The following is a 53,482-nucleotide window of genomic DNA, read 5'->3' on the forward strand; positions in this document are numbered from 1 at the left end:
TGCAAAAATGCAGGTGTTCCCTCTCCTATATTCATCCGAACGTCCCAACCCAAGGGCCACCCACATCCAGTGCTGTCCAGGTCAACCTCGGGAATTTCGGTTACTGTCACCAACCAAGTCCCTGCTAACCGAGTTAGGTCCGCGACTGCTTCCAGCGATGTCGGGAAGAGGCTGATCGAGGGGCGATGGTCGGCATATATCCAGGTCTTTCGCGTGGCTTTGCCAGCCCCGTTTGACGAGTACGTGGTCGCCCTTGATCACGTTTGGCAAGGGGCAGGGGAAATGGCTAGGTTCGCGCTTGGCGGCGCGACTTGTTGCCGGGGCGGAGTTTGCCCGGAAAACACAGTGAATGTATGGAAACGTGTCATGCGTCTCGTTAAGTCAGTGTGCGAACCGCTGGGAAATTAACCATACACGTTTTTCGTGGCAATCGAAAAGTTTGGAAAAATGGTGGATTAAAATTTGCTGGACGAGTTGGCGCGGGAGCGTCAGCGTGTTTGGCCATGCAGATTGAATTGAATCGGATGAGTATCGGACGGTTTTTAATGGCGGCTCTGGTTGGCCTCGGTTGGCTGGCGGGGCATGCGCGCGCGGCGGAGCGTCCGGGCGCAAAGCCGGCCCCGGATTTGGCCAATGAACCGTACGGGCCGCATGCGCGTAATGTGCTGGATCTCTGGAAGGCCAAGAGCGAGTCGCCCACGCCGCTGGTGGTGTACATTCATGGCGGCGGCTTCAGCGCGGGCAGTAAGGAGACGCTTTCGCCCACGATGTTGGAGGGGCTGTTGCAGGCCGGGATTTCGGTCATGGCCATTAATTACCGGTTGTCGCCGGAGTTCCATTTCCCGGCGCATTATCTGGATTCCGCGCGGGCCATTCAATATGCCCGGCTGCACGCGAAGGAGTGGAATCTGGACCCGCGCCGTGTGGGCGCCACGGGCGGTTCCGCTGGAGCAGGGATTTCGCTGTGGATTGGTTTTCACGATGATCTGGCTGATCCCGCGAATGCAGACCCGGTGTTGCGCCAATCCACCCGCCTCACTGGCATGGCGGTCATGGGGGCGCAGAGCACGTATGATCCGCGCAAAATCCGGGAATGGGTCGGCGAGGCGGCGTCGAAGCATCCCGCGCTACCCGGTTTCTATGGCCTTACTTTGGCGGAGACGGAGACGGAGAAAGCGTACCAGCTTTATGAAGCCGCCGCGCCGATCACGTATCTAACCCGCGATGATCCGCCGGTGATCGCCTTCTATTCCGAGGGGCGCGGGCCGCTCCCCGCCAACGCCCGGCCCGGCACGGGTATTCACCACATTAACTTCGGCTTGAAGTTGAAGGAGCGCATGGACCCGCTCGGCATCGAGTGTACGATTCGCCATAGTGACGAAGGCGGGAACATCACGAAGGATACGGTGGCGTTTTTTGCGCGGCATTTCAAGCTGACGCCCGCGCCTTAAAGTAAAGCCCAGAGACGGTAACTTATTCCTTGTCCTTGTCCTTGTGCGCGGACTTCTTGTCCACCTCCAGGCACTCCACGGACCATTGTTCGTTGGAGCCGCGCTTGAGATAGGCGTCGTATTCGTAGAGGCGGGGTTCACCGGTCTTCTTGCCGATGGAATGCACGCGGCCATGCACCCGGAAGCGCCAATCCACACCTTGGATCGCGGTTTTTTCATACGGCTCAAACACGGCGGCTTCCGGCACGTTGAGCGCTGGCCCGACGAAATTCGTCGCGACGTGGTAGGCGGTCTGGTGCAGGTTGCGGCCCAACCGTTTTTCCCAGGCGGTCAGCGGCACGTCCAAGGTCAGGTTGGCGGTCTTTTGCCATTTCTTATAGGAGACGTTGGGGGGCGGCGGTTCCGCGCTCTTGGGGGTGCGCGGAAGGCTGAAATACACTCCGGCGGCCAACCCGGCCACCAACAGCAGCGCGCTGGCCAAGGCCACAGTTTTCCAACGGTGGCCGTTGCCGGCCGGTGCCGGTGAAGCCGCCGACAATAACTGCGAAACCGGTCGCCACTGCTGGTGTCCCGGCTCGGCATACAACGTGGTGAGCGCGATTTCCTGCCGGTCCACCATGGCCTGAATTTGTGGCTGGGTGTAAGGCCCGGTCACTTGGTCGTTTAGCAATAAAACGTAGAGGAGCACTTTCATACTGGACGTAACGCTTGATTCATTTCAGAGCGTCGAGCGTACTGGCTGCGCCGGGGTTTGGCGAGTGCAGATTTCTAAGTTTTTCTGTTACGTTGAACCGATTTGTGCCATATTTGATCAGTCATGAAGATAACTAACTTGAATCCCAAGCCGGATATTGGCGCCAGCGCCTGGTTCGCGGACCTCGAAGGGCACGGCCTGTTGATGGATGCCGGCACCCATCCTAAATATGATGGGACCGAATCCCTGCCCCTGTATAACCTGATTGAGCGGCAGGACGTGGATGCCATCGCGATCTCCCATTGCCACCATGATCATATCGGCTCGCTGCCGATTGCTATGCGGCAGTTCCCCAAAGCCCATGTGTTGCTCAGCGAACTCAGCTATTTCCTGGTGGAGCGGGTGCTGCACAATTCGGTCAACGTGATGACCCGGCAACGCGACGAATACGGCATCAAGGAATACCCGTTCTACTCGCACGATGAACTGGATGACCTGGCGCCGCGCTTCCAAGGGTTCCGCTACAACCGGGAGATCGAGTGGGGCTCGTTCAAGAAGGCCCGCATTGGGGTGCCATCGCCCACGCTGGAGTTCTTTGACGCCGGACACGCGCTGGGATCGGCAGGCCTGATGGTGCGCGGCGAAAAGCAGACGCTGTTTTACACGGGCGATGTGTGTTTCCACGACCAGACGATCCTCAAGGCGGCCCGGTTCGAAGACGTGCAGGCGGATGTGTTGCTCATGGAAACCACGCGCGGCAACCGGGCATCGCAACCGGAGTTCAGCCGGGACAAGGAAGTGGAGCGCTTCTCCGCCGCGCTCGAAGCGGTGATCCAGCGCAAGGGATGCGTGCTCATTCCCACGTTTGCGCTGGGGCGCACCCAAGAGGTACTGGCCATCCTCAGCCTGCTGTTAAAATCCGGGCGGCTGAAACCGCAGCCGATCTACATTGGCGGACTGGGACGCGTCTTTACGGAGATTTACGATTTGCAGGCGCATCGCACCCATCGTCAGCACAGCAACCTCCAGCTCCATGAGGCGCTGAATCTAACTGTGCTGGAGAAGAAGCAGGCGGAATCCATGAAGCTCACGGGCGGGCGCATCTTTGTGCTCACCGCCGGAATGATGTCCGAGCACACCTCCGCGCACGACGTGGGCATGCGCATGATTAGCGATGAACGCCAGGCGATTTTCTTTGTGGGCTACACCGACCCATCCACCCCGGGAGGGGCGTTGCGTCAGGCGAAACCGGGGGAGACCTTCCGCTTCAGCCCGCTGGCCGGCGAGGTGACGCGGCGCTGCGAAATCCAGGATTTCGATTTCACGGCCCACGCGCAACGGGAGGACTTGCTGGAATTTGTGGGGCGGGTAAATCCGCGCACGGTGTTGCTGGGACACGGCGATGATTCCGCCCGGCAATGGATGGAAGAGCAGATTCGCGTGCGCTGGCCCAAGATGAAGGTGATTCAGCCGAAGCCAGGTGAGACAGTGGAAGTGTGAACGAGAAAACCGAATACCGAAAGAAATCCGAATACCGAATCGGAAGACTTTTGCAGGAAAATTTATGGGCATAAAAATGGCAGGTAAAAAATGATACGAAGAAGATAAAAGCCAGGAGTTGGAATCCGGTAGCTTGTGCCCGCTTCGGACTTCGGTATTCGGATTTCGGATTTAAGGTCCACGTTATTCGTGCCGCAAAGCCTCAATCGGATTCATCGCAGCGGCGCGTTGAGCAGGGTACATGCCAAACACAACCCCCACGGTCATGGCGATAAAGAACGCCAGTGGGATGGACCACGGCACAATCAAGGGGACGACATTCTGGATGGAGTCAGGCATGGCCTTCATCATGCGGGGGAAGAGTTGTTCCAGCAAAAAACGCAGTCCGCTCATGGCCGGCGAGCAGAGTAATCCCCCCAGGATGCCGGTGATGCCACCCACTGTGGCCAGTGAAAGCGTCTCCACCAGGAATTGCACCGTGATATCGTGGCGGCGCGCGCCGAGGGCGCGGCGGATGCCGATCTCCCGGGTGCGCTCCGTGACCGTGGCGAGCATGATGTTCATGATGCCGATGCCGCCGACCACCAGCGAGATGGCGGCGATCAGCCCCATCATGGCAATGAACATCAGGCGGGTGTTGCGGGCCTGCTCCAATAATTCCAGCGGCACCGTAATGCGGTAATCCTCCTGCTCATGGGTTTTGGACAGCATCCGCCGAATCATTTCCGCCGTCTCCATCACTTTATCCTGCTCGCGCACTTTGACCGTCACCTGGCTGGCAATGGGCACACCGTCCGAGGTGCGCGAATAAAAATCGCCAATGCGCGCCCACAAGGTCGAGATGGGGATATAGACATCGCGCGAAAAGTCCTGGCCGCGCACCACGCCCGGTATGGCACTGGCCACCGCGCGTTCCTTCATCACACCCACCACCCGATAATAGTCCCCTTCGATATGGATGGAACAGCCCAGCGGGTTCTGATGCATGAACAACTCGTGTGCTATTCCAACGGCCAGCACGCACACTTTCAGGTTCTGCTTCACTTCGGTATCCGTGATGAAATGCCCTTTATCCACCTCCATGCGGTTGAGATCAAGGTACGCGGGAGACACCCCCACTACACGGCCCGAAACCGAGTGTTCGCCATAGCGCAGTTCGCGGCGGTAAAGCTCCTTGATCGGCACGCATTTTTCGATGGTGGGAATCGTGGCCTCCATGTGGCGAAAATCATCCAGCGTGATGCCATAGGGTGCGTAACTGACGCGGCGGGTGGTCTGGCCAGCCGAGGGCGGCGAGGAGATCAGCAGGATGTTATTGGCGCCGAGTTCGGCGATTTGTTGCTGCGCCTTGTAGCTAATGCCCTCCCCGATGGCCAGCAGCCAGATGACGCTGGCCACCCCGATAAAAATGCCTAAAATGGTCAGCAGCGAGCGCAACGGATGCAGCGCGAGACTTTTAATGCCCATCTGCCAGACGCGCAGGCGCGCTTGAAGCCAGGCGGCCAAACCACCTTTCTCCGCCAGCCCTGACGCTGCTTCCGCTGGGGCGTGATCCGCCAGACGGGTGCCCTCCTTTCCCGGTCCAGACACGGTGACCGGCGGACGCACCCGTTCATCGGTTTGAATCGTACCATCCCGCAAACGCACAATGCGGCGGGCACGGCGGGCAATGTCCTCCTCGTGGGTCACCATGATGATGGTTCGGCCCTCGTCGTTCAGCCGATCGAGGATGTTTAGAATTTCATGCGAAGTGACGGTATCCAGGTTACCAGTGGGTTCGTCCGCCAGGATGAACTGGGGATGATTGGCCAGGCTGCGGGCGATGGCGGCGCGCTGCTGTTGCCCGCCGGAAAGTTGCATGGGCCGGTGTCCCAGGCGGTCGCCCAAGCCCACCTCTGCGGCGAGTGCGCGGCACCGGTCGCGATCCGCACCAGTGATATTCCCTTGGTAATAGAGCGGGGATTCGATGTTTTCCAGGACCGTGAGCTGCTGGATCAAATTGTACGATTGAAAAACAAAGCCAATGTGCGACGCGCGAATCAGCGACAACCGGTCGTCCTCAAGTTGCGCCACATCCTCGCCTGCGAGAAAATAATGACCGGAGCTGGGTTGATCCAGGCAGCCCAGCACATTCAGCAGCGTGCTCTTGCCGGAGCCAGAGGGGCCCATGATGGCGACATAATCCCCTTGCGGTACCTCCAGGTTCACCCCGCGCAACGCGCGCACAATCTCCCCGCCCAGCCGGTATTCCTTATGCAGGTTTTCGATGCGCACCGCAAAACCGTGGGTCGTTGGGGTTGGCTCAGTCATGCCCTCATGGCCGGGAGACGGCTGCCGGGACAGGTTTTTCGGTCGCCGAGGCCACCGCGGCCTTGGGCTTGGCGGGCGACGGCACCGTGGTCTTGGCGGGTAATGGCGCAACGGGTTTAACCGGCGGCGGAGCGGGCGGCGGCGTGATCGCTGCCGGAAAGACCACTTCATTTTCAAAGCGTTGCGGGTTCAACACCACCTGGTCTTGGGCCTGCAATCCCTGGCGGATGATTACGGATTTGTCATTGGCCGCACCCACCCGGACTTCGCGGGCCTCGAGGAATTCACCCAGCACTTGCACGAGGCAAAACAGCCGGCCTTTGCGTTCAAACACGGCGGGCAACGGCACATGGATCGCGTTTTCGTAACGGGCGACCTGAATGGACACTTCCGCCGTCATGCCGGAGCGCAGGCCAAGCGGCGGCTCAACAATGTCCACCTCGGTGGAATACTCCTTGATGTGCGCCGTGAGCGTGGAAGCGGGCGGCAGCGGGTATTCCCCCACGCGCACCACCTTGCCAGTCAAATCATGGTTGGGCAGCGCGTCTATTTTGATATAGGCGGTCATACCGGGCTTCACCCGATTGATGCGAGACTCATTGATCTTGGCCACCACCCGCATGCGCTTGGGATCCGGCAGACGGAACATGATCTGGCGCTCGCGCACCGTGCGGCCTTCGCCGATGAGCACGTCGCTGGCCATACTGCGGGACCGAGAATCATTGGCATAGACGACCTGGCCGGTAGCTGGGGCGCGAATGGTGCATTTCTTGATCTGATCCTCAATCTGGTCCTGTTTCAATTGATCCAGCTTATAGGTGCTTTCGCGCGAGCGCAGGCGCGCCTCGGCGGTCTCCACGTCCACCTGCAGTTTGCTAAGGGTGCGCTGCTTGGTGAAATTACGCAGCGTCTGGAGCCGGACCTGGGCGGAATCGAGATCCTTGCGGGCCTTTTCCACTGCGAATTTATCCGCCTCCACCTGGGTATCCGAGACATAGCCGCGGGCCACCATGCGCTCGCTGTACCGCAGGTATTCCTCGGCGCGCCGAACGTTTTCACGGGCGACAAATTCCGCGCTTTCCAAGCCGTCCTCCTCCTGGCGGTACAGGTTTCCCTCATATTCTTTCAATACCATTTTGGCAGATTCCACATCCGCTTGGGCTTGGATGAGATACGCCTTGCTGTTGTACACAACGATCTGTTGCGCCAGCAGGTCACTTTGCAAAACCGAATCATCCAAGCGGGCCAGCAAATCACCTTTTTTCACATACGAACCCTCCAACACCAGTTCCAAAATGAGGGTGCCGCCGATGGCGCGGGATTGCACTTCGCAACGGATTTCGATGCTGCGCGAGCTTTCCACTTCGCCCGGCTCAACCACTTCCTCCAGGAAAAGTCCCTTTTCCACCGGGGCCAACAGCGGTATGCCCGCATCCCCGCCAGCGGTGGCGGGTGAGCGCCATTTGATAATCCCCCAACTCAGCAGCGCCACCCCGAGGAGCCCCGCGAGCCACAGGCGGCGCCGCGATTTGCGGCGCGGTGGCACGGATGCTCCACTCGTCTCAATGGTGTTTTTTTGCTTATCCATGGTGTGCTTTAATCAAGGAGCTTCTGGAGTTAAATGATCGCGGGCCATGATCGCAATCTTTTCCTTGGCCGGCGCCAGCGTGTTCAGCGTCAGCGCGCCGGGATCCTGCCAGAGCCCCGCTTGGTTGAGCTTCATGGTGCCCAGTTCAAAGTCCAGCAGCATCCGCAATACATAATAATTTACCCAGCTCTTCAGGAAATCATTCTGCGCATCCAGCAGATCGCTCAAGGCGCTCAGCAAGTCGCGCGCGGTGGTGGCGCCAAATACCGCTTGCACCCCCGGCCGCGGCGGCTCGGTAAGGCGCAGCCGCGCCAGGTCCACCTGGCGGATGGCGGATTCCACGGCGGCACGGCGGATTTCAAAATTGACCAGGCTAAGATCAACCAAGCGCACCGTGTTGCGCAGGCTCTGCGTGATACGATCTTCAAACAGGAGGTAATCCCGCCGGGCTTTCTGGAACTCGATGAGCGTCTGCCGGTAGGTGTTGCGCTCCGCTTGGCGGATAAGCGGGGTGTCAAACGTCAATCCCAGGCGCAGCCGGGCGGTTTTCTCATCGAAGTGCGCAGGGTTGTTGTCCGTGGTACGCAGGTCGCCATTCATGGTGATGGAGACATCGCCTCTCAACGCGTCGGCATCGGTCTCCACTTTGCGCCAGGCGTCCACCAACTGGGCACGGGCATTGCGCCAGTCCAGCCGGTTTTCGCGCGCGACGGCCAGGGCGGATTCCATGGTGACCGCCACCGGTTCCAGCATCATCTGTTGCAGCCGGGCCGACGCCTGGCTCAGGGATAACTCAAGCAGCAGGCTGGATAGTTCAGAGGTGGCGGATGACACGCTGTCGCGGGCCTCCTCCACATTCATTTGGTCCAATTGCCCGCTGAGATGTTCGAGGACGGATAGGGCGCCATCCAACTGTTTCTTAAGGCGGGTCATGTTTTGCTCCACCAGTTTAAGATCGTCATCCAAACTCTCCGCCTGAAGCACCTTGGGATTCAACCCCGCTTCGGCCACCTCCGGCCGGTTTTGCAGCGTTTTCATCTGGGCTTTGCGTTGGGCAATGACCGCGCGGAAATTGGCCAGATCCTGCTGCGCCTCGTCCCATTGTTGCATGATGGCGGGCCGGATTTTTTCCAGCGGTTGCAGCAAGGTTTTAAGCTGGGGAATGGTGCGGACCCGGTCGCGATCACGGGAGTGCTGGGCGATGGCATCGGCATCCGCTTGCAAACGGGTGATCTCCGGATCCATCAGGGTGAACCGCTCGATCAATGGATCTTTGACCGAGACCTCGATTTCCGGCGGAAGCCCCAGATACATTTTGAACGCCTCCACGCGCGCCTTGTAAGCCGCGCGGGCGGAAAGCAGGCTGCTTTGGCCCCGATACAGCGACACCAGCGCCTGGTCCACTTGCAGGCGGGAAGACAGGCGCCCGGCCTCAAACGCGGATTGCAATTGCTCGTGCGTGGTGCGTAGCGCCGCCACGTTGGCCTCGGTGTTCAAGACCAGTTGCTCCTCTTGCAACATCCCGAGGAAACCGCCGGCATCGGCGGTGGCCGAACGTCCAGTGGGGGTTCCCGCGAGCAACCCAAGCCCGGCGGATCCAATCGCGCCCGACCGCGTCGGCCCTTCTCCCGGGTAGCGTCCGGTCACCAGTTCCACCACGAAACCCTGCTGGTACTGGTACATCTGGCGCACGTTATCCAGCAGCCGCCGCTCAGAGAGCGTCAGCCGCTCCAACACTTTGGCCCGACTCGCGCCCCGTAACAGCGGTTGCACCACGCTGAAATTGGCCACGCTGGAAAACGTATCTTCACCCGGCCCCTTGATGTTCCATACCACATCGTTGGCCAAACCGATTAGCAGTTCTCCGCCCGTGGCGGCGATGCGGTCCGCCTGGGTGTGGGAAGCGGTGTCCGCTTTCTTCAACGTCATGCCGGCAGGTTTAGCCCCGGTGGACGCGTAGTATTCCGGACGGGTTTCCGTGTAAAGCGTGGAACTGCCAAAGCCAAATTGCACATCAAACCGAAACCGCTCAAACGTCACGTCCAGGGCCGCGAGATACAAATCTTCTCGCTCCTGCTGGAACGCCCGCGAATTCAGCAACCCGATATGCATGGCGTTGGTGATGTCCAGTCGCACTCGGCCCTTTTCATCATAAGGCAGATATTTTCGCCATTGACCATCATCCACCGGCACCGGCTGACCGCGTTTTTCCCAGACGCGTGCGCCTTTTTTTCCATCCACCACCTGGAGATAACGATGGGCGTCAGGATCATCCGGCGGGGGTGGGGGCTTGTCCTTGTCATTGGGATCGTGCAGCCGTGAGCTGATGGGTGGTTCCACGGAAAAGTTAGTCAGCGCAACCCGGGCATCCGTGTTTTTTTCGCGGATCAACGCATAGACTTCCTGATCGGCCTGTTGCCGATAATGGGCACGGGTACATCCGGCGAGGAGAACTGCCAGTAGCAGGCAGCCAAACGCGATGCCACCCGGAAGGACTTTCCGGGCGGCACGGGCGGACGCTCTGTGGCCATGCGACATGAGTTATATTATAAAGTCATGCATCCTTTAACGGGTGCGACCCCGCGACCTTGATCGCGCGCCGCCGGGTTTGAAACACCACGTGGTTGCAGTGGTTGGACGGGCTGGAGCGGGGGTGAAATTCAGAAAATTTTAATTTGGCGTTGGGCTTGCAGCGAAGCGCCATGTCTGGCATAAATGCTGCAAAATAAACGGTCCAGTCGGTTTAATCGTGTTTGCGATCAACCCGGCTGGCCAAACTGGAAAGGCAAAACGTATGTCATGGTGGGGCTTTTTAGGTTGGCTGGTGATGAGCGGGATATTTTTCGTCGCCGGCGCGCAAGTGGAGCAAAAATGGCGTCCGCCGATATTGGTGGTAGCCCTGCTGTTTGGGTTGTTTGCCATTCAAGCGCTGATTTTCCCCTATATTTACGACTCCACCTTCCTGTGGATCCTGTGGCAGTATATCGTCAAGGGCGCCGTCATCATCGTTTTCCTGTACAAATTGTATAACGCCTGGCAGCAGAAGTGAGGCAGATTGCGCCGAGTTCAGTTGGATGGCCCAGCGAATAAAAGACATTGCTTCGCTTAATAAAGTTCCAAGCAATGAAATTTATCGTTTTCAAAAAGCTCGAAAATCAGGACGGCATTGAAACGAAAAATCAGCAAGCTGCCTGCAAAGATGGCGGCTGAGATTTTGGTCGAACAACAGTTTCACGCGGCGGGACCGATCAAATTATGCTCGCGATCTGCGGCAAAAGACAGTGCCGCCACTACATCCTCCTGCGTAAGCTCCGGATACTCTCGTAAAACCTCCGGAACCGACATGCCGGCCGCCAACCAGCCCAGAACATCATAGACGGTAATCCGCATACCTCGGATGCATGGGCGCCCGCCACGCTTATCCGGTTCGATGGTAATAATCTTTCGATAATCCATAGGCTTAAGTTATGCCGTCTTTCACCCTAATTCAAGCGTGAATTCACCCGGATTAGCGCCAATTCTATTCCTGCCCGTCCACCTCACGCAAACCAGGGGCGTGCGCGCTTCTGGGCGTTGCGGACAGCCTTGACCACGGTGTCACAGTTTTCCTTGATCTGAAAATCGAACATGCCCACGGCAATGAAATCGGCCCCGTTATCGAACGCATAGGAAAACGCCTGGCGGGGATAAATCGCGCCCGCCGCCAAAACCTTGAACGCCAGCCACGGCTTCGTGACCGTCTTCATGAAGGCAATGGTTTCCTCGGGGTTGATGCACCACATGTTGTCGTACCAACCTTCGCCGCCGCCAATCCAGATGAACTCTTTGCGCTGGGCCTTCGGTGTCGCGGAAGGATAGGCGTCGCTGTGGAAGGTTTTGACGTAGAAATCGCACGGAATCTTGTGCTTCTCACAGGTCATCGGCACCTCAAGCGAGTGCCCGCCCACCCCCACCGGTAGCCCGTGAGTTTTGGCGATCTCCACCGCCTTGGCCAGTTGTTCCACCGCGCCCGCCTGCACCAGTTTATCCCCTGCCACTCCCCACACGTACAAGGCCACTGCTCCCGTGTCCACCTGCCGCTGGATATGGTCGCTGAGCGCGCTATCTTTCTGTCCTGCCTGCACCTCGATGTGCGGAATAAATTGCATGTGTCCGCCAAAATCCTTGTTGTACTGCTTGACGTAGTTTCCGCCGGTTTCAAACACGGTGTTGATGCCGTGCTGCTCGGCCAACTGCAACGTCTCCATCAGTTTCTTCTCATTCACATAGGCGCGGAACAGCGGCCCCACATATTTCAAATCCCGGGCGTGCATGTAGCCGGAGATCAGGTTTCCACCCAGGAGCATGCGGCTGATTTTCACTTTGCCGAGCGTACCCAGCGGCATATTGGCCGGGTTGGCGGGAGTGGCCGGGGTTGCGGGCGGAGCATCCGCAGCGGTGACCGATGAAATAACGGCCACACTGGCCGCCGCCTGCGCGGCGGCATGGATGAAACTGCGGCGACTAAAATTTTCCGATTGTGACACTGGCATTTTCATAAAATAATGGCTTAACGGCGGCCACTGTAACGACACCATGAAAAGATGCCAGTGATTTTTTATGGACGTCACCCAGCCCCAGGGCTGCATCAAGCTCGGTTTGGTTCAAGCTGAAAGCGGCGGTTCGGGGGGGGGGCCATGGCCGCGGAATCACCCGAAAGAAAGTGAAACGATTAAGCCGATTCCCTCAGCCGGATAATGCAATCCTCTCCCCGAGGGAGAGGAAACAGGTGAGGGGGTACGGAACCACAGACCCTGCCCACCTCGTAGTATTCGTAACGCACCAACGCGCTGGATGCTGCTCCCACCCAGCCCAACCGCAAACGCAGGTGACGAGTCTCAAACAGGACGGCGCGGGAAAATTTGGAGAGTGCGGTGGCAACTGCCGGGGGAAAAGGGGCGGCAGGCGACACCGCTTTGGATATTCCGCAATCCGCAATCCGCATTCCGAATTCAAAATGGGCTGGTTTTCATCCGTACCATCCGAGTTATCCGTGGTAAAATAACGGAGAATAAACCACGGATAAACACCGATGGACACAGAGAATACCATACACCGGCCCGTTATTCCGCAATCCGCAATCCGCATTCCGAATTCGAGGGTTCCACCTTGCCGCCGCACTCCAAAAAATGCGGCTCCCGCGATTCCTTGTGGCAAGCACCACCCGAAGAGCCCTTATTTGGTATAGGGATTGGCAGCCATCTGCCCCGGTGGCCCTACCCGGATCGCCTGCACGTGCCCATCAAAGAAAAGATAATTGCGCACACTGCCATGCACAGGATTGGCCGGAATATTATCCTGCCAAGTGTTGGCGGTGTTGGTGATTCCCACTTGGTCCGGTTCAGCTAAATAATACATGGCCGACGCTGAATACACAGCATCCACGGCTGCCATTTTCATGGACGGGTAATTTCCTCCCCCGGTTGTTGTGTTTGTAGGGTAACCAAACGCACGAATTTGTACGCCGTTGACTGTTGGGTTAATAATGTAAAAGTGCTTAATGTCGAGGGGATACGTATCGGGGGCCTCGCGCAGAACGCCTGGACAGGAGAAAGCTGCGACGAATACCCGGGTGCCTGAAGGTACGGGGTAACCCATATACGGGCCAACGTAATAGGAAAGACAGTCTTTTGATCCGCTGGTGTACCACTGCTGTTGGCCGCTGAGAAGTCCGCAGCCTATTGTGGGCTGGCCAGGCAGGTAATCCTCAAAATCATCAGCATACAGCCGCACAGCTGTCCCTATTTGTCGCATATTGGACATGCATTGTGCTTGCGTGGCCTTGCGTTTGGCGTTGGCCAAAGCTGGCAATAACAGGCCGGCGAGGATGGCGATGATCGCTATGACCACTAACAACTCAATCAAAGTAAAAGCCAATGACTGCTTGGCATGACGCTTCAATATCTTTCGTTTCATATAACTTGAGTGATTTTGGCTATTACCGTTTTTTTATCACGGATCGCAGCTCCACGGTCTTCTCTTTCTCGTTAATTACCCATTCCTTTCCGGACGGGACAGGTGGCATCTCATCCATTTTTCGTGACATCAAAGCACGGAAGCTTCTTGGCAATTTTCCTTCTTCAGTAATATATTGTCGCAGCCATTGGGTATAAAGTTCGGATCGTTGCGCAGCTTCCTCCTCAGTCGTTGACTGTGAAACTGTTGGGGTCGGCACGGGCGCGGCGGCAGGCACTGGATTATTGGGGGTTGTCGGCAAGGGGGCAAAAACAGAGCGCTTTGATGTCGGGGTTGTTTCCGCTGGAGCCGCAACGATGTTTTGCGCCGGTTCCGCTGCTTCTGCAGCCGCTGCTGGTGCAGGCGGCTGCGCCTCAGTTTTTTTGACTGAGTCATCACTTTTGCTGCAGGCAGCCAGTAAAGCAATACAGGCGATGCCAAGCATCACTAATTTTCCCATAGCCATGTGAACAATATACCCGTCGGCTCCGACTTTTGCAAGTGCTAAACGGGATGAGTAAAAGGGGTTATGCTTCAACCATTTCCCGAGACAAGGCGTTAAAAAGAAACGCAAACAGTGTTCGACAAAACCAAGTTGGCCGGTAAGGCCTGAGCGACGACAGGGAACCGTACAAGACCATTCTCCAATCTGGGTGTCATGGCACCGCAAGCGGATCTTGGCCTTAATGACCTGCTTATTTCACTACCGGATTCGTTGACATCTGGCCGGGAGGGCCGACTCGTATCGCCTGCACGTGACCGTCAAAAAACAAGTAGTTGCGCACGCTGCCATGAACCGGTTTGGGAGGCAGATCCGCCCACCAGCCGGTGGCAGCGGTAACCCCTACTTGATCCGGCTCAGCCAGGTAGTAGGCACTGGTGGGCGAGACCAGCCCCTCAACTGCGGACATCTTCATGGGAGCGGCATTGGCGACTGCCGGAATGGCCGTGGCGTTACCGGGATAACCGAACGGTTCCATTTGCTTGCCCGTGGTCGGGTCCTTCACATTGGGATTCATGATGTAATAGTTCACGTCGTTGCTCACGTCAGGTGAATCCTTCCAATTTCCAGGGCAAATAAAAGCTTTGATGATCACCTTGGTGGCGGTGGGCGCGGGATAGCCCATGTAGGTGGAGATGAAGTATGAGAGATGAGTCAGGTCCCCGGCAACGTAATAGGGGACTTGTCCGCTCCAAAGGCCCTTCTTGTTCGCTACATCGCCTGGCAAGTACTCATTATCATCCGCATACATGCACACGGCCACACCCACCTGGCGCAGATCCGACATGCACTCGGCCTGCTGAGCCTTGCGTTTGGCGTTAGCCAGCGCTGGCAGCAGCAGACCCGCTAAAATGGCAATGATGGCAATCACCACCAGGAGTTCAATCAAAGTAAAAGCGTTTCCCCGGCAGAGACGTCGGACAAGTTTGAATGCTAGTTTCATAACACGAAGGGATGGGCTGATGTTATCGCTGCTTGCGCAATTCCACGGTTTTATTTTTTTCGTTGATTACCCATTCCATGCCCGGCGGCTTGCTGGGCAAGGTATCCATGTGCCGCACCATTTCCCGAAAGTTCTTTGGCATGCGTTTTTCGCGGGCGATGAATTCGTTTAGCATGCCGGTCAATTCAGCCGAAATACCCAGATAGGGATTGGCGTCGTCCGGCGCTTGGTTGACGGTGGGCACGGCGGCGGGCGCAGGGGCAGGCGCTGGATTATCTGTAGCCACCGGCAAGGGAGCAAAGACGGAACGCTTTTGGGTCGGCGCCGATTCCACCGGCACCGCAGCCGTGTTTTGCACCGGTTCTGTCGATTCAGCCGAAGGTGCTGGAGCAGACGGCGGCGTCTCAGTTTTTTTAACTGAGTCGCTACTCTTGCTGCAAGCAGTCAATAAAGCGATGCAAGCGCTGCACAGCATCACTAATTTTCCCATAGCCATGCGAACAACATACCCGTCCATACCGACTTTCGCAAGCGTAAAAGGTTGAATGAGTCCGCACCCTGGTGCCGTCTAAACAGGGCAATGCATTCGCTTTCGTGTCCGAGGTCCGGGAGAACATTCCGGCGCATTTGGGTTTTGCTTTGGTGTGCCGGGCTGGCGTTGGCCTTGGCTGGAAACCGGGCGGAAGCCGAACAGGTGGTCATTTCCAAGATCATGTTTCGCCCGCCCGCCGGGTTGCCCGCCTATATTGAACTCTGCAACCACACCAGCCAGCCAATGGATATGGCCCAGTGGCGACTCTCTGGCGGTGTCAAATTCGAGTTTCCCGCGTACTCCGATGGCAATCCGCGCGCGACCTTTTTGCTTCCCAAAGAACGGATCGTGATCACGGAAGGGCACGCGCTCAAAGCCCGGACGGCCTACCAGATTCCCGCCGGGGTGCGCATCTTTGGACCGTGGAAAGGGGAGCTGGCACCCGAGGGGGACAAGCTCAATCTCAAGGACAAGAATGGCCTCACGTTGTGTACGGTCAGTTATGGCAGCGGTCGGCATTGGCCGGTCTCAACGCGCGGTGCCGGACATGCATTGGTGCTGAAAAATCCGGATGGCACCGTGGATGACTGGCGCAATTGGACCGCCAGCGACCTGCCGGGCGGAGCACCGGGAACGGAATTGCCGAGAACCAATACGGTGCCCACGGCCCCGCGCTTGAACGAAGTGCATTTTAAGAATCGGACCACCCTGGATTGGATTGAACTGTATAACCCCACGCCCACCAAACTTTCCCTGGACGGGATGTTTCTCGCCTCGCAACCGGCCTTCGCGGATCGGGTGCCGTTAAAAGGCGAGTTGGCTCCCGGCGCGGTCTTAGCTTGGAAGGTCGCTTTCAAGGTTGGCGCCCAGAGTGTCCCCGTATTTCTGGTCGGGACTTCCAATGTCGTGGTGGATGGCCGGGCCTTCACCTTTTCCCCTTTTGGCGATACCTATCAAGCCTATCCGGATGGCGGCCAGGAATGGTATTTATCCAAGAACCATACCCGCAACGACCCCAATCAACCCGCGCGCAATCTGGATATTGTCATCAACGAAATCATGTGTGAACCGCCTTCCGTGCTCACCAACGCGCCGCAGTATGTGGAACTATATAATCGCGGAAAATCCACTGTGAACCTTTCCGGCTGGTCGTTTGCGGAAGGCATTGATTTTGTATTCCCACGCGGCACAAAAATTGCGCCGGGCGGTTACCTGGTCGGCGCCTCAAACACCAACCGGATGCGGGAGATATACGGGAACATTCCGGTGGTGGGCAATTTCAAAGGCAAACTGAGCCATCACGGGGAACTCCTGCGCTTGGTGGACGCCTTGGGCAACCTCGCCAACGAGGTGGACTATCATACCGGCGGCGACTGGCCCGCGCTGGCGGCGGGCGGCGGCAGCAGCCTTGAACTGATGAATCCCTGGCTGGATAACCGGCTGGCCTCCGCCTGGCGGGACAGCGATGAAAGCCGCAAATCGGTCATGCGCGAATATCGCGGCTCGGCAAAATACGAACAACTGAATACGATGGGCGGGCCAACCGATTACAAGGAACTGTATTTCCACCTGGTGGGCGAGGGGCATCTGTTGCTCGAAAACGTCTGGCTGGGCAAACCCGGCGGCACCAATTTCCTGGTCAATACCGACCGGCTTTCGGATGACGGACGCAGTGCCAAAGGCTGGCTGGCGCAAGGCACCCATGCGGACACTTTTATTACCAACGGCCAGTTGCATATCATTGCCGATGGCCACGGCGATAACCGCCCCAACCGCGTGGAATTGGATGCGCTGGGTTTGACCAAGGGGGAAATGTGCGAATTGCGATTCAATGCGCGCTGGATTTCGGGGTTGCCCCGGCTGATTGCCTCCACGTGGGAGCACAGCCTTACCGCTTCGTTTCTGGTGGATCTGCCGTTGAATCTGGGTACCCCGGGCAAACCCAATTCCCGATTGGTGGCGCAACCGCCCCCGCAGGTGGACGACTTGCGACACCGCCCGGTGGTACCGCGTAGTAAAGACGATATCCAGATCACCGCGCGCATTACCGCCGCCACCACGCCCGTTACCGTTCAACTGTATCACCGGCTGGATACGGAATCAGGTGCCAATGCCTGGACCAAACTGGTCATGCGCGATGACGGACCGGCCAGCGGCGGCCTTGCGGGCAGCCACTGGTACACCGCCATCCTGACCAATTATCACCGATCGGGTGCCGTGGTGCAGTTTTACGTCGCTGCCACGGGACCAGCCGGGCAAACCTGTCTGCAACCTCGGGCCGGATCAGACCGCCCCGCGCTGCTGATCGTGGATGACCAATCCATCCCGCGCGATTTGCGGAACGTGCGCTTTATTGTCTCGGCGTATGATGCGGACTCGATGCAACGGGGAAATACCGCCAAATACGGGTATCGCTACCCGCGCCTGTCCAATCATCACCTCAATGCCACGATGATTGTGAACGAAGAGGAAATTTTTTACGGAGGCGAAATCCGCAATGCGGGCAGCCCGTTCTGCCGGGCCGAGGGACTGCAACGACCCAAATTCAAACTGCCGGGCGACCAGTCGTATCGCGGGCGACGCCATTATTATTTTGATAACGATCCCCAAGGGAACAATTTCCATAACGAGGTCTGCCGGTACTGGCTTTACCTGTCGGGCCTGCCAGCGTCGGAGAGCGAGGTGGTCCGGGTAAAAGTGAACCAGAATGGCCCGGAGCTGTTTGATGATACGGAGACCATGGGGTCTGAGTTTCTAAACCGTTGCTTCAAACACGGATCGCGCGGGCAACTTTTCCGGATTGATGATGAATGGTGGTTCACCGACGATTGGACGCCGCAAAATCGCGATGCCGATTGGCAATACAAAGGCACCGACAACCCCGGACGCTACCGCACCGAATGGATGAAGCGCACGAACGAGGTGGAAGATGATTACACCAGCCTGATCCGGTTCTTCAAACTGATGAGCGGCGATAAATATACCCAGGAGGAAATGGAGCAGGTCATGGATGTGGAGGCCGTCATGAAGCTGGCCGTCGTCCGCGGGTACACGGCCGATTATGACAACTTTACCATGGACCGCGGCAAGAATGCCTTCTTTTATGAGAAGACCGATGGCCGTTTCATGTTCCTCCAGTGGGATAGTGACCTGGGTTTCGGCGATCCCAACATGCATTTCTACGGGGAACGCGTGCGGGTCTGGATGGAAAAACCGTGGAACCGGCGGTTGTTCTCTTATTATCTGGACCAGTTTGAAAAAAGCCTGAAAACCAACCAGCGGTTTCGTACCTGGCTGGAACTATTCCGGGAAAGCGGGAGCAAGAAGTTCGACGTAAACCAGCAGTTCTATCTCGACTTTTGCAACCAACGGGGTGGAGCCGTCAAAAACACGCTGGGATCTGAGTGGACCGCCCCGCTGCAAATCACTCCCTTGAACGCCACCAACACTGTCACCAACGCCACGGTGACACTCACCGGAACAGCGCCATCCGCGTACTTTGCGCTGCAACTGGTGGAAGCGCCCAAACTGCGGCCGGCGTGGAAGGATCAGGTCAAATGGGAATTTCGCGATCTGCCGGTGCGACCGGGGGAAAACCGGTTTACGGTGCGAGGCTTGAGCCATACCGGCGAGGTGCTGGGTGAACAAAAGGCCGTGGTCCAGCGACTTTCCGACCATCCGCATTGACCAGCGTACAACCAGGCCAAGGCAGTTCAGGGGGCAAAGAGCGAAAATCTTTTGTTCGGGGAAGTCTCCCCATGCAGTCTCCCCCCGACCATCGCCTGCTCACAACCAGGTGAACGGCAGGCCAACCAAATTCTCCTCATACTGTCGCGCCTGGGTGTCGTTGTTAATCACCACGCCCAAGCGCGCTTTGTGCTCAGTCACGAAATCCCGCAACCCGCCCAAAGTTCCCCTCCACCACCAAATCCACTTCCGCGCCGGCCCCCGTCCGGTAATACACCGTTTCATACCAAGCATTATCAAACCAACACTTTCATATTGCAGGGTATAAATTTGCAGAAAGTCATGGCCTTACGTTCACCCAGCGCCGCTTCCTGGGTTTCCGCCATGCCCAGGACGAAATCCATTCCATGCTTGATTGCCGCGCTGGAACCCGATATGGTACGGCCATGCCTGCGGTCAACAAGCAATGCTCCCTAACTGCCTCGCGTCAAGTTGCGGGGGTGCCAGCCGTCCAAAAAAGTAAATTCCTGCTATCACTTCACTTATTGGTCACCCTCCTCTTGGCTGCTGCTTCTGCCTTCGCCCAGCAACCTTCCGTCTGGCCTTTTCCGCCGCTCCCTGCTGTTCCGGCAGGAACAAATCCGGCGGCGTATCCCATGCCAAGGATGGATTGGTTTAAGCGCGTGTCGCTCAACAACGAAAACGCCAAAAAGGAGGGTGACGCCATCCAGCTTATTTTCGACGGTGACTCCATTACCGATTTCTGGGCAGGTAGGGGAAAGGCGATCTGGACTGAACGGTATGGTAACTATCACGCTTTCAATTTCGGCATTGCCTCAGACCGCACAGAACACGTTCTCTGGCGGCTTTCGCAGGGCCAGGTGGATGGCCTTCATCCCAAGCTGATCGTCCTCTTGATCGGAGCGAACAATGTTTTCGCCAACCCCCCCGAGCAAATTGCGGAAGGTGTGAAAGCGATTGTTGCGGATTACCGAAAGCGGTGCCCCAACAGCTCGATTCTCCTCCAGGGCATCTTTCCAAGTGGTGCCAGTTCCACGAGTCCCCGCCGCGCTCCGACTAAAACGGTCAACGATATTATCTGCAAATTGGCCGATGGCAAAAAAGTGATTTATATTGATTTTGGCGAGAAATTCCTGAGTCCCGACGGCTCACTGAGCGCGGAAATCATGCCCGACTTCCTGCACCCTTCGACCAAGGGTTATCAGATCTGGGCGGACGCGATCCAGCCAATCATTGATCAACAGCTTGGGGCGAAATAGCGCCAAAGTGCTTTCAATCAAAAAGCGAATTTTCACCAGTGACCGGCTGAATTCGCAGGGAAAATCCCTATTTAACCAAAGAAACATCATGCGTTGCAGTGCTAGAAATTGGGGAAGAATCGCAGGGCTGGCCTTTACCGCAGGGGTGATGGCGCTCGCCGTTCAGGTTAATGCCGCGCAGAACAAAACAGCGCAAGCGCCAGAAGCCACCGCAAAAGGGATTAGCGACGCAGACGCGCGTTTCTCGTTTCTGACGCCATGGGACGATGCGAAGGCGAACTTCGTGGACGTCAGCAGTCTCAACAACGGCCCGGCCGGATCGCACGGGTTTATTGTCGTTAAGGACGGCCATTTTGTCGAAAGCAATACCGGCCGTCGGGTGCGCTTTCTGGGTGCCAATCTCTGTTTTGACGGATTGTATCCCGCGCATGAAGACGCGGAAAAAATTGCGGCCCATCTCGCCAAGTACGGCATGAATGCGGTGCGCTTCCACCACCAGGACACCACTTTCAAGTTTCCAGGGGTGGAAGGTCGCCTGTGGGATCCCAAGTATCCCGACAGCCGTCACATTGATGCCGGCCAACTGGAAAAGATGGACTACCTGGCGGCTCAACTCATAAAACGCGGCATTTACATTGATATGTGCCTGCACGTATCGCGTAAGTTCAAACCGGCGGACGGTTTTCCCGAAGGCGTGAGCAAAATCCCGTTCGACTTCGACAAGCGCGTTGACATTTTTGATTCGCAGATGATCGCCGTTGACAAGGAGTATTTCCGCGACCTGCTCACCCACGTTAATCCTTATACGGGCAAGACCTATGCCGCCGACCCCGGCCTCCTCAACGTGGAGATCAATAATGAAAATTCTCTGCTGGGCCTGTATGGCGAAACGCTGGGGATGGGCCTTTACGCATTGCCTGCTCCCTATCACAAAGAATTGACCGACCTGTGGAACGCTTGGCTCCTCAAAAAGTACGGAACAACGGCGAAGCTGGCCGCCGCGTGGGCTTCGGCCGACCAGACAACAGGCTCAAATCTATACCCGCCTTCAAACGATCCCGCCAAGTGGACTCTGGAAATCCAGCCGGGTAATGAGGCCACCATCAAGAGTGATGACGGCGGAGTGCGGGTGGATGTTCCCAAGGCAAGTGGCACGGACTGGCAGTTACGGTCATACCAAAAGGGGCTGGGCATCCTGGAGAATGGCAAGCGATACACCATCACCATGGAAATGAAGGCGGACACGGACTGCGTCCTGGGAGTCGGGGCCTATCTTGATGATCCGCTTCCTCCAAAGCAAATCCAACTCGGCCTGTTCGGGCGAGTGAATTTGACCACGCGATGGGTGACTCGCTCGTTGGAATTCAAAGCAATCAAGGCGCGGGATGGCCACAATCTCCTGCCAGTCCTGAACCTGGGCACAAGGACCGGCTCGACGTGGATTCGCAATATAACTCTCAAAGAAGGAACTGGTGGGTTCAGCCTTTCAACGGACCAGACACTGGAGGCTGGCACTGTGCTCCTGGATCCTTCCGGCAACCTTGCTCCGCGCGCGGATTGGCTTCAATTCTTGGCGGACACGGAAATGGCCTATGTCAACGATATGCGCTCTTATCTCCGTAAGGACCTGGGAGTAAAACAGTCCATCTTCTGCTCGCAGTTGGGCTACGGCGGTCTCTGGGCCAACTACCGCGAGGCGAGCAGCGATTACATTGACAACCACGGTTATTGGGAGTGCCGCAATTCCCTATCCGAAATTGTCAAGAACCAGCCCATGGTGCGGACGCTGGCTACCCGAAATACCTTGAGCCGAATGGCCATGGACATGAACGCAGGTCAGCCGGTGTCCGTTACGGAATTCAACCATTGTTTCCCGAACGAGTTCCGGGCGGAGATGATGCCGGGCTATGCGTCCTTGGCCGCGTTTCAGGATTGGGACGCCATTTTCGTCTTCTGCCACCAGAGCTACGGAGCCAAAGGGGCGAAAAACGGCCAAAACGATCGGATGCGGTTTCCATTGGAAGCGTCCGCTGACCCTGCCGTTTGGGGCTTCATGCCGTCTGCGGCAATGATGTTCCGCAGCGGGCTGGTGCCAGTCGCCCCCACCGAACGAATCCTGGCCATGCCTGCCAAGTTCCCCGCCGATAAAGTGGCGAAAGGACTTACCATCGCCAAAGCATGGCAGGATAAAGGCGTGGTCCTCCTGGACGCGTTCAAATACCGCCTGCGACTGGGGATCGGTTTGCCGGACGTGCTCCCCAACCCAAGTGCCCCTGAGGGCGTCCTCAAGGTGGAGGTCACAGACCCGCAGACGGCCCGGTATGTGGTGGACGCTCCGGCTGCAAAATCGGTTCACGGGTTTGTGGGCGGACAAACCGTGTCCTTCTGCGGTGCCACGGTTGTGTTCGGTCAACTCACACACAATTTCGGGGCTCTGACGCTGGTAGCGATGGATTCCAAGCCGCTGGCGCAGTCCTCCCGGATCCTGCTAACCATGGTGACCCACACGCAAAACAAAGGCCAGACGTGGAACGAAGCGCATTCGATGTTAGCCAAGGTTGGTGATGGTCCGCCCCAGGTGGACGCAGCGTCGGCAACCGTCTCCATTGCCGCCGACGGCCCCCGCAAGGTATTCACCCTGGACGGCTCTGGAGAAAAGCAGGACCCTGTTCAATCGGCCTTTAAGAACGGGCAAGTTTCCTTCGCCATCACGCCCGCTCAGAAAAGCATCTGGTTTGCCATCACCAAACCTTAAACACTGCCATGACACCGGTCGGCGATTTCAAGGTGAGAATTCCCCGAAACCAGATTTCGCTCTTTGAACTCATAATCCGGTTTGGATGCGGGAGGTACCGCCATCCACATGCCGAGCAGGGCCGAAAATTCGCCCTTGATCCGCAGCCTGGGATGGCCGGAAAAACAGACGTGGAAACAGGCTGGACAAAGGCCGTCCGTTGCGATTATGTTTTCACCGTATGCAAGACGTAAAGCCATTATACGATGCCATTGTGACCGGCGACGCTAAGGCCGCCCGGAGTTTCACTGAAACTGCCATTGCCGCAAACTGGGACCCCATCCGACTCGTCAACGAGGCCATGATTCCCGCCATGGATGAAGTGGGACGCCGTTTCGGCTGCAACGAATATTTCGTGCCGGAATTGTTGCTTGCCGCCCGCGCGATGAAGGGCTCGCTGGAGCTGATCCGCCCGCTCCTGATCGCCAGCGGTGTCCAACCGATTGGCCGCGTGGCCATCGGCACCGTCAAAGGTGACCTGCATGACATCGGCAAGAATCTCGTGGCCGCCATGTTCGAGGGCGGCGGCTTTGAGGTCATTGATCTCGGCGTGAATGTGCCGCCCGAAAAATTCATTGAGGCGGTCAAAAACAAAAACGCCAATATCGTCGCCATGTCCGCGTTGCTGACCACCACCATGCCGTCCATGAAGAGCACTATTGACGCCTTCAAACAGGCCGGCCTGCGCGACCAGGTGAAGTTTCTGATCGGCGGCGCGCCCATCACGCAAAAGTACGCGGATGAAATCGGCGCCGACGGCTACAGCGACAACGCGGTGGGCGCGGTGGCGCTGGCCAAGAAAGCGCTTGGTAAATAAGGCGCGCGCACCCAAAACGCCGAATCATCGTTTTCCATTTTTGCCATGCATCCAGTGCTTGACTCGCTGCTCGCCCAAGGCCCCGTGCTTACTGACGGTGCATGGGGTACCCAATTACAGGCTCGCGGACTCGCCGTGGGCGATTTTCCGGACGCTTGGAATTTATCCCGCCCGGACAAGGTGGGCGAAGTTGCCAAGGCGTATGTGGACGCCGGCAGCCGGGTCATTCTGACCAACACCTTTGGCGCGAATGCCATCCGGCTCGGTGAAAATCAACTGGCGGATAAAATGGCGGAGATCAACCGGCGCGGCGTGGAAATCTCCAAACAAGCCGCCGCTGGCAAAGCCCTGGTGTTTGCCTCGATCGGGCCGACCGGCAAGCTGCTGATGAGCGGGGAAATTACCGAAGAGGAATTGCTGAAAGCCTTTGCGGAACAAGCCGCAGCCATGGCCGAGGGGGGCGCGGACGCTCTGGTGGTGGAAACCATGGGTGATCTTCTGGAAGCTCAAACCGCCGTTATTGCTGCGAAGCGCACCGGGCTGCCGGTGGTAGCGTGCATGGTCTATGATGCCGGCAAAGACAAGGATCGCACGATGATGGGCGTCACGCCCGAACAAGCCGCCAAGGGTTTGGCGGAGGCGGGTGCGGATGTCATTGGCGCGAATTGTGGTCAGGGAATTGCCGGGTTTGTGGCCATCTGCCGCCGCTTGAAAGCCGCAACGGACAAACCCATTTGGATCAAAGCCAATGCCGGTCTGCCGGAAATGGTGGACGGCAAAACCATATATCGCACCACGCCCGCCGAGTTTATTTCGTATCTACCCGCCTTGATGCAGGCCGGTGCCGCGTTTGTTGGCGGCTGCTGCGGGACCAGTCCGGACTTCATCCGTGCGGCCCGCCAGCAACTCAACGCCCGATGATTTCTTCATTGAGGCACGTGCGTTCCAATGGCTAATCCAGCCGCTGATAAACTGGTCCGTTGGCTGCCGGTGGGCATACTGGTCACCGGCGGTGTAATTTTATTGTTCGGTCTTCACGCCAACCGGCACGGTTTGAGCGAACGGGCGCCGGGTGCCGACTTGGTGGAAACCACGAACGGCCCGGCTGGTATCGGAAAATGGGAGGGCAAAGTCGTCACGGGTACCGGTGTCGCCTCCAAGCTGGCCGGCGAGTGGCCACGGTTTCGCGGTCTCCAAGGGAATGGTATAAGTCCCGAGTCCACCCCGCTCCTAAAAGCCTGGCCTGCCGGTGGCCCCAAGCAACTGTGGAAAGTGGACGTGGGTGAAGGGTTCGCGGCAGCAGCGGTTTCAAAGGGCCGGGTGTACGTCATGGATTACGACCGGGCCAACCAGTCCGATGCCTTGCGCTGTCTCTCCCTGGATGATGGCGCGGAAATCTGGCGCTACACGTATCCCTCAAAGGTCAAGCGCAACCATGGCATGTCGCGCACCATCCCCTTTGTGGCGGACCAATACCTCATCGCGCTGAGCCCCAAATGCCAGGTGCTCTGCGCCGATCCGGTGCGTGGGGAACTGAAATGGAAAATGGATTTGGTCCGGGAATTCAATGTGGAGGTCCCGCCTTGGTACGCCGGCCAGAATCCGTTCGTGGAAAATAACCGGCTTATTTTGGGCACCGGCGGAGACGCCTTGCTGGTGGCGGTGGATTGCCTTACCGGCAAAGTCCTCTGGAAATCGCCCAACCCAAACAAATGGCAGATGACCCATTCCTCGATCGCAACGCTGGAGTTCGCCGGGCGCAAGCAGTACGTGTATTGCGGCAGCGGTGGCGTGGCGGGTGTCTCGGCGGACGATGGCACGATCCTTTGGGAATACCTGGATTGGAAAATCAGCATCGCCAATATTGCCACGCCGGTGCCGGTCGGAGACGGACGCATCTTCTTTTGCGGCGGTTATAATGCCGGCAGCGCGATGATTCAGCTCAAGGAGCAGGCGGGAAAAATTACTGTGGAAACGTTGTTCCGCCTCAAGCCCGCGATTTTTGGTTCCACCCAGCAGACCCCGATTCTCCACAAAAAGCACCTTTTTGGCGTGCGCCCGGATGGACAATTGGTGTGTCTCGATTTGAATGGCAAATCGGTTTGGGAAAGCGGCCCCACCCGTCGGTTTGGCAGTGCTCCGTATCTGATCGCCCAGGATATGATTTACGTGCTGGACGATGACGGCACGCTCACGTTGGTTGAAGCCGCGCTGGATGGTTACAAGGAACTGGTCCGCGCCAAGGTGCTCGAAGGACCGGATGCCTGGGGGCCTATCGCCCTGGCAGGCGGACGGTTGATTGTCCGTGACAACAATAAAATGGCCTGTCTGGACGTTGGGGCGAAGTGAACAATAAAAAGTCCGTGGGGGTTACCCACGGACATTGCTCGGAAATATGGAACGCGTTATTTGGCGCCCTGATCAATCCACGCGCGCAGGAGACCCACTTCGTCTTTGGTAAACGGATCCGCCTTGCCTTTGGGTGGCATGTTCTGGTCTTTATCTTTGCACACCCCGGCTGCGCATTGCACGATTTTGCTGGTCTCGCTCTGGCCCGGAGTGATCACCTTCTTGCGGCTCTTCAAAAGCTGGTCCAGCGCATCCAGGCGCACGCCCGCCTTGGCCTTCTCCGCATTATGGCATTTGACGCAGGAACGCTCGAACAATGGTTTAATGTCCGTGGCATAGGTGACCCCGGATTTGTTCGCTGGCGGGGGGAGTTCCGCAGCCGACACAGCCAACGCGGTCAGCGTGATGGCCGCGCATCCCAGGAATAGAGCCCAATTTGTTTTCATAGTTTTATTTAAAATGACAGGGATGGTGAGTAACCATCCCTGTGTCGCGTTCAAACTAGATGCAAAATCATTTTTTGCAAGTACCCGGTTATTTTACTTTCTTCACCTTTTCCCAACGATCGGTCTTGGCGGACTTGAGCACGGCGTCGCAGACATATTGGGTTTCCAGCGCCTCTTTAAAGGTGGGGCTGGCCGGTTTGCCGCTGGCCACGCCTTGCAGGAAATCCGCCAGTTGATGCACAAAGCTGTGCTCGAAGCCGATGATCAGGCCAGGGACCCACCACTTGTCCATGTACGGATGCTCGCCGCCATGATCGGTGACGTGGATGGACCGCCAGCCGCGCAGCTTGCTCTCGTCCTTGTGACTGAACCATTGCAGGCGGTGCGGGTCGTGCAAATCCCAGGCGATGGAGCCAAATTCGCCGTTGATTTCAAAGGTGTTGAGCGCCTTGTGTCCGCGCGCGTAACGCGTGGATTCAAACGTGGCCAGCGAGCCGTTGCTGAACCGGGCCAGAAACGCGCAGGCATCATCAATGCCCACCTTCTCCATCTTGCCAGTAAGTTGGTGCATGCGCTCTTTGACGAAGGTTTCCGTCATGGCGGTGACCTTATCTATGCTGCCATTCAGCCACAGCGCGGTATCAATGCAGTGGGCCAGCAAATCGCCGGTGACGCCGCTGCCCGCCGCTTTCACATCCAGCCGCCAGAGCGCATCGCCACCCTGCGGCACATCCTTGGAGATGGTCCAGTCCTGGAGGAATTTGGCGCGGTAATGGAAGATTTTCCCGAGGCGTCCCTCATCAATCAGTTGCTTGGCCAGCGTGACCGCCGGGATGCGCCGATAATTGAACGATATCAGATTGGGCACGCCCGCCTTTTCGACGGCTTTGACCATCGTTTCCGCTTCCTTGCCGTTCCGGGCCAGCGGTTTTTCGCAGATGATCATCTTGCCGGCCTTGGCGGCGGCAATGGCGACTTCGGCGTGCAGGTTGTTGGGCAGGCAGATGTCCACCAGATCAATGTCCTTGCGCGCCAGGAGTTTGTGATAATCGGTCTCGAACGATTCAAAACCCCAGCGTTCCGCAAAAGCCATAGCCTTTTCCCCATTGAAATCGCAAATCGCCTTCAAGACCGGCTGATATTCCAGGTCGAAGAAGTTCCAGACTTTGCGATGCGCGTTGGTGTGCGTGCGGCCCATGAAGCCGCACCCGATGACTGCTACGTTGAGTTTTTTCATAAGCTTTATTCGTTTGATCAGGCTTTCCATCCGTGGTTGTCGCGCACCTGGATCATCGCCGCGAGGATGTCGTTCCAGGTTTGCGGTTTCATCATCACATCATTCGGGAACATGCAGCCATCCCAGCAGATGTGCTTGAATTTCTTTGTCACTTTGCCGCTGTCATCCCGCATCCAATAGCCCGCGTCGCGCGCGATGTTCAGCTTGCCGTTGGGGTCCGTCGCCAGGCAATGGCGTCCGGTCTTGTCATGCGAGCCGCTGCCCTTGACCGTGGCGTCGTTTTGCGCCACGTGGAAATCAATCGTCCAAGGACGTAGCGCCTTGGTGAGCTTTTTCATCCCGGCGTGGAACTGGCTGGGGTCCCAGGAAAACTTCTCCGGCACCAGACGGTGTTCGGGGGCATTGTAGCCCAGCATGTAAAGCAGCGTGTGGGCCATGTCAGCCTGGAAACCCAGCAGCTTAGGCTGGTTCACCCCTTCGAGCACTTGCAGCATGTATTTCCACGAATGCATGGAGCCCCAGCAAATTTCGCCTTCTGCGGCGAGCTTCTCGCCGAAGCCTTTGGCGACCTTCGCGGCTTCTTTGAAGGTTTCAATGATGCGTTTGGTGTTGCCCTTGGGGTCCTTGTCCCAATCGGTGACGCTGGAGGCGGTGTCAATGCGCACCACGCCGTGCGGGCGGATGCCCAGTTCGCGCAGTTTGGCGGCGATACGGCAGCCTTTCTTGACCTGCCCGACAAATTTCTGCCGGTCTTCCGCGCCGCCCATGGCCGCGCCGCCGCCGGTGGGCGGCCAGATGGGGGCCACCACCGAGCCGACCACCAAATTCTTGGCGGCGATTTTGTCCGCGATCTTTTTCAGATCATCGTCCGAGGAATCAATATTGATATGCGGCTCGAATAGGAAAATATCCACGCCATCGAACTTGATCCCGTCGACCTCGGCGGCGGCGGTCAGGTTCAGCATGGTATCCAGATCAATGCAGGGTTCGGCGCCGGGGCTGCCTTTGCCCACCAGGCCGGGCCACATTGCGTTGTGTAATTTGGGATAATTATTGGGGTGAATGCTCATAACGTTGTCTCGCAAATGCAAAGCCCGGCGTTAGCCTTGCCAGGCAAGACCCGCAGACCTTTTTGGCTGGGACTCGTTTGCATCATGCTATTGTGCTGAGCACCTTATCCATCCGTAGCCGCCCGCGCAATAATAATTTGGCCCGGCTTACAATAATCAGCAGGGCTGCATCAAGCGCGTTGGTGCGTTACGAATACTACGAGGTGGGCAGGGTCTGTGGTTCCGTACCCCCTCACCTCTTTCCTCTCCCTCGGGGAGAGGATTTTCATTATCCGGCTGAGGGAGCAGGCATAATCGCTTTACTTTATTCCGGGTGATTCCGCTGCACTGGGAACACCCGAACCGCCGCTTCCAGCTTGAACCAAACCGAGCTTGATGCAGCCCTGTGGGGCAGGTGATTGGGGGTGGGAGAGCACCAGAAAGCACCCGCGAGCACCCAAAAGCACTCAAAATGAAAATTTTGCAGTTGTTCCTCATGCACCGGTGAGTTTCCTAACGTAAATTTGCGGGGAGCGGCTGGCGACGAGATAGCGCAGGGCGTCGGCGGCATCATCCCCACCGGTCCCTTCCTCGTTGACATTGGTTTTGAGGACATCGCCGGGGCGGTCCGGGTCGTGCTGCACATAGGGCAGGCAGGCGAGCAAGTGCTGGCAGCGTTTATGGATGAAGAGGGTGGGTGGAATGCCGTGATCGGGATCGCCCAAGCGGTCCAGGATGGCAGACCAGCCGGCCATCCGGTCCATGTAGGCGGGGCGCAGATTCAGGCCGTGTTTGCGGTATTGTTCGGCGGTGGATTCGCCGTTACTTTCGCGACTGAACAGGTCCGCACCGGCCACGAACCAGGAAAGGAGTTTTTTCTGGCCCCGGCACCAAAGCATTTCCCGCGCCTGGCAATGCTCCGGGTATTGAGCCAGGAGGCTTTCCCGCAAATGATCTTCGCTGAGATAGATGCCGTGTTGGGCGATCATGGCTTTGATAGCCTGTGCCTGCCGTTTGGCAATCCAAAGACGCTCGGCGAGTTCGTCCAGCACATACAGGTTATCAGCATGGTCAAAACCGCCCAGCAGGACGACGTTACGGTGAGTGTAGCCGTAGTCCATGGCGGCAAACCATTTGACGATGAGGGATTCCTTGAACTGGTCGTCGAGGATGTGCACCTCGGGACGAAAGTTTTTGAAGTACTGACCGGCGGAAATGTCCCACTGGCCCTGATACCAAGCCGCATACTGCCAGCCAGTGCGGCTGGCCAGATGAACTTTGTATTCCGGGTTAATAAAGGCGTTGTCGTCCACGCGGGCCGGAATGAAGCGGGTAGCGGATTCGGTGCCGCACTTGGAAGGCACGATAAACTTCTCGTAGTACCACTGGTGGCCGATACCGCCGGGATTGGTGGTGGAATACATGCGCGGATGCCAGTTAGGCTTGGAGGTGCGGCAGCAGGAGGAGATGTCCTCGTACTTGCGCAGGGTAAGCTGGGTGGCCTCCTCGATGGCGATGACGTCATATTCCAAGCCAAGATAGGCATCAATGTCCTTCTCGCACTGGTAATGGCCGAGGACAATGCGGGAGCCGTTGGCAAAGGTGAGCAGGCCACGGGAGGCGTTGAATTCGTGGGGTAACCGATGGAAGAGCCGCCGGCGGAGATCTTCAAAGTTTTCGAGGTTGGATTTGCCGACCTTGCGGAGCAGCAGGCATTTGAGGCCGGGGATGCGCTGGCAGTCGTCGGCCCCGAGCTGGGCGAGGAGCCAGTGGGATTTGCCGCCGCCGCGCGCGCCGCCGTAGCCAATGGCCTTGGGGCCACCGGGTTGATCGCAGAGCCGGGCGGCGGCACTGGCGGCGAGCTGCCGGGTCTGGAGGACGATGCCGGCCTTGGCGAAGTTTAGGAGCTGATCCTTGGGACAGCCTTGCTGCAAGCCGAGCTGGAACACCTGTTTCAGCTTGGCTTGGGCAGCGGGAGCGAGGGATTGGGGATTCATAATTTTAGTAATCAGTAATCAGTAATCAGTAATCAGTAATCAGTAATCAGTTATCAGTTATCAGTTATCAGTTATCAGTTATCAGTTATCAGTTATCAGTGACCAGTGATCAGTGACCAGTGATCAGTGATCAGTGATCAGTGATCAGTGATCAGTGATCAGTGATCAGTGATCAGGGCGTTGCACTTTTTTACACCTTTTTGCACTTTTCTGCACTATTTTGCACCAGTTTTGGCAGGGCTTTCGGCGCAGGCTTGATCGAGGAGGGCCGTGAGTTGATCACCCAGGCTATTCGCCAATGCGGCAGGGTCCTCGGCGACACTGCGGGCGGCTTGCTGGCCAATTCGGGAAGCGACTTCCAGCGCTTTGCAGGCGTCTGCAAAACTCATCAGGTCCACGTCGCCGTCCACCATGCGTTCAAGATAGCGCTCGGCGGCATCGAGCATGGCTTCGGCCACGGCGTATTGGCGGTCGCGGAACGCCTTGGCGCGGGCGGCGGCATCGAGGCAATCCTCGCGGTGGGTGGTAATTTCGGTTTCGGTGTATTGTTCCGCACACTGAGCGGCGTGGGTTTTGATGCGACCGCGCCAATCGAACTCAAGCGCCCAGCCTTTGACGGTGCGCAGGGAAGCGCCGATTTTATCAGCCACCGCCGCATAGCGGCGTTGGGGGCCGAGTTCCAGGTAAACGCGGAAGGCCTCGGCGGCACGGGCGGATTCGCCAGCCGGACGGGCGGGTTGAGCGATGGGCTCCGGGTTCAGGGAGCCGGGTGTCGGTAACGGATCATTCATATAATGCCTTTCATCTATGCAAAGTTTCGTTTTGCACCACCCAGACTAACACGTTTTTTGAGGCCGCCAGGAGAGGGAGCAACGCGGGTGCGGCGAATTGCGGGTAGGTGCAGGTGGATTCGCGAAGGTGCGCGAGGAGGACGTATGGATTTTAATAAAAAAGTATTTGACAGGGTTTTGGCGGGCGGTGAGCCGGTGCCAAGCAGCCAGTGACCGAGAAACCAGTGATCAGTTATCAATAAACAGTGATCAGTTATCAGTAAACAGTGATCAGTGACCATTGCAAATTTGGGAACCGAACCAGGCACCGTCGCCAGGGTGCCGGGCGTTGTTTTATCATCAGTCATATATTACCTTTCATTTACGCAAAGTTTTTCTTTGCAATAACCACGGTAACACATTTTTTAAGACAGCCAGGAGCGGGAGCAACCCAGACGCAGCAAATTGCAGTCCGGCGCAACATGACGCAACGTGGTGAAACAATATGAACATCAAATATTTTTAAAATAGTATTTGACAGGTTTTTTGGGGAACTCGAAGTTGAGATAAAGCAGAGAAGAAAGGGAAACCATGGCAAAAAGATAAGCTGGCAAAAATATGGGGAACAAATTCATTTTGCAGAAAGATGAACTGGCAGAAAAATGAAGACTGGGAAATAGAAAGCCGGGGAGCGGATTTTGCAAAAAAATGCCGTCGCATGCAAACGGAGGATGGACGGAATGGGGCATTGCAAATTGAAAATTGTAAATTTCAAATTGGAGGGCCGAGCGGATGGGAGTTATGGGACGGATGGCCTACCGCAACGCAACAAGTGAAGGCAGAAAATGCGCTAAAAAGCAAAGTCCAGCTAACAATAAACGAAAGGAAAAACCAGATAAAACCACTGATTGCTATAATGCTCCTTCTCGATTCAAAAGGAGGCATCATGAAAACAGGAAATCCTATGAATGCCCCCCTAAATCTAAAACGACCTTCAGGTGTTTGAGCAGAAAATCGAACAGCAGTTTGTTGTGCCTCCACTGAGCCGCCGAGATATTCAGGGGGGCGGAACCGTCTCCCGGAGTACTGTCCCGATCAACCGTCTGCTCATTTTCGTCCCCTTCCAGTTTGCAGCCCCGCGCCAGCCTGATTTATGCGCTTGCTTCGCCTCCGCGATGGGGTTAAGCTCCGCATATGAATGCAAAACGTGAAAAGAAACGCAGGCGGGCCAAAACCAATGCTCCCTTACCGCAACGCGACAAGTGAAAGCATCCAATGTGCCAAAAAGCAAATTCCTATCAGTGACCAGCCAAAGAGCGCGACTTTTGGGCTCTCCAAGGCTTTTGTTCCATTCCTGCGCCTTGCATTATTAAGGTTCCTTCTTTACTGTTTGCCCATGGCCATTCATCACCCGGTCATGCGTTCAGGTCACATGGACTTGGTTTTCAATGGCAGAGCGGGATTTCACACGTCATAAGCGATTACCAGATGCCATGACCGCAAACATTCATCGCGCCAAGCCAGCCCCCCGCGCCAAACGGTCCGCCGCCCGGACCCGCCGAAATGCTCGGTCTGTGCCACCGCCTCCTGTGAAGATCGGCTCCTGGGAATACATGTTCCGCATGCTGACGGTTTTCCAGCGAACTCACCAGCATTGCAACGTGCCCTTTGAGGAGCGTCCGGGCAGTCTGGGCCGTTGGCTTCACGACCAAATTGCCGATGCCAAGGCCAGCCGACTGCCACTGAAGCGATGCCAGCGCCTCGCCACCTTGGGCGTCGTGTTGGACATCGCGCTCTCCCCCTCACCCCAGCATCTGCACTTGGAGGTTCTCTGGGAAAAGCGCTTCACGGAACTCCTGGCGTACCAGAAGCGGTTTGGCCACACCTGCGTTCCCTCCAAGTGGAGCGAGAACCCGGCCCTGGGCGCCTGGGTGCATTGCCAGCGTGCCTACCGTAAGAAGAACCTGCTCGCCGCCAACCGCATCGCCCAACTCAGCCAAATCGGGTTCGCGTGGTCCGCCCCTGACCGCTTAAACCCCATGCGTGAGGAAAACCGGGATAAACTCTGGCGCCACATGTTCGACCAACTCCAGCGCTTTCGGCAAGGCCACGGCCATTGCCGGGTGCCCTCCGATTGGCCCGAGAATCCGGGGCTGGGCCAGTGGGTCCAGAGTCAGCGACTCGCAAACCGCAAAGGCCGGTTGCGACCCGACCGCAAAGCGCTCCTCGAAGGCTGTGGCTTTGCCTGGCAGGACGATAACCATGTCAGCAACGAACGCTGGCAGCGTCAGTTCGATGCCCTCCTTGCCTTCAAGGCTCGGTTTGCCCATACCCTGGTGCCTTCCAACTGGGCCGAGAACAATTCCTTGGGCGCTTGGGTCTATATCCAGCGGGCTTACCGCCGGAAAAATTTGCTTAGCCCCGACCGCATCGCCCGCCTCGACGCCATCGGGTTCACCTGGAGCGGTCCCGGCCGCCTCGGGCCGGCACGAACCGAGGATTACCGGCTGCGTTGGGAATTAAAATTTGAACAACTCCGCCAATTTAAGGAATCCCACGGACACTGCCAGCCCGCCGCATCCATTTTGAAGGAGCGCTCCCTGGCTGATTGGGTTAAAACCCAGCGCGCCGCTCAGCGCGCCGGCCGACTTGATCCCGCTCACAAGGAGCGCCTCGACGCCATCGGGTTCTCCTGGAGCGTCCCCGGCCGCCTCGGGCCGGAACGAACTGAGGATTACCGGCTGCGTTGGGAATTAAAATTTGAACAGCTCCGCCAATTTAAGGAATCCCACGGACACTGCCGGCCCGCCGCATCCATTTTGGAGGATCGCTCCCTGGCTGATTGGGTTCAAACCCAGCGCGCCGTCCAGCGGGCTGGCCGACTTGATCCCGCTCGCAAGGAGCGCCTCGACGCCCTTGGCTTCGACTGGAAACCAGCCCCGGGCGGCAGAGTTGTCGGCCTTACGCCCGCAGAACACGCCCGGTTGTCCGAATTGCACCACGCTCAGCGCGAACGGCTATGGGGGCAGCGGCTGGCCGAACTGGCCGCCTTCCGTGAACAGCACGGACACATCTGCGTCCCCGCAGAGTCGCCGTTGGGGACCTGGCTCGCCCAACAGCGCAAAGCCGCTTCCCGAGACCAACTCGTGGCGGAGAAACGCCAGCGCCTGGCCAACCTGGGCGTGAACTGGCTGCCCCTCGAATCCACGTGGGAGCGCCACTTCCAAAACCTCTGCGATTTTCATCGTCAACACGGCCACTTTCACGTGCCCAGCGGCTACGCTCCCGATCCCGATCTGTACGATTGGCAGTACCGCCAGCGCTATCTCCATCGTCATGGCAGCCTGCGTGAAGACCGGAAGCAGAAATTTGAGGCCCTGGGCTGGACCTCGAGTCCGGGGCCAGACTCTGATCACGAGGCGAAGTGGGAAAAGCGTTTCGCCGAACTCCTCGCCTTCAAAGAGCGCCATGGCCATTTCCGGGTCGCCACTCGTCATGGCAGAACGTCGCTGGGTATTTGGCTTGGCAACCAGCGCCAGCTAGCCGCCCAAGGCAAGCTCTCCCCCGACCGCCGCGAACGCCTCGTGGCTGCCGGCGTGCAATTCGGGCGCTTTGCCCCGGACAAGTGGCAGTCGCGTTACGAACAACTCGTCGCTTTCATCGCCCGGCATGGTCACTGTCATGTGCCGTGCGACGACCTGGCTCTCGGCAAACTTTTCAACTGGATCTCCGTCCAGCGCACGGTTAAGCGCCTTGGTAAACTTGGCCCCGAGCGCCTCCGGATGCTCGAAGCCATTGGCTTCGAATGGAACACCAGCGCCACGCGCATTAACCCTGGCAAGCTCGCCCACTGGGAGCGCATGTATGCCGCCTTGGTTGAATACCAGAGACAGCACGGCCATACGCTCGTTCCTTTTGATTGCGAGGTACCTGCTCCGGTCGGGGCCGCGGCGCCTGCCAGCCCCCTGCAACTGGGCCGCTGGGTTGCGATGCAGCGCCAGGCTTTCGGACTAGGTAAAATTAAACCCGAGCGCCAGCGCCGGCTTAATGACCTGGGTTTTGTTTGGAATACCCTTGAGGCGGGATGGAAATTAAACCTCCAGGCGTTGCAAACCTTCCGCCGCGACCATGGCCACTGTCAGGTCTCCCAACGGTTGAACCCGGAACTCGCCGTCTGGGTCTTCACCCTCCGTCAGCAGCGCAAAGACGGCAAACTTTCGGCGGAGCGGATACGCCAGCTCGACGAGCTGGGCTTTGCTTGGCAGGCCCGCAATCTGCGATGGGAACACCGCTTTGCCGAACTGCTCCACTACCAGCAAACCAATGGCCACTGCAATGTGCCGGCCCAATGGAAGCCAAACCCCGCGCTGGCCGGCTGGGTCGATCGACAGCGACAGGGGCACGCGCGCGGCACCCTTGGCGCCGAGTTCACCCAGCGGCTCGAAGCCATTGGGTTTAGTTGGAAACGCTCCTTCCGTCACAACCCGGAGGCCGACGCCCGCTGGGAAAAAGAATTCCAAGCGTTGGCGAATTACCAGCGCCGCCACGGCTCCCTCCGCGTGCCCCGCCTGTCACCGAAGTATTCCGCCTTGGCCCGCTGGATCTATTGCCAGCGCCGGATCTACCGCCAGAAACTATTGCGCCCCGACCGCCAGCGCCGTCTCGAAACCATTGGCTTCTTCGCCGCCCCCGCTCCCGCCGCCTAGTGAGCCCCTCACGCCCCAGCCTCCGCCGGAACTTTTTTCTTGCTCGCTGAGTCCGCGTCACTTGGGGTATGGTTTCCCATATGTACTAAACTTACCGCAACGCGACAAGTGAAGGCAGAAAATGCGCTAAAAAGCAAATTCCTATCAGTTGCGACCACTGCTACAGGGTGGTGGGACCAGGCACGCAGCCTGCCGCCAACCGTCTGCTCTTTTTGCCTACCTCCAGCCTGCTTTATGCGCTTGCTTCGCCTCCGCGATGGGGTTAACCTCTGTATATGAATACAAAACGTGAAAAGAAACGCAGGCGGGCCAAAACCAATGCTCCTTTACCGCAACGCGACAAGTGAAAGCATCAAACGTGCCAAAAAGCAAATTCCTATCAGTTTATGGCTCAGTCTCCCACAGATTTATTCATAAGTGAACTTCGTAAGGTCACCAGCGACGGATATTTGTCCGGCGATGAAGTCTGGCAGCTGGCTAAATGGCTGAATGAACATTCCGATGCCATGAAAGTTTGGCCTGGGAGCCTCTTTGTGGAACCCCTGAACGAAGCGTTTGCGGATGGCATTCTTGACAACGATGAAATGGTTCGTATCGGTACGCTAATACGGGAGGTGGAGCGTGAATGGTCACTTCAGTCCGCCCCCGTCCAAGAGGACACTTCGCTCGTTACCGAGGAAACCGAAATATCGGTACTCGAACTGCCCGTCATCGATAGTTCGGTAATGGTCCCATCAAGCAGCCGCCCCATTTCATATAAAGTCGATTTATTTGACAATTCCTGCACCTGTGAAGATTGGCGCAAAAACCGATCAGAAATCCCGGTAAACAACTTGAACCGTTGCTGCAAGCACATTGCGCAAGGCCTGCTTGAGGTCGAAGCTAAAGGTGTCTTCCTCATGCCCGATTACCTGCGTGCCATCGCCGAGGAGTGTGTCCAACGAGATCGCGGCATTAACCCCCGCAGCCAATGGGTCGTGATTAATCTTCCCGAATACAGGAAGGAAGACCCTGTGCTGGTGTCGTGGGATAATTCCCCTTGGTGCAACGTGTATGCCCCTGCGGGCGTCAATTATGAACGCTACGGTTACAATTGCTCGGAGGTCCGCTGGGCTTATGGCCTTGCTCCAAACCGAGGCCGTCGAATCGCACGGGCGATCCATCAATTGCTTAAACCCGCTGGCGACCTCGATTACAGAATTTCGAGCCAACAACTCTCTCCTGAGGAGCAGTCGGGCTTCCTTCATCAGTTCGGATTCGACACCTCGGACATGTCTCCCTTTGAGACTGAACTTTTATTCACGCGGGTATTACGCCCAGTCACAAACGCGATTTCAAAAACGTTTAAACATGTGCATGCAATCGAGGAGCGCCATAAGGAAACCCTTCAGAATGCGATTCTGCGCTCCGATTTCTGCCGTTCATTGCCAAGGTACGGTCCCTACTCCAAATGGGAAGAAATGGAAATTCCTGATCGGTCGCTGACGAAGGAAGAGCGCATGAAGATCACCGACCTCGCCTTCGGTGTGCTCCCGCCAGAAGTCTTCCTGGCATTGGAATCAAACGGCATCAAGAAATACAAAGCCGATTTGGACGTAAAATTGAAGGACAGTTACTGATAAGAATTTTGTGTTTTTTTAGCCATTGCTTTTATCAGTTGGGACCGATGGGACGCAGGGAGCTATGGGCGGGTGGTCACCATGCTTGAACAGGATGGGGCATTGCAAATTGAAAATTGTCAATTGCAAATTGGGGAGCCAAGACGGAAGACAGTAAACAGTGATCAGTCGGGGCTTGAAAGGTGGGACGGATTGAGGCATGAATGGAGTCGTAGCCCGATATTGATGAACGGGAATTCCCTGCCGCATGGGGCGGCCGGGCGTGGCATCCGGGTCGGGCATGAAAAGCGTATGAATCCTGAGATTCGTGAATTTATTGGGCGGTCGGCTTATTGCCAACGCGAAGTGCGCACGCTGGCAGGGATGTTGCCCGCAGACAATGCGGCGCTGGACGCTTTGATTGGAGAGACGGTTGTGACGAGCGATCAACGGGAGTTTCTGTTCCTTGTCATGGCCGCCTTGTCCGCCGGGCGGCCGGTGTCAGCACGGCATCTGGCGCTTGGGACGGTGCTGATCCCCGACCCGTGGACTTTGGGAGGCATCGTCACTCACATGCAGGGGGACATCGCCACACCACTGGTGGAGGCGGTGCGGAATGTGTTTTTACCGCCGAATATCGTGGCGAATGCGTTGTTCCTGGCGGCACACTGGCATGAGGAGCACAGCGGTGGAAAGCTGCCAGGGCCGCTGATCGGGGCGGCGCGCGTAGCGGTGCGGAACAAGACCAACGGGCAGGCGGACTGGGCACTGCTGCACGCGGTGGCATTGATCAGTGGGGATGAGGGACTGTACACGCTGGTTTTGGAAAATCGGGGTTTGAAGAAAGGTGACGCAACGCTGGAGGAATGGAATAAGGGGGTGAAAAAGCTGGGGGACAATACGCTCGATATCTGGCGCAGAGATCCGATCGGGCTGGTGCCGGAAAAGCATCAAGCGGAACTGGCGACCGCAAATACCATGCGGCGGGCGGTGTCGCGCATTGGCCGGAATGAACCCTGCCCCTGCGGGAGCGGGAAAAAGTACAAGCACTGCTGCATTGAAAAGGATCAGGAGCGCCTGCGGCACTCCACGGAAATCGCGGGGATGACCGAGGCGGAATTACACGCGAACCCGGAGCCGTTTTTAACGGCGGTCAGGATTGAACAATACCAAGGTCACGAAGTGGCCCGTTTCGACCCGCGCAAGATTGCGCCCGGCCTGCACGTTGATTTTCTGGCCAAGCTCTGCCGCTGCAAGTTGCTTGATGCCGTCGTGGAAGCGATGGAGAAACTTGGCTACCGCGATGAGCTCAAAGAGCCGTGGGAGCAGATTTCATTACGCGTGGCACGCGCGGGACGGAAGGACCTCGTGGAGCGGATGATGAAGTTGAATCCGGAAGGCGGGACGAAAACCCATGACGGCCACCTGCTGCTCATGATGGCAGAAGCCGACCCTGTGGCGCTGAACAATCATCTCATGGAGTCAGTCCAGCGAATGCTGGCCGATGACGAAGTCAAGGAACTTTCCAACTTTGCCTGGGCACTGCTTCAGTCGAGGCTCTGTCCACTGGGCATCCTGGTGGCGCGGAGCCTGATTCCCATTCTTCCCCAGCAGGATGCCGCCCGGCTGTTGACCGATATTTTGGTGGCGCGCGATTTATTGCTGCTACCACCGGACGAGCCGTTCAGCGACATCATGGACAAACGGTTTCTGGACCAGCGCCCGGATGAGGGCAAGGATGCCGAGGCATTGCGTGAAGCGCTACGGAAGCTCGACGCAAAGGTGCAGGAGGTGCAGCGGTACAAAGAATCTGTTCAGCGCCTGCAAAAGGAGGTGGCGCGCCGCGAGCAACTGGCAACGACTTCCGCCACGACGGTGATCGCGCCCAAAGCACCCGTGGACGCCAAGGCGCTGGAAGAATTGCGCCAGAAGGTGCAAACGCTCAAGTCATCACTCAAGGAGCGGCACCAGGAGCGGAATACATTACGGCAGGAATTGCAAAAAGCGCATACCGACTTGGATTCGTTACGCCAGAAAGCGGCAGCACCGGTTCCCGCTGGGAACGGGCCGGAAACGGATCGCGAAGAGGATTGGTTACTGCCGCAGGACGCGCCGGAAAACCAGCCGGTGCGGGTCATCGAGTTTCCGCGCAATTTTCAGGATTCATTGGCAAGTTTGCCACGCTCAGTCGCGCGGGGAACGTTGACGATGCTGGGTCGGCTGGCGGCGGGCGAGCCGGCGGCATTTGTGGGCGCGGTGCGACTCAAGGCGTGCCCGGGCATCATGCGGCATCGAATCGGGATTGATTTCCGGCTGTTGTTCCGGCTGCTGCCGGATCGGGTGCAGGTGGTGGATTTGATTCCCCGGCAGGATTTGGAGCGAAAGATCAAGACGCTGGTGTGATACGGAAAATCCGATTTTGCAGAAAGATGGAAAAAGGGACATGGCAGAAAAATTAGCTGGCAAAAATATTAGGACAGGATGGACAGGATGAACAGGATGGGGATTGCAAATTGTAAATTTCAAATTGGTGAGCCGAGACAGGCTGGAGGCGGGAGAACCAATGAGCACCGAAGGCCCGATTTTGCAGAAAAATGAAGACCGGGAATTTTAACCACGGATGACACGGATGGCACGGATAAGACCGAAGCGCGACATCCGAAAGAACTTTTGCAGGAAGATGGGGGAACCGGACATGGCAGAAAAATTAGCTGGCAAAAATATTAGGACAGGATGGACAGGATGAACAGGATGGGGATTGCAAATTGTAAATTTCAAATTGGGGAGCCGAGACAGGCTGGAGGCGGTAGAACCAACGAGCACCGGAGGCCCGATTTTGCAGAAAAATGAAGACCGGGAAATTTTAACCACGGATGACACGGATGGCACGGATAAGACGGAAGCGCGACATCCGAAAGAACTTTTGCAGGAAAATGGGGGAATCGGACATGGCAGAAAGATTAGCTGGCAAAAATATGGGGAACAGAGACGGAAGACAGTAAACAGTGATCAGTTATCAGTAAACAGTGAGCCGAGAGGATGGGACTGATGGGACGCAGGGGAGCTATGGGCGCGTGGTCACCGTGCTTGAACAGGATGGGGCATTGCAAATTGAAAATTGTAAATTTCAAATTGGGGAGGCAAATACGGAAGACAGTAAACAGTAATCAGTCGGGGCTTGAAAGGTAGGGTGGTTTGTGGCACGAATTGAAGCGTAGCCCGATATTGATGAACGGGAGTTCCCTGCCGCATGGGGCGGCTGGACGTAGCATCCGGGTCGGGTCGGAAAAGAGTATGAATCCTGAGATTCGTGAATTTATTGGGCGGTCGGATTATTGCCAAGGCGAAGTGCGCACGCTGGCAGGGATGTTGCCTGCGGACGATGCGGCGCTGGCGGCCAGACGCGTTTGAGGCCGCCAAGCGCGAGGCCGCCAACCTGCCACCCACTCTGAAAGTGCCGGTGAGTGCCGCGCGCATCGGCCCGCTGGCAATTGCGACAAACGCTGGAGAACTCTTCGTGGAGTGGGGGCTGTCCATAAAGAAGCGCTCGCCCTTTCCCCACACCATCGTGAGCGAACTCACCAACGACTGGGTCGGTTATGAACCCACAGCACAAGCCTTCGAGCACGAGGGGTACGAGACTCTAGCTGGCGTGGATTTTGTGTCACTTCAGGGAATCCAAATGCTGGTGGATACGTCGGTTGAGCTGCTGCAGCAACTGGCGGCCGAGGATCGCCAATGAGCGCGACCCAATGGCAGAACCGCCCTGCGTCAAGTCGGGGGTGGCGGTAACGTCCCCCAAAAACAAATGCTTATGAGTTCAACTTAGAAAAAGCAGTTTAACCACGGATGGACACGGATAAACACGGATTAAGAGGCCGTTACAAATGCCAAGGTGTTCGCCAAACGAGGGAACTGATCGTCGGGTTTTGAATCCGTGTTCATCGGTGTTTATCCGTGATTCTGTAGGGCAACTGCCGTTTTTAGGATGAATGATGAATCCGCGCAGTGGAAAAACCTCGCTTGCATAGCAAACTGAAAGGAGTAAATTGCCGCCATGAGCAGGACGGAAATTCTCGAAGAACTGCGCCGGATGCCTGAACCGGAGCGACGCGAACTCGTTGAAACCAGCGAAATGGAATTTGGTGATTTCGACGACACGCTCGCGCCGGAGCAAATCGCCGAACTTGACCGTCGTGCAGAAGACGCTTTGAAAAACCCCGGACGCGGCATCCCGTGGGAACAACTGCGGGACGAAACTCTGGCCAAATACAAGAAATGAGTTTTCGGGTCATCCATGATTCCGAAGCCGTGTTTGATTGAGGAGGCGGTGGCTTGGTATGTCGGTGTTGATGGCCAGGACTTTCTCGGGCTGCCCTTGCTCCTCCCGCAGCAAGGTCCAACGGCATAGGCTGACCAACGACTGTTCTGCCTTGTTGAGCTGCTTTAGTTCACCCGTCCAGGCGCCCTCTTTCAACAGCGCGGCGTGGGCCAGCTCAAACGCCGCCAACTCCATGATCACAAGGTCGGTGAACTTGCGGCCCAGCGCCTCCGCGCTGGTCCAACCGTAAAGCCGCTCGGCGCCCCGGTTCCAGTACCGTACCGTGTGGTCGAGCGCGCAGACGTAGATGGCGTCGTTGGTCGCGTCCAGCAGCGCCGCCTGTTTGCGAATCTGTTCCTCCGCCTGCTTGCGCTTGGTGATGTCGCGGAAGTTCCAAACGCGGCCGTAGTAGTGACCGTCCGCGCCGACCATCGGCGCCGAGTAGCGGTCGAACACCCGGCCGTCCTTGAGGATGAGTTCCTCCCGGCTGGTGTCCTGCTGATGCGCGTTGAGGTAGCGGACGCGTTCGAGAAACGCCGGGGGATCGGCCAGCTTGGTCGTCACAAACTGCAACACGGGTTTGTCATCTTTCAGTGCGACCAACTCCGGCGGGACTGCCCACAGTTCGATAAAACGGCGGTTGTACGACACGATCTTGTCGTCCGCATTGACCACGAGGATGCCATCAATCGAGGTTTCCTGTTGGGTGGCCAGCATGGCATTGCTGAATTTCAGATCCTCATCGGCCAGCTTGTGCGCGCGCCGATCAACGGCCTCGCGCAATTCCCGTTCGACGACGGGGCCTAACCGCGCCAGCTTGTCCTTCATGACATAGTTGCTCGCGCCGGCTTTCATGGCGGCGACGGCGTTGTCTTCGCCGAGGGTCCCGGAGACGAGGATGAACGGGATGTCCAGCCCGCGCTCCCGCAACAACTCCAACGCCTGCAAGCCATCGAATAGCGGCAGGCTGTAATCGGCCAGGACGATCTCCCAGCCTTGATTGAGTTCAGCCAGGAAATCCGCCTTGGTCTCGACCCGCTTCCACTCCGGCTCGTAGCCGCCGTGTTTCAGCTCATGCAGGACCAATTCCGCGTCGGCGGGGAGGTCTTCCAGAATCAGGACTTTGAGTTTCGTTGACATCGGTTTATCGCTCCTTTCTCAGAGGATGGGCGGCTGGTTCAGCAGCAGCCAGTAATAGCCCACCTGGCGCACGGACTCGCTGAACTGGTCGAAGTCCATGGGCTTTACAATGTAGCTGTTGACCCCCAGCTTGTAGCTTTCGATCACGTCGCGCTCCTCCCGCGAGGAGGTCATGATCACCACCGGCAACAACCGCATCCGCGCGTCACCGCGGATTTGCCGGAGCACTTCCATACCGTCCACCTTCGGCAACTTTAAATCGAGCAGGACCACTTTGGGCGGGTGGTTGGGACTCCGGCTTGCATACGCGCCCCGGCAGAAGAGGAAGTCGAGTGCCTCCGCGCCGTCGCGGACCACGTGGATGTTGTTGGCGAGGCGATTTTTCTTCAGCGTGTGCAGGGTTAACTCGACGTCGCTGGGGTTGTCTTCCACCAGCAGGATTTCGACTTCGTTTTCGGTTTTCATGGTTTGCGAGGTTCGGGGTTCAGCGTAAAATAAAAGGTCGCGCCGTGATCCACTTCGCCTTCGGCCCAGACGCGCCCGCCGTGGCGGTGGACCATCCGTTGCACGATGGCCAGGCCAATGCCGGTGCCTTCATACTCTTCCGCCCGGTGCAAGCGTTGGAACACGCCAAACAGTTTGTGGACATAGCGCATGTCAAAACCCGCGCCGTTATCGCGCACAAAGAAGACCGCCTCGCCGGCCTGGCAGCGGCATCCGATTTCAATGATCGCCGGATCGCGTTGGCGGGTGAATTTCAGCGCGTTGGAGATCAGGTTGACGAACACCTGTTTGAGCAATCCACGGTCGCCCCGGCAGGTGGGCAGCTCGCCCACTGTGATCGTGACGTGCCGCCCCGCCTGCTCGCCGCGCAGGAGTTCGAGCGCCGCTTGCACCAGCTCCGCCGGCGCAATGGTCTCGGCGGTCATCGCCTGCCGGTTGAGCCGCGATAGCGCCAGCAGATCGTCCACCAGATGGCCCATTTGCAGCGTGTTCGAGCGGATCAAGCCAAGGTAGCGTTGCGCTTCAGCCGGCAGTTGGGGCGCGTATTCATCCACCAGGATGCGCGAAAAACCGTCCACGGCCCGCAAGGGCGCGCGCAAATCATGCGAGACGGAATAACTGAACGCCTCCAGTTCTTTGTTGGCCGTTTGCAGTTCGGCGGTGCGGTCCTGGACGCGTTGCTCCAGTCCGGCATTGAGCCGGTGGACTTCCGCCTCGGCCCGCTTGCGCTCGGAGATGTCACGGATGTTACACTGGATCACCCGGCGGTGGTTCACCACATAGACGTTGCTGACGAATTCGACCTCGATCCGTCGGCCGTCAGCGGTTTCCAACGGTTTATCTTCGTAACGGATATATTCCTTTTGCTGGAGTTCCGCAAAGTTGTCCTGGTTGGCGACGATGTCTTTGAAGAAGCCCAGTTCCCAGATTTTCTTGCCGAGAAATACCTCGTGCGAAAAACCCAACATCTCGATCAAGAATGGATTCACATCCACAATCATCCCGGTCTCGGCATCCAGAATCAAGATGCCGTCGCGCGCCGCCTCGAACAACCGGCGATAGCGGACCTCCGAAGCGCGTAACGCCTCCGCGCTCCGTTTGCGCTCGGAGATGTCGCGGATATTGCACTGGATGACCTTGTGGTGATTTACCAGATAGACGTTGCTGACGAATTCGACCTCGATGCGCCGGCCGTCTTCGGTTTGCAACGGTTTGTCTTCGTAACGGACGTATTCCTTTTGTTGGAGTTCCGCGAAGTTGGCCTGGTTGGCGACGATGTCCTTGAAAAAGCCCAGTTCCCAGATTTTTTTACCCAGGAATTCCGCGTGTGAGAAGCCCAGCAGCTTGATCAAGAACGGATTCACATCCACGACCATCCCGGTGACGGCATCCAGGATCAAAATGCCGTCTTTGGCCGACTCGAAGAGCCGGCGATAGCGGACCTCCGAGGTGCGTAGCGCCTCCGCCGTCCGCTGGCGCTCCGTGACGCCGAGATTATGCCCCTCTTCAGCCGGAGGAATTTCGTTGCTTGTCATGGCATTGAACCATAACGAGTAAACGGGCGGATCGCTATGGGGTGTTTACCCCATGGCAAAGAGTCGTCGAAAGGGAAGTAGGGTTACACCCCATAGCGAAGGGCCAGTCGCCAGCGTACCCTGTTGGTGGCGTTAAAACCAACCGCGCCAATACAAAATAGAAAAGAACAAAATGAAAAAAAACAACCTGCTCGCGCTACTCGTAGCCTCGAGCGTCCTGTTAGTCAACCCGGCGTCCCTGCGCGCCTCCGACACCGATGACCGCATTGAGTCCTCGTTCGGAAAAACCCATGTGTACAAAACGTACCTCAAGCATGATTCGATCAAGGCCGAGTCCAAGGACGGAGTCGTCACCCTGACCGGAACGGTCGCCAAGGATTCCCATAAAACCCTGGCCGAAGACACCGTGGCAGGCTTGCCCGGCGTCACCAGTGTGGAAAATCGTCTGAAGGTCAAAGGCGAATGCCCAGCGGAACACTCGGACGGCTGGCTCGGCCTCAAAGTGGAAACCGCGCTCCTATTCCATCGCAACGTGAGCACCACGAAGACCGATGTGGATGTGAAAGACGGCGTCGCCACCTTGACCGGCGAAGCCACCAGCGAAGCGCAAAAGGAACTGACCGGCGAATATGCCAAGGATGTCGAGGGTATCAAAGAGGTGAAAAACAAGATGACGGTGGTGGCGTCCCCGGCCAAACCGGCTGAGACAATCGGCGAGAAGATTGACGACGCCTCGATCACGGCACAGGTCAAATCCTCATTGGTGGCGCATCATTCCACGAGCGCGATGAAAACCAAGGTCACGACGACGGATGGCGTGGTCACGGTGAGCGGTGTCGCCAAAAATGACGCCGAAAAGAGCTTGGTCACCAAGCTTGTCACGGACATTGACGGCGTGACTAACGTGATTAACAACATGACCATCGCGGTACCGGTGGCCAGCAACTGAACTGGCGGATTGCGGTTGCTGGCGCGCTAGCACCAGCAACCACAATCGCCCAAACCAACAAACCAACAAACTGGAGAAATACCATGAATCCCAAGACCATTATTGCCGTCATCCTGGTGACGCTCGGCATTGTGGTGCTCGCTTATTCGGGCATCACCTTCAAGACTCCGGGGAAACCGATTGAGTTCCTCGGTATGCATGTGGAAACCACCCACAGCCACTTTATCCCGCCGGTCGTCGGCGCCTTGGCGCTCGTTGGCGGGATCGTGTTGCTGGTGGTGAAACCCCGGCAGATCTAGCCCGCCCGGCACCTTAACGGTTGCCACCGCCTTACCTCGGCGGCCAGGTTAAACCATACCCTGGCTCAGTGGTGTACTGCGGTGGAGCGATGAACATGCGGAACCCCATACAAATGGCAGCGCGACAGTTGCGGGATTGGATGGCGCAGCAGGCGCGTCCGCATCCCGTCGCGAGCGACCCGCCATTGCGGGCGGAGTTGTTCAGCCTCGAACAACTGGGACGTCATGCCCAGGCGCTGGCGGCGCAGCATCAGGTCGTCCTGCGGCGCGGCTCCCATACCCTGCTGGCCCGGCTGGACCAAAACGAGCAGATCCTTAAAAACTACAACCGCTCGACCTACGCCGCCGATCAAACCCGGCGCGTCACCCACGCCGCCGAGTGGCTGCTGGATAACTTCTACCTGATCGAAGAGCAGATTCAAATGGCCCGGCGGCATCTCCCCCTGGGCTATAGCCGGGAGCTGTCCCGCCTCCTGACCGGCCCTTCCGCCGGCCTTCCCCGCGTGTATGACTTGGTGCTCGAGTTAATTTCGCACGTGGACGCGCAGATTGACGCCGAATCGTTGCGCGCCTTCGTCGCGGCTTACCAAACGGTGTCCGCCTTGAAAATGGGCGAGCTGTGGGCGGTGCCGATTATGCTGCGGCTGGCGCTGATTGAGAATCTGCGCCGGGTCACCGCCCGCCTGGTGGTCGCCCGGCATGATCGCGACCTCGCGGACTTGTGGGTGAACCGCTTGCAGGACATGGCGGAGAAGCATCCGTCGCACCTCGTCGTCGTGGTGGCGGATATGGCGAAGGCGGAACTGTCCCTGTCCAGCGCATTCGTCGCGGAGTTCTGCCAGCGCTTATCCCGCCAAAACCCGGTGGTCCACCTGGCGCGGAGCTGGCTCGAACAGCGGCTCACGGAGCAAGGGCTGTCCATCGAGGCGCTCGTGCATCAGGAGAGCCAGAACCAGGCGGCCGACCAAGTGTCCATCAGCCACACCATTATCAGCCTGCGCTTCCTCGGCGCCCTGGATTGGCGGGATTTTGTGGAGGAGCTGAGCGTGGTGGAGCAGACGTTGCGCACGGATCCGGCGCGGGTTTATGGCACGATGGATTTTGCCACACGCGATCGCTACCGTCATGCAGTGGAGGCCCTCGCCCGGCATAGCCATATATCCGAGACCGACGTCGCGCGTCGTGCCATCGGATTCGCCGAGGACGCCGCGCGGGAGCACGGGCGCGCGGCGCGCACCGCCCACGTGGGCTACTACCTGATTGACAAAGGGCAGGCACCCTTGGAGCGCGCCATCGTCGTGCGCTGGCCGTGGCGGACTGGCCTTGAACGTGGGGTGCGCCGGTTCCCGATGGTCGTCTATGCCGGCGGCATCAGCCTGCTGACCGCGCTCGGGACGTTCGGGTTGGTGCAGCAGGCCCTGGCTCTGGAGGTCGCGGGCTGGCGGCTCATTTTCTTCATCCCCATCTTCCTGCTGTGCGCCAGCCAACTGGCAGTCGCGCTGCTCAATTGGCTATCCACGCTGCTCGTGCTGCCCCACCTGCTCCCCCGCCTGGATTACTCCGCCGGCATCGCGCCCGAATGCCGCACCATGGTGGCCGTGCCCACCCTGCTGACCAGTGCCAGCGGCATTGCCCAGCTCATTGAAACCATCGAGATTCATTACCTGGCGAACCGGGATTCAAACCTGTTCTTCGCGCTGCTGACGGATTTCCGCGATGCGCCGGCGGAGAGCATGCCGGAAGACGGGGCGCTGCTGCAGCGGGTGCAGGCCGGCATCGAACTGCTGAACCAAAAATACCAATCCGACCGACCCGGCATCTTCTTTCTGTTCCACCGGCCGCGCCGCTGGAACGCGGTGGAAAACCTTTGGATGGGTTATGAACGCAAGCGGGGCAAGCTGACGGAGTTCAATGCGGTGCTGCGTGGCGGAGCGCGAGACTGCTTTTCGGTGATCATTGGTGATCCGGCACTCTTTCCGGGCATTAAATTTGTCATCACGCTGGACACGGATACCCAACTGCCGCGCGAGGCCGCCCGTCAGTTGGTGGGGACGATTGCCCATCCGCTGAACCGGCCCCAGTTCGATGCGGTGCGCGGGATTGTCACCGAGGGCTACAGCATTTTGCAGCCGCGCGTGGGCGTGAGCCTGCCCAGCGCCGGTCGCTCCTGGTTTGTGAAACTGTTTGCGGGCGACGTCGGCATTGACCCCTACACGCGGGCGGTTTCGGACGTCTATCAGGATCTGTTCCAGGAAGGCTCCTTCATCGGGAAAGGAATTTACGATGTGGACGCGTTCCAGCAAGCCTTGCGGGGCCGCTTTCCGGAAAACGCGGTGCTGAGTCACGATTTGATCGAAGCGTGCCATGCCCGCTCGGCGCTCGTCAGCGATGTGGAGTTTTACGAGGAATATCCCGCGCGCTACAACACCGACATCAACCGGCGGCACCGTTGGATTCGCGGCGACTGGCAGATTGCCCAGTGGCTGTTGCCCCGGGTTCCGGGGCCGGATGCCCGGCGCATCGCCAACCCGCTCTCCGGCCTGTCGCAATGGAAGATTTTCGACAACCTGCGGCGCAGCCTGATCCCGGCGGCGCTGATGCTTTTATTGCTCGGCAACTGGATGTTGCTGCCGGAACTGGGCGGCATCGGGCCGCTGCTGGTGCTGGTGATCGTTGGGCTGCCCGGCGTGTTATCGTCGGTCATCGAAGTGTTTCGCAAGCCGGAGGAACTGCCGCTGCGGCTGCATCTGCGGGGCATGGTCGGATCGTGCGGCCGCCAGCTCGGTCAGGCATTGCTCACCTTCGCGTTTTTACCGTACGACGCGTTTATCAGCCTGGATGCCATCGGGCGGACGCTGCTGCGGTTGTTCATCACCCGCAAACGCCTCCTGGAATGGCAAACGGCCGGCGATTCTGAACGCGCGGCCGGCGCGGATCTGAAGGCGTTTTGTGTGACCATGTGGATCGCACCGGCCGTCGCGCTGGCGAGCGGGTGTTTCCTGGCCGTAATGCAGCCCGGCCAGTTGCTGCTGGCGGCGCCCATCCTGGTTCTTTGGCTGAGCGCGCCGTGGATCGCCTGGCGGATCAGCCAGCCGATCACCCCGCTGGTGCCTGTGCTGAAGGCCGAACAATGGGCGTTCCTCGGCCAGACCGCGCGCAAGACCTGGCGTTTTTTTGAAACCTTTGTCTCCGCCCGGGAAAACTGGCTGCCGCCGGACAACTATCAGGAAGAGCCGGGGCCGGTCATTGCCACGCGCACTTCGCCCACGAACATGGGGCTGGCGTTGCTGGCCAACCTGGCGGCCTGCGACTTCGGCTATCTGCCGGTCAGCCAACTGCTGTTGCGCACCCGGAACACCTTCGCCTCCATGCAGCGCCTGGAGCGGTACCGAGGCCATTTCTATAACTGGTATGAGACGCGCCAACTCAAGCCGCTGCTCCCGCTCTACATCTCCAGTGTGGACAGCGGCAATCTCGCGGGGCATCTGCTGACCCTCGGCGCCGGCTTGGGAGAACTCCCTGGCCAGCCCATTCTCCCGTCCCGGCTTTTTCCCGGCCTGCGCGACACCGTGTCCATTCTGCGCGAACTGGATGGCAAAAATCCCGCGCTGAAAAGTCTGGACGCCGAGTTGGCGGACGCGCCGGCCACGCTCAGCGCCGGGTTTGCGTTGCTGCGCCGGGTGTCGGACCAGGCTACCCGGATGGCCGCCGCCCTGAGCCCCGAAGCGGGAGACGAATTGCAATGGTGGGCCCAGGCCCTGGCGCGGGATTGCCGGGAGCATTTGGAGGATTTGACCTTCCTGGCGCCGTGGCTGGCTTCGCATTGCGGAATGCGGAATGCGGAATGCGGAACTAACAGGCAACACCTCACGCCGCCGCCTGGCAGTCTCGAGGAAAAGCTCGCCGGGCTCAACCAGCACCCCACGTTGCGCGAGGTGGCGGAGTTGGACCGCACATTGAGTCCCTTGATCGAAGCGGCGCTGCAAGAGAGCGCCGGGGGCGTTTCCCCCTCTCCCGATGAGGCGAGCGCCCGGCTCGCGGAATGGTTGCGCTGTTTGCGCGAAGGCGGCGACCATGCCCGCCAGCGCCTGCTCGCGTTAACGGCCTTGGTCAAGCAATGCGGTGAGTTGGCGGCGATGGATTTCACCTTTTTGTTCGATCCGGTGCGGGATTTGTTTGCCATCGGATACAACGTCACCGAACGCCGACTCGACCCGGGTTTTTATGATCTGTTGGCTTCCGAGGCGCGGCTGTGCAGTTACGTCGCCATCGCCCAGGGACAGGTGGCGCAAAAGCACTGGTTCTCGCTGGGCCGGCTGTTGGTCGCGGCACGGGGCGAGCCGGTGCTGGTCTCCTGGGGCGGGTCGCTGTTTGAATACCTGATGCCGCTGCTGGTCATGCCCAACTACGAAAACACGTTGCTCGATCAATCGTATCAGGGGGCCGTGGCGCAACAAATCGCGTATGGTCGGCTGCACGGTGTGCCGTGGGGTGTTTCCGAATCCGGCTACAATCGGACAGACGTGGAACTGAACTATCAATATCGCGCTTTTGGAGTGCCGGGACTGGGTTTGAAGCGCGGCTTGGGGGAGGATCTGGTCATCGCGCCGTATGCTTCCCTGATGGCGCTGATGGTTGCGCCCCGGGAAGCGTGCGAAAACCTGGAACGCCTGGCCGCCGAGGGGCGCGCGGGCGCGTATGGTTTTTACGAGGCGGTGGATTACACCCCGGCGCGTCTGCCGCCCGGCCAGACCAGTGTCACCATCTGATCGTTCATGGCGCATCACCAGGGGATGGGGCTGCTGGCGCTGGCGGATGTGTTGCTCAATCATCCCCTGCAACGATGTTTCCTGGCGTGTCCATTTTTCAAAGCGGCCGAATTATTATTGCAGGAACGCGTGCCGCATACCGCTGCCCAGGTGCTTTCCGAAGCGGTGGGCTTGGGGGGATCGCGGAAGCTGGCTGGCGAAGGCGAAAGCAGCATGCGCATCTTTACCAATCCCGTCTTGCACGCACCCGAGGTGCATCTGCTGTCCAACGGCCGGTATCATGCGGTGGTCAGCAACGCGGGGGGCGGCTACAGCCGCTGGCGCGACCTGGCGGTGACCCGCTGGCACGAGGATGCCACGCGCGATTGCTGGGGGACGTTCATCTATTTGCGCGACGTGGATACGGGGGAATTTTGGTCGGCGGCGTATCAGCCCACCTTGCGCGCCATGAAGGGCAGCGAAGCGATCTTCACCCAGGCGCGTGCCGAATTCCGTCATCACCATGCCGGCCTGGAAATCCACACTGAAATCAGCGTTTCGCCGGAGGACGATGTGGAATTGCGGCGCGTGACGATTACGAATCACTCCCACGCAAAACGGAGCATCGAGCTGACCAGTTACGCCGAGGTGGTCCTGGCGCTCCCGGCGGCGGACGCGGCCCATCCCGCCTTCAGCAATTTGTTCGTGCAAACGGAATTCGTGCGGCCACATGCCGCCCTGCTGTGTACCCGCCGCCCCCGCTCGGAAGGCGAGCGGCCGCCGTGGCTCCTCAACTTGATGGTGGGGCAAGGCGGTGAACAGGGAACCCTTTCGTGGGAAACGGACCGCGCCCGCTTTATCGGCCGCGGCCGGACTCTGGTCCGTCCGGCGGCCATGCTGGAGGCGGCACCGCTTTCCAACACTGCCGGCTCCGTTCTGGATCCCATTGTCGCGTTGCGCCGCACAGTCACGCTGGCACCCCATGAAACGGCCCGCGTGGATTTCGTCCTGGGCGTGGCGGAAACCCGGGAAGCGGCGCTGGTACTGGTCGAAAAATATCACAACCCCCGCATGGCTGATCGCGCCTTGGACCTTGCCTGGACGCACAGCCAGGTCACCTTGCGGCACCTCAATGCCTCGGAGGCCGAGGCCCAGCTTTATGCGCGATTGGCCGGCACGTTGATCTATGCCAACCCCGCCCGGCGCGCCACGCCCGGCGTGTTGCTCGGCAACCGGCGCGGCCAAAGCGGACTGTGGAGTTATGGCATCTCCGGCGACGCGCCGATTGTCCTGCTGCGGATCAGCGACCCGGCCAAAATCGAGATCGTGCAACAGCTCATCCAGGCGCACTCCTACTGGCGCATGAAAGGCCTGGCGGTGGAACTGGTTATTTTGAACGAAGACGTTTCGGTGTATCGCCAGCCCTTGCACGACCAGATCATCAGCCTGATCGCCTCGGGGATTGAAGCGCAGATGATGGACAAGCCGGGCGGGATCTTTGTCCGGCGCCTGGAGCAGGTTTCCAGTGCGGACCGCATCCTCCTGCAATCGGTGGCGCGGCTGATTTTGGTGGACGAACAGGGCACGTTGGCCGAACAATTGGAACGCCCCGGCAGCGCCGAACTGCTGATCCCGGAGTTGACGCCCACCCGGTCCACGTTCCGTGATTCCCATCAATTTGCGCCGCTGCCGCCGCGGGCGTTGCTTTTCCATAACGGCCTGGGGGGCTTCACGCCCGATGG

39 protein-coding genes are annotated in these 53,482 nt (G+C 58.2%); 19 read left to right on the top strand and 20 right to left on the bottom strand.

Annotated features, from left to right (window positions below; translation table 11 throughout):
• Nucleotides 1-503: 503 nt before the first annotated feature.
• Nucleotides 504-1,451, top strand: coding sequence for an alpha/beta hydrolase (locus tag WCO56_05990; GenBank protein ID MEI7729099.1), 948 nt, complete (start codon nt 504-506; stop codon nt 1,449-1,451).
• A 22-nt stretch (nt 1,452-1,473) separates the two neighbouring features.
• On the opposite strand, the gene WCO56_05995 is transcribed toward WCO56_05990, so the two are convergent.
• Complete coding sequence (locus WCO56_05995) at nt 1,474-2,145, bottom strand: hypothetical protein (GenBank protein ID MEI7729100.1); 672 nt, start codon at nt 2,143-2,145, stop codon at nt 1,474-1,476.
• A gap of 123 nt (nt 2,146-2,268) precedes the next feature.
• On the opposite strand from WCO56_05995, the gene WCO56_06000 reads away from it, so the two are divergent.
• Nucleotides 2,269-3,645, top strand: a complete 1,377-nt coding sequence (locus tag WCO56_06000; GenBank protein ID MEI7729101.1) for an MBL fold metallo-hydrolase — start codon at nt 2,269-2,271, stop codon at nt 3,643-3,645.
• 183 nt (nt 3,646-3,828) lie between these two features.
• Here the strand turns inward: WCO56_06000 and WCO56_06005 are convergent, their stop codons facing one another.
• The 3 genes from WCO56_06005 to WCO56_06015 are packed head-to-tail and all read right to left on the bottom strand — an operon-like array spanning nt 3,829 to nt 10,081.
• Entirely contained in the window at nt 3,829-5,955 is a 2,127-nt protein-coding gene (locus WCO56_06005) for an ABC transporter permease (protein MEI7729102.1), read from the bottom strand.
• A 4-nt stretch (nt 5,956-5,959) separates the two neighbouring features.
• Nucleotides 5,960-7,543, bottom strand: coding sequence for an efflux RND transporter periplasmic adaptor subunit (locus WCO56_06010; GenBank protein ID MEI7729103.1), 1,584 nt, complete (start codon nt 7,541-7,543; stop codon nt 5,960-5,962).
• Nucleotides 7,544-7,555: 12 nt separating this feature from the next.
• Complete coding sequence (locus tag WCO56_06015; GenBank protein ID MEI7729104.1) at nt 7,556-10,081, bottom strand: TolC family protein; 2,526 nt, start codon at nt 10,079-10,081, stop codon at nt 7,556-7,558.
• 211 nt (nt 10,082-10,292) lie between these two features.
• On the opposite strand from WCO56_06015, the gene WCO56_06020 reads away from it, so the two are divergent.
• Nucleotides 10,293-10,592, top strand: coding sequence for a hypothetical protein (locus tag WCO56_06020; protein MEI7729105.1), 300 nt, complete (start codon nt 10,293-10,295; stop codon nt 10,590-10,592).
• A 182-nt stretch (nt 10,593-10,774) separates the two neighbouring features.
• Here WCO56_06020 and WCO56_06025 read toward each other — a convergent pair whose 3' ends face one another.
• The 6 genes from WCO56_06025 to WCO56_06050 form a co-directional block, all read right to left on the bottom strand.
• Nucleotides 10,775-10,999 carry a DUF433 domain-containing protein gene (locus WCO56_06025; GenBank protein ID MEI7729106.1) on the bottom strand — a complete coding sequence of 75 codons (225 nt, stop codon included), beginning with the start codon at nt 10,997-10,999 and terminating at the stop codon, nt 10,775-10,777.
• Between the two features lie 83 nt (nt 11,000-11,082).
• Nucleotides 11,083-12,075, bottom strand: a complete 993-nt coding sequence (locus tag WCO56_06030) for a hypothetical protein (protein ID MEI7729107.1) — start codon at nt 12,073-12,075, stop codon at nt 11,083-11,085.
• A 682-nt stretch (nt 12,076-12,757) separates the two neighbouring features.
• Nucleotides 12,758-13,498, bottom strand: coding sequence for a type II secretion system protein (locus WCO56_06035; protein MEI7729108.1), 741 nt, complete (start codon nt 13,496-13,498; stop codon nt 12,758-12,760).
• Between the two features lie 22 nt (nt 13,499-13,520).
• Nucleotides 13,521-14,075, bottom strand: a complete 555-nt coding sequence (locus tag WCO56_06040; protein MEI7729109.1) for a hypothetical protein — start codon at nt 14,073-14,075, stop codon at nt 13,521-13,523.
• A gap of 157 nt (nt 14,076-14,232) precedes the next feature.
• Nucleotides 14,233-14,982, bottom strand: coding sequence for a type II secretion system protein (locus tag WCO56_06045; GenBank protein ID MEI7729110.1), 750 nt, complete (start codon nt 14,980-14,982; stop codon nt 14,233-14,235).
• 22 nt (nt 14,983-15,004) lie between these two features.
• On the bottom strand, nt 15,005-15,340 hold the full coding sequence (locus tag WCO56_06050; GenBank protein ID MEI7729111.1) for a hypothetical protein: 336 nt from the start codon (nt 15,338-15,340) through the stop codon (nt 15,005-15,007).
• A gap of 276 nt (nt 15,341-15,616) precedes the next feature.
• Between WCO56_06050 and WCO56_06055 the strand changes: the two genes are divergently transcribed.
• Complete coding sequence (locus WCO56_06055; protein MEI7729112.1) at nt 15,617-19,201, top strand: lamin tail domain-containing protein; 3,585 nt, start codon at nt 15,617-15,619, stop codon at nt 19,199-19,201.
• A gap of 99 nt (nt 19,202-19,300) precedes the next feature.
• Here the strand turns inward: WCO56_06055 and WCO56_06060 are convergent, their stop codons facing one another.
• A complete protein-coding gene (locus WCO56_06060) occupies nt 19,301-19,486 on the bottom strand; it encodes a hypothetical protein (GenBank protein MEI7729113.1) in 186 nt (61 codons plus the stop codon).
• A gap of 398 nt (nt 19,487-19,884) precedes the next feature.
• Between WCO56_06060 and WCO56_06065 the strand changes: the two genes are divergently transcribed.
• The 5 genes from WCO56_06065 (at nt 19,885) to WCO56_06085 (ending at nt 26,441) form a co-directional block, all read left to right on the top strand.
• A complete protein-coding gene (locus WCO56_06065; protein MEI7729114.1) occupies nt 19,885-20,481 on the top strand; it encodes a GDSL-type esterase/lipase family protein in 597 nt (198 codons plus the stop codon).
• Between the two features lie 88 nt (nt 20,482-20,569).
• Nucleotides 20,570-23,236 carry a hypothetical protein gene (locus WCO56_06070; protein MEI7729115.1) on the top strand — a complete coding sequence of 889 codons (2,667 nt, stop codon included), beginning with the start codon at nt 20,570-20,572 and terminating at the stop codon, nt 23,234-23,236.
• A 220-nt stretch (nt 23,237-23,456) separates the two neighbouring features.
• Nucleotides 23,457-24,092 (top strand): corrinoid protein, encoded by a 636-nt coding sequence (locus WCO56_06075; protein ID MEI7729116.1) that lies wholly within the window; start codon nt 23,457-23,459, stop codon nt 24,090-24,092.
• Nucleotides 24,093-24,137: 45 nt separating this feature from the next.
• The gene (locus WCO56_06080; GenBank protein ID MEI7729117.1) at nt 24,138-25,013 is read left to right on the top strand and encodes a homocysteine S-methyltransferase family protein; all 876 of its coding nucleotides are present in this window, start codon (nt 24,138-24,140) and stop codon (nt 25,011-25,013) included.
• 27 nt (nt 25,014-25,040) lie between these two features.
• A complete protein-coding gene (locus WCO56_06085) occupies nt 25,041-26,441 on the top strand; it encodes a PQQ-binding-like beta-propeller repeat protein (protein MEI7729118.1) in 1,401 nt (466 codons plus the stop codon).
• Nucleotides 26,442-26,497: 56 nt separating this feature from the next.
• On the opposite strand, the gene WCO56_06090 is transcribed toward WCO56_06085, so the two are convergent.
• From WCO56_06090 to WCO56_06115, 6 genes are all read right to left on the bottom strand, one after another.
• Complete coding sequence (locus WCO56_06090; GenBank protein ID MEI7729119.1) at nt 26,498-26,887, bottom strand: c-type cytochrome domain-containing protein; 390 nt, start codon at nt 26,885-26,887, stop codon at nt 26,498-26,500.
• Between the two features lie 88 nt (nt 26,888-26,975).
• Nucleotides 26,976-28,124, bottom strand: a complete 1,149-nt coding sequence (locus WCO56_06095; GenBank protein MEI7729120.1) for a Gfo/Idh/MocA family oxidoreductase — start codon at nt 28,122-28,124, stop codon at nt 26,976-26,978.
• A gap of 17 nt (nt 28,125-28,141) precedes the next feature.
• The gene (locus WCO56_06100) at nt 28,142-29,194 is read right to left on the bottom strand and encodes a TIM barrel protein (protein ID MEI7729121.1); all 1,053 of its coding nucleotides are present in this window, start codon (nt 29,192-29,194) and stop codon (nt 28,142-28,144) included.
• Between the two features lie 473 nt (nt 29,195-29,667).
• Nucleotides 29,668-31,170: a hypothetical protein gene (locus WCO56_06105; protein ID MEI7729122.1), complete on the bottom strand. Its 1,503-nt coding sequence runs from the start codon at nt 31,168-31,170 to the stop codon at nt 29,668-29,670.
• Nucleotides 31,171-31,385: 215 nt separating this feature from the next.
• On the bottom strand, nt 31,386-31,961 hold the full coding sequence (locus tag WCO56_06110) for a hypothetical protein (GenBank protein MEI7729123.1): 576 nt from the start codon (nt 31,959-31,961) through the stop codon (nt 31,386-31,388).
• A 14-nt stretch (nt 31,962-31,975) separates the two neighbouring features.
• Nucleotides 31,976-32,308 (bottom strand): hypothetical protein, encoded by a 333-nt coding sequence (locus WCO56_06115; protein ID MEI7729124.1) that lies wholly within the window; start codon nt 32,306-32,308, stop codon nt 31,976-31,978.
• A gap of 278 nt (nt 32,309-32,586) precedes the next feature.
• Here WCO56_06115 and WCO56_06120 point away from each other — a divergent pair, with 278 nt between their 5' ends.
• The 6 genes from WCO56_06120 to WCO56_06145 all read left to right on the top strand — a co-directional run bounded on the left by WCO56_06120 (nt 32,587) and on the right by WCO56_06145 (nt 42,526).
• Nucleotides 32,587-32,946 carry a hypothetical protein gene (locus WCO56_06120; GenBank protein ID MEI7729125.1) on the top strand — a complete coding sequence of 120 codons (360 nt, stop codon included), beginning with the start codon at nt 32,587-32,589 and terminating at the stop codon, nt 32,944-32,946.
• A gap of 568 nt (nt 32,947-33,514) precedes the next feature.
• Nucleotides 33,515-36,646 (top strand): helicase associated domain-containing protein, encoded by a 3,132-nt coding sequence (locus WCO56_06125; protein MEI7729126.1) that lies wholly within the window; start codon nt 33,515-33,517, stop codon nt 36,644-36,646.
• Between the two features lie 386 nt (nt 36,647-37,032).
• A complete protein-coding gene (locus WCO56_06130; protein ID MEI7729127.1) occupies nt 37,033-38,265 on the top strand; it encodes a hypothetical protein in 1,233 nt (410 codons plus the stop codon).
• 291 nt (nt 38,266-38,556) lie between these two features.
• Entirely contained in the window at nt 38,557-40,647 is a 2,091-nt protein-coding gene (locus WCO56_06135; protein ID MEI7729128.1) for an SEC-C metal-binding domain-containing protein, read from the top strand.
• Nucleotides 40,648-41,554: 907 nt separating this feature from the next.
• Nucleotides 41,555-41,986, top strand: coding sequence for a hypothetical protein (locus WCO56_06140; protein ID MEI7729129.1), 432 nt, complete (start codon nt 41,555-41,557; stop codon nt 41,984-41,986).
• 315 nt (nt 41,987-42,301) lie between these two features.
• Entirely contained in the window at nt 42,302-42,526 is a 225-nt protein-coding gene (locus tag WCO56_06145) for a hypothetical protein (protein MEI7729130.1), read from the top strand.
• Nucleotides 42,527-42,535: 9 nt separating this feature from the next.
• Here WCO56_06145 and WCO56_06150 read toward each other — a convergent pair whose 3' ends face one another.
• Genes WCO56_06150 through WCO56_06160 form a run of 3 tightly spaced genes read right to left on the bottom strand, consistent with a single transcriptional unit; the run spans nt 42,536 to nt 45,744 of the window.
• Nucleotides 42,536-43,705, bottom strand: coding sequence for a PAS domain S-box protein (locus WCO56_06150; GenBank protein MEI7729131.1), 1,170 nt, complete (start codon nt 43,703-43,705; stop codon nt 42,536-42,538).
• 18 nt (nt 43,706-43,723) lie between these two features.
• Nucleotides 43,724-44,170, bottom strand: coding sequence for a response regulator (locus tag WCO56_06155; GenBank protein ID MEI7729132.1), 447 nt, complete (start codon nt 44,168-44,170; stop codon nt 43,724-43,726).
• Nucleotides 44,167-45,744 (bottom strand): PAS domain S-box protein, encoded by a 1,578-nt coding sequence (locus tag WCO56_06160; GenBank protein MEI7729133.1) that lies wholly within the window; start codon nt 45,742-45,744, stop codon nt 44,167-44,169. Before WCO56_06160 ends, WCO56_06155 begins: the two co-directional genes overlap by 4 nt.
• A gap of 172 nt (nt 45,745-45,916) precedes the next feature.
• Here WCO56_06160 and WCO56_06165 point away from each other — a divergent pair, with 172 nt between their 5' ends.
• The 4 genes from WCO56_06165 to WCO56_06180 all read left to right on the top strand — a co-directional run.
• Nucleotides 45,917-46,693 (top strand): BON domain-containing protein, encoded by a 777-nt coding sequence (locus WCO56_06165; protein ID MEI7729134.1) that lies wholly within the window; start codon nt 45,917-45,919, stop codon nt 46,691-46,693.
• An 83-nt stretch (nt 46,694-46,776) separates the two neighbouring features.
• On the top strand, nt 46,777-46,992 hold the full coding sequence (locus tag WCO56_06170) for a DUF3185 domain-containing protein (protein MEI7729135.1): 216 nt from the start codon (nt 46,777-46,779) through the stop codon (nt 46,990-46,992).
• A gap of 113 nt (nt 46,993-47,105) precedes the next feature.
• Nucleotides 47,106-51,761, top strand: a complete 4,656-nt coding sequence (locus tag WCO56_06175) for a glucoamylase family protein (protein MEI7729136.1) — start codon at nt 47,106-47,108, stop codon at nt 51,759-51,761.
• Nucleotides 51,762-51,767: 6 nt separating this feature from the next.
• Nucleotides 51,768-53,482, top strand: a 1,715-nt coding sequence (locus WCO56_06180) for a cyclic beta 1-2 glucan synthetase (GenBank protein MEI7729137.1), incomplete at its 3' end; no start/stop codon positions are given.

Source organism: Verrucomicrobiota bacterium, assembly GCA_037139415.1.
Lineage (GTDB): Bacteria > Verrucomicrobiota > Verrucomicrobiia > Limisphaerales > Fontisphaeraceae > JBAXGN01.

Excerpts from the sequence above, each read along its gene's own strand:
- WCO56_06115 (MEI7729124.1), bottom strand. The coding sequence starts at position 32,308 with ATGACTGATGATAAAACAACGCCCGGCACCCTGGCGACGGTGCCTGGT.
- WCO56_06130 (MEI7729127.1), top strand. The coding sequence starts at position 37,033 with ATGGCTCAGTCTCCCACAGATTTATTCATAAGTGAACTTCGTAAGGTC.
- WCO56_06010 (MEI7729103.1), bottom strand. The coding sequence starts at position 7,543 with ATGGATAAGCAAAAAAACACCATTGAGACGAGTGGAGCATCCGTGCCA.
- WCO56_06095 (MEI7729120.1), bottom strand. The coding sequence starts at position 28,124 with ATGAAAAAACTCAACGTAGCAGTCATCGGGTGCGGCTTCATGGGCCGC.
- WCO56_06170 (MEI7729135.1), top strand. The coding sequence starts at position 46,777 with ATGAATCCCAAGACCATTATTGCCGTCATCCTGGTGACGCTCGGCATT.
- WCO56_06030 (MEI7729107.1), bottom strand. The coding sequence starts at position 12,075 with ATGCCAGTGTCACAATCGGAAAATTTTAGTCGCCGCAGTTTCATCCAT.
- WCO56_06110 (MEI7729123.1), bottom strand. The coding sequence starts at position 31,961 with ATGAATGATCCGTTACCGACACCCGGCTCCCTGAACCCGGAGCCCATC.
- WCO56_05990 (MEI7729099.1), top strand. The coding sequence starts at position 504 with ATGCAGATTGAATTGAATCGGATGAGTATCGGACGGTTTTTAATGGCG.
- WCO56_06165 (MEI7729134.1), top strand. The coding sequence starts at position 45,917 with ATGAAAAAAAACAACCTGCTCGCGCTACTCGTAGCCTCGAGCGTCCTG.
- WCO56_06085 (MEI7729118.1), top strand. The coding sequence starts at position 25,041 with ATGGCTAATCCAGCCGCTGATAAACTGGTCCGTTGGCTGCCGGTGGGC.
- WCO56_05995 (MEI7729100.1), bottom strand. The coding sequence starts at position 2,145 with ATGAAAGTGCTCCTCTACGTTTTATTGCTAAACGACCAAGTGACCGGG.
- WCO56_06060 (MEI7729113.1), bottom strand. The coding sequence starts at position 19,486 with ATGAAACGGTGTATTACCGGACGGGGGCCGGCGCGGAAGTGGATTTGG.
- WCO56_06005 (MEI7729102.1), bottom strand. The coding sequence starts at position 5,955 with ATGACTGAGCCAACCCCAACGACCCACGGTTTTGCGGTGCGCATCGAA.
- WCO56_06045 (MEI7729110.1), bottom strand. The coding sequence starts at position 14,982 with ATGAAACTAGCATTCAAACTTGTCCGACGTCTCTGCCGGGGAAACGCT.
- WCO56_06100 (MEI7729121.1), bottom strand. The coding sequence starts at position 29,194 with ATGAGCATTCACCCCAATAATTATCCCAAATTACACAACGCAATGTGG.
- WCO56_06070 (MEI7729115.1), top strand. The coding sequence starts at position 20,570 with ATGCGTTGCAGTGCTAGAAATTGGGGAAGAATCGCAGGGCTGGCCTTT.
- WCO56_06145 (MEI7729130.1), top strand. The coding sequence starts at position 42,302 with ATGAGCAGGACGGAAATTCTCGAAGAACTGCGCCGGATGCCTGAACCG.
- WCO56_06120 (MEI7729125.1), top strand. The coding sequence starts at position 32,587 with ATGAACTGGCAGAAAAATGAAGACTGGGAAATAGAAAGCCGGGGAGCG.
- WCO56_06035 (MEI7729108.1), bottom strand. The coding sequence starts at position 13,498 with ATGAAACGAAAGATATTGAAGCGTCATGCCAAGCAGTCATTGGCTTTT.
- WCO56_06075 (MEI7729116.1), top strand. The coding sequence starts at position 23,457 with ATGCAAGACGTAAAGCCATTATACGATGCCATTGTGACCGGCGACGCT.
- WCO56_06000 (MEI7729101.1), top strand. The coding sequence starts at position 2,269 with ATGAAGATAACTAACTTGAATCCCAAGCCGGATATTGGCGCCAGCGCC.
- WCO56_06080 (MEI7729117.1), top strand. The coding sequence starts at position 24,138 with ATGCATCCAGTGCTTGACTCGCTGCTCGCCCAAGGCCCCGTGCTTACT.
- WCO56_06155 (MEI7729132.1), bottom strand. The coding sequence starts at position 44,170 with ATGAAAACCGAAAACGAAGTCGAAATCCTGCTGGTGGAAGACAACCCC.
- WCO56_06160 (MEI7729133.1), bottom strand. The coding sequence starts at position 45,744 with ATGACAAGCAACGAAATTCCTCCGGCTGAAGAGGGGCATAATCTCGGC.
- WCO56_06090 (MEI7729119.1), bottom strand. The coding sequence starts at position 26,887 with ATGAAAACAAATTGGGCTCTATTCCTGGGATGCGCGGCCATCACGCTG.
- WCO56_06135 (MEI7729128.1), top strand. The coding sequence starts at position 38,557 with ATGAATCCTGAGATTCGTGAATTTATTGGGCGGTCGGCTTATTGCCAA.
- WCO56_06015 (MEI7729104.1), bottom strand. The coding sequence starts at position 10,081 with ATGTCGCATGGCCACAGAGCGTCCGCCCGTGCCGCCCGGAAAGTCCTT.
- WCO56_06175 (MEI7729136.1), top strand. The coding sequence starts at position 47,106 with ATGGCAGCGCGACAGTTGCGGGATTGGATGGCGCAGCAGGCGCGTCCG.
- WCO56_06150 (MEI7729131.1), bottom strand. The coding sequence starts at position 43,705 with ATGTCAACGAAACTCAAAGTCCTGATTCTGGAAGACCTCCCCGCCGAC.
- WCO56_06025 (MEI7729106.1), bottom strand. The coding sequence starts at position 10,999 with ATGGATTATCGAAAGATTATTACCATCGAACCGGATAAGCGTGGCGGG.
- WCO56_06105 (MEI7729122.1), bottom strand. The coding sequence starts at position 31,170 with ATGAATCCCCAATCCCTCGCTCCCGCTGCCCAAGCCAAGCTGAAACAG.